Source organism: Nocardioides sp. WJ219 (assembly GCF_058559815.1).
The window spans coordinates 112,710-170,380 of sequence record NZ_JBZUJV010000010.1 but is presented as its reverse complement, the minus strand read 5'-3'; the positions used below and the strand labels follow the sequence as shown (position 1 = coordinate 170,380).

Below are 57,671 nucleotides of genomic sequence, written 5' to 3'. Positions count from 1 at the left end.
TTCTTCTCGGCCTGCTCCTCGTCCTTGGGCTGGGCCTCGGGGGCGGCGGAGTCGGAGACGTCGTCGGCGGTGGCGCCCTGGTCGCCCACGATCGCGAGCTCGGCGCCGACCTCGACGGTCTCGTCCTCCTCGACCTTGATCTCGAGCAGGGTGCCGGCCACGGGCGAGGGGATCTCGGTGTCGACCTTGTCGGTGGAGACCTCGAGCAGCGGCTCGTCGACGGCGACGTCGTCGCCGACCTGCTTGAGCCAGCGGGTCACGGTGCCCTCGGTCACGGACTCACCGAGCGCCGGCAGGGTGACCGAGGTGGCGTTGCCGCCACCGCCGCCGCCACCGCCGGAGGACGCGGCGGGCTGCTCGGGCTCGTCGGACTTCTCGGACTCGGGGGTCTCGTCGCCCTCGGGGAGGTCGCCCTTCTCCTCGGCGATCTCCTCCTCCTGCTCGGCCTTCTTCTCGGCCTCGTCGTCGTCCTTGGGCTGGGCCTCGGGCGCGGCGGACTCGTCGGCGTCGCCGCTCGACTCGCCCTCCTCGCCGATCACGGCGAGAGCGGCGCCGACCTCGACGGTGTCGTCCTCCTCGGCCTTGATCTCGAGCAGGGTGCCGGCGACGGGGGAGGGGATCTCGGTGTCGACCTTGTCGGTGGAGACCTCGAGCAACGGCTCGTCGACCGCGACGGCGTCACCGACCTGCTTGAGCCAGCGGGTGACGGTGCCTTCGGTGACGGACTCGCCGAGGGCGGGGAGGTTGACTTCGGTGGCCATGGGTGAGCGGTTCCCCTTCAGGAGTGGGCGTGGAGCGGTTTGCCGGCGAGGGCCAGGTGGGCCTCGCCGAGGGCTTCGTTCTGGGTCGGGTGGGCGTGCACGAGAGGAGCGACGTCCTCGGCGTGGGCCTCCCAGGCGTAGATGAGCTGGGCCTCGCCGACGAGCTCGCCGACCCGGTCGCCGACCATGTGGACGCCGACCACGGGGCCGTCGACGCGGCGGACCAGCTTGACGAAACCCTGGGTCTTGAGGATCTGGCTCTTGCCGTTGCCGCCGAGGTCGTAGGTGAGCGTCTCGACCCCGTCGTCGCCGTACGCCGTGCGGGCGGCGGCCTCGTCGAGGCCGACCGAGGCGATCTCGGGGTGGGAGTAGGTCACGCGCGGGATCGCGGTCTCGTCGATCGGCTGCGGGTCGAGGCCGGCGATGTCCTCGGCCACGAAGATGCCCTGGGCGAACCCGCGGTGGGCGAGCTGCAGGCCGGGCACGATGTCGCCGACGGCGCGGACGCCCTCGACGTTGGTGCGGCAGCGCGCGTCGGCGAGGACGAACCCGCGCTCCATCGCGACCCCGGCCTCCTCGAAGCCGAGGCCGTCGGTGGCCGGGCCGCGACCGACGGCGACGAGCAGCAGCTCGGCCTCGATCACGCTCGACGCGCCGCCGCCGTCCTCGACGGTGACGGCGACGCCGTGGTCGGTGGTCTTCACGCTGTGGAAGCGGGTGCCGGTGCGGAACGCGATCTTCCGCTTGCGGAACGCCCGCTCGAGCGCCTTGGACGACGCCTCGTCCTCGGCCGCGACCAGCCGCGGCAGCGCCTCGACGATGGTGACCTCGGCGCCGAAGCTGCGCCACACGCTGGCGAACTCGCAGCCGATCACGCCGCCGCCCAGCACCACGACCGACGCCGGCACCCGGTCGAGGCGCAGCGCGTGCTCGGAGGTGATCACGCGCTCGCCGTCGACCTCGAGGCCCGGCAGGGAGCGCGCGTAGGAGCCGGAGGCGAGCACGAGGTGCTTGCCGGTGTGGACGTCCTGGCCGTCGGCGCCGGTCACCGTCACCTGTCGGTCGCCGGTGACCTTGCCCTCGCCCTCGATGACGGTGATGCCACGGCCGTGGATCAGGCCGGTGAGGCCCTTGTAGAGCCGCGACACCACGCCGTCCTTGTAGGCGTTGACGCCGGGCATGTCGATGCCCTCGAGCGTGGCGCGCACGCCGAACTGCTCGGAGTCGCGGGTGCTGTCGGCGACCTCGGCGGCGTGCAGCAGCGCCTTGGTCGGGATGCAACCGACGTGCAGGCAGGTGCCGCCGAGCTTGCCCTTCTCCACCAGCCCGACGTTGAGCCCCAGCTGTGCCGCGCGGAGGGCGCAGGCATAACCGCCCGATCCCGCTCCGAGGACGAGGACGTCGAATTCGGCCACGCTGGTCCTTCCGTGCTGTCACCGGGTGACGGGGGGTCTGGTCCACCCATCTTTGCACTACGCGTGATCTGGGCGACAAGCGCGTTGCGGGGCGTTCTACCGCGTCCAGCGAAGTCGGCGGGGCAGGATGCACCCATGGGTTTCCTCGACCGCTTCCGCCGTGGGTCACGTCCGCGCGTGAGCCGCCCCACGGGCGGCATGCGCACCGGTTCGACCACCGTCCGCGCCTCCGACAAGGTCGACGTGCAGCACCTCGACGGCTGGGTGGCCGAGCGCCGGGGCGTCGAGGGCTTCGTCGAGCCGCGCACCGCGGTCAGCGAGGTGACGCTGCTGCTGGTCGCCCACGACGGGGAGTGGACCCGGCGCCGCGTGCCGTCGGTGAAGTGGGCCCACGACTTCTGCAACAAGCACCAGGTGCCGTCGTACGACGCCGCCGTGGTCGGCATCCCGCAGCGGATGCGCGACTACAACTCCCGGATGAAGCAGCAGCGGCGACAGCAGGGCCTGTAGCGCGGGACCCGTCCCGGTCTAGACCGATCCGGCCGATCGTGAGGGGTATCCCTTGACCTCGGCCGCGGGCGTGTCGGAGCGGCTCGCCGCGGTCCTACTCTCCGTCAGCCGGCGAGACCTCGGGTGGTCTCACTCCGCCGGCGGACCAAGGGAGAAGCAATGTCCAGAAGCATCCGCTGGGGCGCCGTGGCGCTCGGCGTCGTCGCGGCCACCACCCTGGCAGCGGCGCCGTCCGGGGCCGGTACGTCGGGCGACCCCCGGCTCGCGCCCCTCCGAGGCGCGTCGTCGGCCACGGCCGTCGACGGCGCCTACATCGTCGTGCTCGAGGCCGGCGCGCCGAGCACCGGCGCGGAGGCCCGGCAGACCCGCGCACGCGGCGGCCAGGTGCAGCGCCAGTTCTCCGTCATCCGCGGCTACAGCGCCCGCCTGTCCGACTCCGAGCTGCGCCAGGTCCGCCAGGACCCCGACGTGGCCTACGTCGAGCAGGACCAGGTGGTGCGTGCCTCCGACGTCCAGCCCAACCCGACGTGGGGGCTCGACCGCATCGACCAGCGCAACCTCCCGCTCGACCGCAGCTACACCTACAACGCCACGGGCACCGGCGTCGACGCCTACGTGATCGACACCGGCATCCTGACCTCCCACTCCGAGTTCGCCGGCCGCACCGCGCCCGGCTACACCGCCATCAACGACGGACGCGGCACCACCGACTGCAACGGTCACGGCACCCACGTGGCCGGCACCGTCGGCGGCACGACGTACGGCGTGGCCAAGCGCGTGACGCTGGTCCCGGTCCGGGTGCTGGGCTGCAACGGGTCGGGCACCAACTCCGGCGTCATCGCCGGCATGGACTGGGTCGCCAACAACGCCAGCGGCCCCTCGGTGGCCAACATGAGCCTCGGCGGCGGCGCCTCCCAGGCCACCGACGACGCCGTCAACCGGATGGTCGCGCGCGGTGTCTCGGTCGTCGTGGCCGCGGGCAACGAGAACCAGAACGCCTGCAACGTCTCCCCGGCCCGCGCCGCCAACGCGATCACGACCGGCTCGACCACCAACACCGACGCGCGGTCGTCGTTCAGCAACTTCGGCCCCTGCGTCGACCTGTTCGCGCCGGGCAGCAACATCACCTCGGCCTGGTACACCTCCACCTCGGCGACCAACACCATCAGCGGTACGTCGATGGCCTCCCCGCACGCGGCCGGCGTCGCGGCGCTGTACCTGCAGACCAACCCGTCGGCCTCCCCGGCGGCGGTGGCCAACGCCCTGGTCAGCACCGCGACCACCGGCAAGGTCACCGGCGCCGGCACCGGCTCGCCCAACCGGCTGCTCTACAGCCTGCTCACCGGCGGCGGCACGACGCCGACCGACCCGCCGCCCACCGGCGCCGACTGCGACGAGACCGTCACCGGCTCGGTCAGCTCCCGCACCGAGCGGGTCGCGACCAGCTTCACCACCACCGGCGGCCGGCTCACCGGCTGCCTGACCGGTCCGTCGGGCACCGACTTCGACCTCTTCCTCGACCGCTGGAACGGCTCGAGCTGGGTCGAGGTCGCCTCCGGTGAGGGCTCCACCTCCACCGAGAACGTCACCTACACCGCGGCGTCCGGCGAGTACCGCTGGACCGTCTACGCCTACACCGGCTCCGGCTCGTTCACGCTCAGGCACGGCCGCCCGTAACGCTCGGCTCCAGCCCCACCCACGCTGACCCGTCGTACATGTGCGACGGGTCAGCGTCGTTCTGGCGGTGACCCGTCGCAACGTGGCGACGGGTCAGCGTCCTTCTCGCGGTGACCCGTCGCAACGTGGCGACGGGTCAGCGTGGGTGGGGTCTCAGACGGGTGGGGTGCTGAGGGTGCGGGCGTACTCGACGAGGGTGGTGACGGCGACGCCGGTGCCGCCGCTGGTGACGTGGCCGAAGGGGCCGCCGGCGTTGAACGCCGGGCCGGCGATGTCGAGGTGGGCCCAGGGGAGGCCGGCGGTGAACTCGCGCAGGAACGCCGCCGCGTACAGGCCGCCGCCCCAGCGGATCCAGTCGTGCTGGGCGAGGTCGGCGACGGTGCTGGAGCGGATGCGCTCGTCCATGAACTCCGGTATGGGCATCGGCCAGTGGTCCTCGCCGGCGACCTCGGCCGCCGCGAGCACCGCCGCGACGACGGCCTGGTCGCCGAGCACGCCGCCGAGCCGGTCGCCGAGCGCGACGACCATGTGACCGGTGAGCGTCGCCACGTCGAGGACGACGTCGGGCTCCTGCTCGGTGGCCAGCACGAGCGCGTCGCCGAGCACCATCCGACCCTCGGCGTCGGTGTTGAGGATCTCCACGGTGGTGCCGCCGTACATGGTCACCACGTCGCCGGGGCGGGTGGCGGCGTCGCCGACCATGTTCTCCGCCAGCGCGGCGTACGTCGTGACGCGCAGCGGCAGCCCGAGGTCGGCGATGGCGAGGGTCGCCGTCACCACGGCGGCCGCGCCGGCCATGTCGGACTTCATGTGGTGCATGTTGGCGGCGGGCTTGATCGACAGGCCGCCGGTGTCGAAGGTGATGCCCTTGCCGACCAGGGCGAGGTGCTGGGTGGCGCCCTTGGGGGCGTAGGTCAGCCGGACCAGCCGCGGCGGGGCGTCGGAGCCCTGGCCGACCGAGAGGATGCCGCCGCAGCCGAGCTCGGCGAGCTGCTGCTCGTCGAGGACCTCGACCTTGACCTTGGCGGCGCCGCGGGGGCGGTCGCCGACGGCCGCCACGATCCGGTCGGCGAAGCCGGGCGGTCGCAGGTCGTTGGGCGGCGTGTTGACCCAGTCGCGCGCGGTCGCGACGGCGGCGGAGACCACCTGTGCCTCCTCGAAGGCCGCGACGACGTCCTTCCTGCGTGCGGCGGGGCTCAGGACCACGACCTCGCCGGGGGCCGCGTCGGTGTCGTCGCCGGACCTGCGTGGCGCCGACTTGTACCCGGTGAACGTGTAGCCGCCGAGCGCGTAGCCCTCTACGGTCGCGCGGACCAGCTCGGGGGAGTCGGCGGGGAGCGCGAGCGCGACCGACGTCGCGTTGGACACGGCGCGGGCCGCGGCGCCGGCCCCGCGGCGTACGGCGTCGGTGGAGACGTCGGCGCCGAGCCCGGCCAGCACCAGCACGGGCGAGGCGATCGACCGGGCGGTGGGCACCTTGACGACCTCGCCGGCCTTGCCGGTCACACCGAGGGATGCCAGCAGCGGCGCGAGCCGGCGGCCGTAGGCCTCGCCGACGTCGTCGGCTCCGGGCGCCAGCCGCGGACCGGAGTCACCGGACAGCACACCCACCACCACGGTGTCGCACCGGGTCTTGGCGGGGCTGGCGCTGCGCAGGGTCCACGTCGTCACCGCGGCAGCCTACGCGCGGAGCACCGGGCCGCAGACGCCCGGCCGCCCGACCGCCCGCACCCGCGCCGGGTAGGTTCCTGAGCATGTCCGAGGCGTCTGGTCCCGCGGAGCCGTTGCGCTCTCCCCTGCACGACCGCCACGTGGCGCTGGGTGCCAAGTTCGCCGACTTCGGCGGCTGGTCGATGCCGCTGCAGTACGCCGGCGTCGTCGAGGAACACACCGCCGTGCGCACCGCGGCCGGCCTCTTCGACGTCAGCCACCTCGGCAAGGCCGAGGTCGCCGGACCCGGCGCCGCCGCGCTCGTCAACGCGACGCTGAGCAACGACCTGCGCAAGATCGCGCCCGGGAAGGCGCAGTACACGCTGTGCTGCGACGACGCCACCGGCGGCATCGTCGACGACCTGATCGCCTACTACCGCGACGACGAGCACGTCTTCCTCATCCCCAACGCCGCCAACACCGCCGAGGTCGTGCGCCGGCTGCAGGCGGCCGCGCCCGAGGGCGTCGAGGTCACCGACCAGCACCACGACCACGTCGTCCTCGCCGTCCAGGGCCCGAGGTCCGACGAGGTGCTCGCCGCCGTCGGGCTGCCGACGGGGCACGACTACATGAGCTTCGTCGAGGCGCCGTACGGCGACCACACCGTCACCGTCTGCCGCACCGGCTACACCGGCGAGCGCGGCTACGAGCTGGTCGCGCCCCACGCCGCCGCCGAGGCGCTCTGGGACGCGCTGGTCGTGGCGGGGGAGCCGCACGGCCTGGCGCCGTGCGGTCTCGGCGCCCGCGACACGCTCCGCACCGAGATGGGCTACCCGCTCCACGGCCAGGACATCTCGCTCGACGTCACCCCCAACGAGGCGCGCCTCGGCTGGGCGGTCGGCTGGAAGAAGGACGAGTTCTGGGGCCGCGACGCGCTCGTCGCCGAGAAGGAGGCCGGACCGCGACGCCGGCTGGTCGGGCTCGAGTCGACCGGCCGCGCCATCCCGCGGCCCCACATGAGCGTGAGCCTGACCCCCGACATCCTGCTGGGCGAGGTCACCTCCGGCACCTTCTCCCCGACGCTGCGCAAGGGCATCGCGCTGGCGCTGCTCTCCACGGTCGTCGCGCCCGACGCCCAGGTCGGCGTCGACGTCCGCGGCCGGCGCGAGATGTTCCAGATCCGACCCCTGCCGTTCGTCGACACCTCCGTCCGCGAGTCCTGAGAGGCGTGTCCGTGCTCCCCGACCAGCCCCCGACCTTCCGCCGCCCCACCCCCGCCGAGCGCCCCTGGACGTGGCGGCTCGAGGACGCCTCGGGCGTCGAGGTCGCGCCCACCGGCGACCTGGCCCCCGAGCTGACCGGGCAGCGGTTCGCCAGCCAGGCCGACGCCGAGTCCTGGGTCGGCGAGGCCTTCCCCGACCTCGCAGCGTCCGGCGTCGACCAGGTGACCCTCTTCGAGCACGACCGGCGCGTCTACGGCCCGATGTCGCTCCATCCGTAGCCGCCGCCGCCTCGAATCCCCCACGATGGGGTGACCGAGACGGGGTGAGGTGGTGAGCGTGCCGGACCACGATGAGCTCACGGCGTACGCCGCCGGCCGGTGGCCGGTCGTGGTGCGCACGCTGGTGCTCCTCGGCGCGCCCCCCCGGCACGCCCAGGTGCTGGCCGTCCAGGCGGTGGCGGGACTCCTCGAGCGGTGCGCCGAGGACGAGTGGGTCGACCTCGACGTCGTCCTCGCCGCCGAGGTCGTCGACGCCTGGACCACCGACCGCACCGCCTGGTGGAACCGCGCCGAGCAGCGCGACGACCACGACCTCGCGGACACCGGGGTCCCGGCGGCGTGCCTCGAGCTCGACGCGCTGCCCGCGGACGAGCGGGCGCGCCTGGTCGTCGGCGCTGTCGTCGGGCTGACACCGGACCAGGTCGACGACGCCCTGGGTCCGGTCGGCGCGTGGCGGCCCGCGCAGGGCGCCGCTCGGTTGGCCGGGCTCGCGCGGGTCGCCGAGGAGATCCCGCCGAGCGAGCCCCGGGTGGAGGCCGCCCGCGCCTGGTCGCAGACCCGGTCCCGTCGCGGCTCGGGCCTGGCGGTGGCTGCCCTCGTGGCCGGGCTCGCGGTCGTCGTGGCGCTCGTGCCCGTGGTGTCCCGGTTGACCGACGGGACGTCGTCGCCCCCGGGCTCGACCTCGTCGACCTCGTCGGCCTCCGGTCCGTCGTCGCGGATCGTCGACCCGCCGCCCGGGCAGGGCGGCGACGCGTCCCAGCGCCGCGACCTCTTCACGGTCCCGTGGTACGACGACCGGCGGGTGTACCTGCCCGACCGCACCGTCCGCGTCCCGCGGCTCGCCGGGCTGGCGCGGTCCGGCGACGGCGTCGTCGCCACCGACGAGAGGGGCCGGGTGCTGCACGTGCGGGGCACCGGCGCCGTGGAGGTGCTCGGCCGGACCGACCCGACGACGCCCGCGCGGGCCGACGGGCTGGTGGCCGCCTGGGTCGACCGGCCCACCGGCGACCTGGTGCTGCGCGCGCTGCTCGGCCAGGAGGTGCGCAGGCCGCTGCCCGCGGGGTCACGGGTGACGGCGCTCGACGGCCGGCGGGCCTACGTCGACGCGCCCGGTCGCGCGCTGGTGGTCGGCAGCGACGGGACCGTCACCGACGGGGTGCCGGGCCTGGTCGACGCCTCGGCCGGCACGGTGGTCGTCGAGGAGGCGCTCGGCCGGCTGCGGGTCACCCGGCCCGACGCCTCGGTGCTCGACCTGGGCGGTACGGGCGGGGTCCTGTCCCCGGACGCCCTGCACCTGGTCACGGGCACACCCGGCTCCAGCCCCGGCTTCGCCGTGGTCGAGACGGACACCGGCACGACGGTGGGGCTGCCGCTCCCCGACGGCTCGGTGGCCCGCGACGCCGCCTTCGGCGCGGAGGGGCAGGTCACGTTCGTGGTGGCCCGACCCGACGTGGCGCGGGTGCGTCCGGCCGGCTTCGACCTGACGGTGTGCGACCTGGAGACCAGGGTCTGCCGCACCACGGTGCGGTCCTCCGACCCCGACCTGGTGCCCGTGCTGGCCAGGTGACCGACCGGCGGCCGGACATGCCCTACCGTCGCCGTGTGCTGCCGTTCCGCCAGGTCGACGTCTTCTCCGCCGAGCCGCTGCGCGGCAACCCGGTCGCCGTGGTGCACGACGCCGACGACCTCACCGACGAGCAGATGGCGGCGTTCGCGCGCTGGACCAACCTGTCCGAGACGACGTTCCTGCTCGCGCCGACCACCCCGGACGCCGACTACCGGCTGCGGATCTGGACCACCGGCGGCGAGCTGCCGTTCGCCGGGCACCCGACCCTCGGCTCGGCCCACGCGTGGCTCGAGGCCGGGGGAGTGCCGGCCTCGTCCGACACGGTCGTGCAGGAGTGCGCCGCCGGGCTGGTCGACGTACGCCGCGGCGACCGGCTGGCCTTCGAGGCACCGCCGCTCGTGCGCTCGGGGCCGGTCGACGACGCCGACCTCGACTCGGCCCTCGCCGGCCTGCGGCTGCACCGCGACGACGTCGTCGACGCGGCCTGGGTCGACAACGGTCCCGGGTGGCTGGCGATGCTGCTCCACGACGCCGACGCCGTCCTGGCGTGCCGACCCGGCGTCGGCTTCGAGCGCCTCAAGGTCGGCGTCGTCGGGCCGCACCCGCCCGGCGCCGAGTGCGCCGTCGAGGTGCGGGCGGTCTACGACGGCTTCGAGGACCCCGTCACCGGCAGCCTCAACGCCGGGATCGCCCAGTGGCTCGCCGGCACCCGCCTGCCCACGTCGTACGTCGCCGCCCAGGGCACCGTGCTCCAGCGGCGCGGACGCGTGCACGTCGACGTGGTCGACGGGGTCGTGCACGTCGGCGGCGACACCCGCACGACCATCACCGGCACGGTCGACCTCTGATCTAGATTGGGGGCGTGCGCGCCTACCTCGACCTCGTCCAGCGGATCCTCGACGAGGGGGTCGAGAAGGGTGATCGCACCGGCACCGGCACGCTGTCGGTCTTCGGCCACCAGCTGCGCTTCGACCTCACTGAGGGGTTCCCGCTGGTGACCACCAAGAAGGTCCACACGCGGTCGGTCTTCGCCGAGCTGCTGTGGTTCCTGCGTGGCGACACCAACGTGAAGTGGCTGCAGGACCGCGGCGTCACGATCTGGGACGAGTGGGCCGACGCCGACGGCGAGCTCGGCCCCGTCTACGGCTACCAGTGGCGCTCCTGGCCCACCCCCGACGGCCGCCACGTCGACCAGGTCGCCCAGGTCGTCGAGCAGCTGCGCCGCGACCCCGACTCCCGCCGCCACGTCGTCTCGGCCTGGAACGTCGCCGACATCCCCGACATGGCGCTCGCGCCGTGCCACACGCTCTTCCAGTTCTACGTCGCCGGCGGACGGCTGAGCTGCCAGCTCTACCAGCGCTCGGCCGACGTCTTCCTCGGCGTGCCGTTCAATATCGCCTCCTACGCGCTGCTGACCCACATGGTCGCCCAGGTGACCGGCCTCGAGGTCGGCGACTTCGTGCACACCCTCGGCGACGCCCACCTCTACACCAACCACCTCGACCAGGCGCGCCTCCAGCTCACCCGCGACCCGCGCCCGCTCCCGCGGCTCGTCCTCGACCCCTCGGTCACCGACCTGGCGGCCTTCGACCTCGAGCACATCGCCGTCGAGGGCTACGACCCCCACCCGGGCATCAAGGCCCCCATCGCCGTCTGAGGTCGGCTCGACCGGGGTCTCTGGTCGTCGTACGGCGGGGGTCACCGACGGTGGTCGAGCCGCGGGGACGAGGTCTCCGCGAGTCACCGACGGTGGTTGAGGAGGTTGCGCTGGCAACCGTCTCGAATCCACCCGACGATGCGCACCTCGCCGGGTTTCGACTCGGGCTCGCTGGCGCTCGCCCGGCTCGACCAGCGTCACCGACGGTGGTCGAGCCGCGGGGACGAAGTCTCCGCGAGTCGAGACCCCCGCAGGGCGGGCACCTCGCCGGGTCTCGACTCGGGCTCACTGGCGCTCGCCCGGCTCGACCAGCGTGAGTGGCCGTCGTACGGCGGGGCTCACCGACGGTGGTCGAGCCGCGGGGACGAAGTCTCCGCGAGTCGAGACCCCCGCAGGGTGCCTTCCCTCGCCGGGTCTCGACTCGGGCTCGCTGGCGCTCGCCCGGCTCGACCAGCGTCACCGACGGTGGTCGAGCCGCGGGGACGAAGTCTCCGCGAGTCGAGACCCCCGCAGGGTGCCTACCCCCGGGTCTCGACTCGGGCTCGCTGGCGCTCGCCCGGCTCGACCAGCGTGAGTGGCCGTCGTACGACGGTCGATCACCGACGGTGGTCGAGCCGCGGGGACGAAGTCTCCGCGAGTCGAGACCCCCGCAGGGTGCCTTCCCTCGCCGGGTCTCGACTCGGGCTCGCTGGCGCTCGCCCGGCTCGACCAGCGTGAGTGGCCGTCGTACGGCGGGGGTCACCGACGGTGGTCGAGCCGCGGGGACGAAGTCTCCGCGAGTCGAGACCCCCGCAGGGTGCCTTCCCTCGCCGGGTCTCGACTCGGGCTCGCTGGCGCTCGCCCGGCTCGACCAGCGTTACTGACGGTGGTTGAGGAGGTTGCTGGCAACGGTCTCGAAACCACCGGGGGATGCGCACCTCGCCGGGTCTCGACTCGGGCTCGCTGGCGCTCGCCCGGCTCGACCAGCGTCGCTGACGGTGGTTGAGGAGGTTGCGCTGGCAACCGTCTCGAAACCACCCGACGGTGCGCACCTCGCCGGGTCTCGACTCGGGCTCGCTGGCGCTCGCCCGGCTCGACCAGCGTCACTGACGGTGGTCGAGGAGGTTGCGCTGGCAACCGTCTCGAGACCACCCGACACCGACGACCGACGCCCGGCCCGACCACCGTCAGGTGGCCGGACCGGGCGTCGTCGTACGGCGGTCAGCGGCCGCGGACCACCACGACCACGCGGCGGGGGCTGCTCGGCGCGACCACGTCGCTGCCGGCGTACCGCACCGACAGCACGTGGCGGCCGGGGCGCAGCACCGGCAGGACGAGCTCGGTGCGACCCGCGCGGGCCGCGCGGCGCAGGACCGTCCGGCCGTCCTCGGTGACGAGGAGGTCACCGCGCGGGGCGACCGCCGAGGAGAGCCCGGCCACGAGACGGGCGCGGCGGCCGGCGGCGACCCGGACGGTGGCCGGGGTGGCGGTGAGCGTCGACGTCGCCCTGGCGACCTGCAGGCGCAGGACGTCGGAGGACGCCGCGTGGGTGTCGTCGCCGGCGTAGCCCACCGTGAGGTCGTGCGTGCCGGGCCAGAGCGCGGTGCCCGGCAGGGTCACCACGGCGCGGCCGTCGCTGAGCGGGGCGGTGGCCAGGGCCCGGTCACCTGCGGAGACGGTGACCGACCCGGCGGGGCGGCCGTCCTGGCCGGTGACCCGCACCGTCACGCGGTGCTGGTCGCCGTAGTGGACGGTGTCACCGGCCACCGCGGCGGCCGTCGACGTGGTGCGCAGGCTCGGTCCGGCGACGGTGAAGCTGCCCGTCACCGGCTCGGCCACGCGCTCGCCGAAGCCCTGGGCGACGGCGTACTCCTGCACGCCGGTGGCGCCGTCGAGGTCGGCGACGAGGCGCCACGTCCCGTCGTCGGCGACGGTGGTCTCGGCGTCGAGCGCACCGGTGACGGTGATCTCAGCCCGCGGCGTACCGGTGCCGGCGAGCACGACGACGTCGGTGCCGGCGGGCACCGTCGCCGCCGGGCGGCGGGTGACGGTGAGGTCGGCGACGGACGGGCGTGCGGTCAGCCACTGCTCGGGGCCGGTGGGGTGGTCGACGATCCGGGTCTCGCCGACGCAGCCGTGCCAGCCGTTGCGGGCGGTGTCGTCGACGAAGTCGGCGCCGATGATCCACGGCATGCCGGCGTTGGCCGAGGCGCCGCCGGTGTCGGTGGTGTTGCGCAGCACCGGGGCGCCGTCGACGTACATCGTGGTGGTCTGGGTCGCGGTGTCGTTGACGACGGCGACGTGCTGCCACTGGTCGACCATGATCTCGCCGGACCACGCCGTCCGGTCGCCCTTGGTCGTGACCGCGGGCACCTCGGTGAACTGGAACTCACGCAGGTTGGAGATGCCGAGCGCGGTGGGGGAGGCGGTGTAGTCCCAGCGGGTCTGCGGCATGCCGGGCAGCTTGGACCGGTTGCCCGAGCGGACGACGGCCTTGCTCCACTGGTTGGCCTCGGCGGTCCAGTCGGCGTCCATCTTGACGAAGGTCTCGATGGTGTAGCCGTTCGGGAACGTCGTCTCGGTCGCCGGGGTGCCGCTGGTCGACTGCAGGAAGCTGAAGCGGCCGGTGCGCTGGTCGGCGCCGGTGAAGCAGACGGCACCGGGGTCGGCGGAGTACGGGTTGACGTCGTCGGTGACGACGACGTCGCCCACCTCGGCCGTGGTGGAGCCGGAGGCGGCGAGTCCCACGCGGTGCAGGTCGGTGTCGCCGGCGACGTCACGGAAGACCTGGCCGGGACGGACGATGCCGGGGTCGGCGTCGCCGAAGCGCCAGTGCGCGAGGGTGCCGGGGACCTCGACGTAGTCGTCGGCCGAGCCGGCCTGGACGAGGTCGTTGCCGTCGGGGGCCTCGAAGCCGTCGAGCAGGATGTCGCGCGCCGCCTGCGTGAGCGACGGCTGGTCGGCGGGGCCGGTCTGGAAGCCCTCGAACCGCTCGGTGAAGTCGAGCTCGACCTGGTAGGTCTGGTGCGGCTCCTCCAGGAAGGCCTGGTCGTACGCCGTCAGCGCCTCGCGCGGCTTGGCGACCACCCACGGCGACCCGGTCTGCATGGTCATCGTGCCGTTGGTGAGGTCCATCTCGACCAGGCCGAGGTAGCCGTTGCCACCCTCGTAGGCCATCTGGTGGTCGATCAGCACCTGGGTGACATGGTGGCCGGCGGCGTTGAGGCGGTTGCGGTGCGTCGAGCCGTGGTAGTGCCCGTTGAAGGTGAGGAAGACCTGGTCGCTGTCGTTGATGAGCCGGTCCCAGACCCGCTCGCCGTACGCCGAGTCCTTGGGCGTGACGGCGTCGGCACCGATGTTGATCAGGTCGTGGGAGGTGAGGATCGTCGGCAGGTCCTGCTCCGCGATCACCGCCTTCGCCCACGCCAGGGTGGCGTCGGAGGCGCGCCAGGGGAGCGCCATCGACAGGAACTCCTGGCCCTGGGCCTCGAAGACGTGCCACTGGCTCATCCCGGTCGGGTCGCTGCCGCCGTACGTCGACTGCCCGGCCGCGCGGCTGGGGCTGAACCACTTCAGGAACGGCTCCGCGGCGAGGTCGTAGTCGGTGTCGTTCAGCGCGTCGTTGCTGTTGAGCACGTCGTGGTTGCCGGCGAGGATCGAGTACGGCGTGTCGGCGTCGTCGAGGATCCGCATGGCGCGGTCGGCGGCCTCCCACTCGCGCGCGACGGTGGCCCGGTCGACCACGTCGCCGACGTGGGTGACGAACGGGATGTTGAGCTCGTCGGCGTGCTCGGCGAGCCAGGCGGTCTGGACCTCGAACGGGTCCTTGCCGTAGCGCGGGACGAACTGGTCGGCGGAGTAGCGCGCGTAGAACTGGGTGTCCGGCAGCACCGCCAAGGTGAACCGGGACGCCGGCGCGGCGTCGTCCGCGTCGACGATGGTGTCGGCGGTCGTGCCCGCGGCTGCGGCCTGCACGGCGGGGGCGGGCTGGTCGGCGCGGGCGCTCGCGGGGGCCGAGGAGACGGCCGGCACGACGGCGCCGATCCCCAGGGCCACCGTGAGGGCCACCGGGAGGGTGAGACGGCCGCGCTGTCGCGGCCGGCGGGAATCGAGGTCCACTGCTCTCCTTGGAACGGGCTGGTCGACCGGCCGGGCCGACCGGTCGTCGCCACCCTGCCGACGACGCCCCAACGCGTCGTGTGCGCACGGTGTCCGTGGCCGGAACGTCGGGTGGACCGAGGGGTGGGCTGCTCGTCGGTCCCGGGACCGGGGTCCGAACCTTTTGCCGCCGTGGTGTCGTCTGGGTGGTCATGAGCGACGCAGACGACGACTTCGCTGACTTCGTGCACGCGCGTTCAGCGGCGTTGCACCGGGCGGCCTACCTCATGGTGGGGGAGCAGTCGCTAGCCCAGGACCTCGTGCAGGAGGCGCTGGTCAAGACCTACGCGGCGTGGCCCCGCCTCCGGGCGAAGGAGAACGCCGAGGCCTACTGCCGCAGGGCGATCACGACGACCGCGATCTCGTGGTTCCGCCGGCGGCGGTGGACGCACGAACGATCGGTGGAGGCGGTGCCCGAGCCCCCACTGGACGCCGGCGCCGGACTGGCGGGCGGTGTGGTGCAGAGCCAGTGGCTGTGGACGGCGCTGCAGACCCTCCCGGTGCGCCAACGCGTGAGCATCGTGCTGCGCTACTACGAGGACCTCACCGAGGCGCAGACCGCGGACGCCATGGGTTGCGCGACCGGCACGGTGAAGTCCCAGGTCTCGACCGGTATCGCGCGACTCCGCGAGGTGCTGGGCGATGACGACCCCGACCTCCTTCCCCTGACGACGATCGGTGTGACCCGATGACCGAGAAGCTCAAGGCCCTGATGGACACCCGGGCGAGCGCGCCCGACTTCCCCGTTCCCGACATCGCGGCCCTGCGCCGGGCCGGCCGGCGCCGCCGGCACGGCCGTCGCGCCGCGATCGCAGCAGCCGGGACGCTCTCGCTCGCCGGGGTCGCAGCGATCGCCGGGTACGCCGTCCAGGCTCCGGGTGGCACGGCCCGCGACCTCGGTGACCCGACCGGCCGCACCACCGAGGTGACCGACGACGCGGTGCCTCACGACCCGTCGTACGCGACGGGGTCGGTGATCAGGAGCCTCGACGGCTCGGCGATCGTCGAGGTCGGGCACCGCGTGGTGTCCTTCGTGCGCACCCCCGACGGGTTCGTCACCGCCGACCCGCAGGGCCGGGTCTACTCCGTGCTCGACGACCGGGTGGAGCAGGTCGGGAACACCGACCGGCGCGACGCCCGGTTGGTCGCCGACCCCCGCTCGTCCTTGGTCGGCTGGATCGATCCCACCGGGGACGACCCGGCGGTCGTGGTGTCCGACCCGGCCTCCGGCAGCACCTGGAGGCTCGACCTCGACACCGAGGGCATGGGCAGGCTCTCCGACGAGCGTGACCCGGTCCGGCTGTGGGCGCTGGACGGCGGCACGGCGTACGTCCGCGACCAGGCCGGTCTCGCGGCTGTCGACGTCGACAGTGGCCGGCGCCGCGACCTCGGTCCGGACGAGGACAGCGTCGACGTCGTAGCCGCTCGTGAGGGTCAGGTGGTCTTCTCGGTCGGCGAGTCCGAATCGTCCTCCCTGGCGCTGGGGCCGAGAGTGGACGAGCCGCGGGTCGCGCTCGAGGCCGACTACTCCAGCGCCGGTCTCTTCTCCCCGGACGGGACCTACCTGACCCTCGACGCCGATGTGGCGACGGTCGTCGAGACCGCCACTGGCGACGCTGTCGAGCTCGGGGTCCCCGAGTTCTCCACCGGCTTTCAGTGGCTCAGCGACGACGCGCTCCTGGTCGGTGCGATCGCGCCGGGCGAGCAGGCGCTCGACCTCCTCGAGTGCGACGTGACCTCCGGCAGCTGTGTGGTGCTGGTCGACGACGTGGTGGGGATGGGCCCCGTCGAGGCCGGCGAGTTCGTCGTGCCCAGCGGGCAGGACGCACGCTGACGCCGGGTCGGACGCCGATGCCCGGGCCACCGTCGGTCGCGGTCAACGCACCGCGCCACGTGCCGGTCGGGCGGTAGGCGGCGCCGGGCGATATCGACGCGACACGCGGGCGCGTGGTCCACGAGGATTCACCGGTGATGCTCGCCGCCGTCCTGCGTCAGGCGCGTCCGCCGTCGCCGCTCGCCGGTCGGCTCGCCCGGCAGTCGCTGCTCTTCGCGCTCGGCGAGGGCACCTTCATGACCGGGTCGGCGGTCTTCTTCACCCAGGTCGTGGGGCTGTCCGCGGCCGAGGTCGGGCTCGGGCTGACCCTGGCCGGCCTGGCCGCCTTCGTCGCCGCCCTCCCGATGGGCAAGCTGGTCGACCGGTTCGGTCCGAAGAAGATGTGGGCGGTCAGCGCGACCGGGCAGGCCTCGATGTTCGCGCTGTGGCCCTTCATCACCGACTTCCGGGGGTACGTCGTGATGGCCGTCGGGATGGAGGTGATCGGCGCCCTCGGTGGGGCCGCCCACGGCGCGTACACGATCGACGTCCTGCCGCCGGAGGAGCGGGTGCGGTCGCGCGCCTACATGTACTCGGCGCTCAACGTCGGCTTCACCCTCGGGTCCTTGGTCGGCGGCATCGCGCTCGCGTTCGACTCCAACGACCTGCTCCACGCGCTGCCGTGGTTCACCGCCGTGGTGTTCCTGGTCAACGCCGCCGCGATCACCCGGCTGCCCCGGGCCTCCCACGACGACCGCACCCCGGAGGAACGCCGGGCGAAGGTGCCGGGTCCGGGTCCGCTGCGCAACCCCGGCTGGCTCCTCACCACCTTCTTCGGCGGGGTCTTCTGGACCAACCAGGTCCTGCTCAACATCGTGATCCCGCTGTGGCTGGTGGAGGAGACCGACGCCCCGCGGGTGCTGCTCGCGTTCCTGTTCGGCACCAACACGGTGATGTGCATCTTCCTCCCGATGGCGGCCGCGCGCGGGGTCGAGGACGTGCCCACGGCGCTGAGGGCGGTGCGGATCTCGTCGACCTTCTTCGTGATCTCCTGCCTGATCACGCTGGCCACCCACGACACCGTCGGCTGGACCACGATCGCGCTGGTCTGGCTCGGTCACGTCACCGTGACCGGGGCCGAGCTGTACCTCTCGGCCGCCAGCTGGTCCTTCGAGGCCGAGCTGATGGACCCGCGCCAGCGGGGCGCCTACCAGGGGGCCGACGAGCTGAGCAGCACCCTGGGGCGGGTGTGGGCGCCCGCCGTGTACACGTTCCTGGCGATGAACTGGGGGGCCGCGGGGTGGCTGGTGATCGCCGGCATCATCGTGGTCGCCACCATCGGCATCCACCCGTCGACGAGGCTGGCGCAGCGGTTCCTGGAGCAGCACGTCCCCGCCGACGTGCTGGCCGAGGCCCGGCGCTCCACCCCCGACCCCGAGGAGGGGATCGCCGTCGGGCCGCCCTCGCTCGTCGAGCCCGAGGAGCCGGCGTCGAAGCCCCCGCACGACCCCCTCCGCTGACCACGAGTGACCCGCGCCCGGTCACGGGTCCACCTCGACCCGACCGTCGCGCTCGTCGAGGACGTACGCGTGCGAGGCGGTCGCCCGGTAGAGGCGGAAGGGTGCCGTCCCGGTCACCTGCTCCGCGGTCCACGGGTCGAGGCCCTGCTCGCCCGCGCGGGCGTTGAATGCCGCGAGGGCGTCGGCGCGGTGGTCGGGTGCGACCTCGGCGGCCACGGCGTCGACGTAGACCGCCGAGGCGCCACCGACCGGGACCCCGGAGTCGAAGACGACGATGCCGACCGCGGGGTTGGCCGCGATGTTGCGGGAGTGCCGGGCTCCGGGCCGCGACACCCACACGAAGTCGTGGGGCTCGCCCGTCGCGAACCAGACCGGGGTGGCCCACGGCCGCCCGGCCGCGTCGGCGGTGGCGAGCGTGAGGTAGGCGTTCGCGGCGATCACCCGGCGCGCCTCCTGGGTCGCCGTGCCTGCGTCGGCGTCCTCCGCGACCGCCATGGTCGTCCCTCCTCGTGCTCGACGTGCCGTCCCGAGGTAGGACGCCGTCCGCGCCACCGACTCATCGGTGGCCACGACGACGACCCGGCCGGCGCCCGGCCCACGGACCCGCGAACCCCGAGACACCGCGAGACACCGGGAACACCGGGGCGCCGACCCGGGTTGGCGTCTCTCGTGACGGCCCCCGAGATCACCCGCGCCAGCGTCGGACTGCGCAGCGAGCGCGGACCGGTCCTCCTCGCGGTGATGCTCAGCATCGGGCTGGTGGCGATCGACGCGACGATCCTGGCGACCGCGGTCCCGGCGGTGGTCGACGACCTCGGCGGGTTCACGTCGTTCCCGTGGCTGTTCTCGATCTACCTGCTGGCCCAGGCGGTGTCGGTGCCGATCTACGGCAAGGTCGCCGACCTCTACGGGCGCAAGCCGGTGATGCTGCTCGGCATCGGGTTGTTCGTGCTCGGCTCGCTGCTGTGCGGCGTCGCGTGGAGCATGCCGGCGCTCATCGTCTTCCGGCTGGTGCAGGGTCTCGGCGCCGGTGCGGTGCAGCCGATGGGCATGACGATCGTCGGCGACATCTACTCCCTGGCCGAGCGCGCCAAGGTGCAGGGCTACATCGCCAGCGTCTGGGCCGGGGCCTCGGTCCTCGGGCCCACGCTGGGCGGGATCTTCGCCGACTACCTGTCGTGGCGCTGGATCTTCTTCGTCAACCTGCCCCTGGGCATCGCGGCCGGATGGGTGATGTGGCGTCGCTTCGACGAGAGCGTGGAGCGGCGCAGTCACTCGATCGACTACGCCGGGGCGGTGCTCCTCGCCGCCGGCGGCTCGCTGCTGCTGCTCGGCCTGCTCGAGGGCGGGACGCGCTGGGCGTGGGACTCCGCCCCCGGCGTCGGGATCTTCGTCGCCGCGGCCGCGCTGCTCGCCGCCTTCGTCGTGGTCGAGGCGCGCACACCCGACCCGGTGCTGCCGCTGTGGATCTTCCGGCGCCGGGTGCTGAACGCCGCCAACTCGGGCGCCTTCGTCGTCGGGGTGCTGATGCTCGGGCTGACGTCGTACGTGCCGCTCTACGCCCAGGGCGTGCTCGGCCACGGTGCGCTGGTCGCCGGGCTGACGCTGGCCTCGATGACCATCGGGTGGCCGATCGCCGCCGCGACGAGCGGTCGCTTCTACCTGTCGATCGGCTTCCGCAGGACGGTGCTGATGGGGGCGCTGTTCGTGATCGCCGGCGCGGCGCTGCTGCTGCCGGTGAGCGCCGACAGCGCCCTGTGGCAGCTGGCCCTGCCGTGCTTCGTGATGGGGGTCGGGTTCGGCTACGTCGCCAGCCCCGGCGTGATCGTCGCCCAGTCGTCCGTGGGCTGGCAGCACCGGGGCGTGGCCACCGGCACCAACATGTTCGCCAGGTCGATGGGCAGCGCCGTCGGCGTCGCCGTGTTCGGCGCGATCGTCAACAGCCGGGTGGCCGACCAGGCCCCGTCCGGCGGCACGCTCGACCTCGAGCACTTGTCCGCCGGGGTGCTGGCGCCCGCGATCCACGCGGTGTTCGCGTGCTCCGCCGTCCTCGCGCTCGCCCTCCTGCTGTCGGGGCTGCTGATGCCGCGGCGAGCGGGTACGGAGGAGCCGGCCGCCTCCTGAGCCGCAGGGGCCGGGCGGCGCGCCGGTGGCCCGCGGGCGTCGCGATGGGGATAATCGGTCCGCCCTGGCCGGGCGTCGTGTCGAGGAGGGGGGCCACCGGTGAAGCACGGCGATCTCTACCGGCAGATCGTCTCCTCGTCGACCGACGGCATCGTCGCCCTCGAGCTCGACGGCACCATCCGGTACGCCAACGCCAGCGCCGAGCAGCTGCTGCGCGCCAGTCCCCTCGAGCGCCGGCACATCGACGACTTCCTCGACGAGGTCGGGCGCCGGCACTCGCGCCAGCACCTGCACCTGGCGGCCGAGGGCACGTTCCTCGACGACGAGGTCGACACGATGCTGGTGCGGGCCGACGGCTCTTCGTTGTGGGTGCGCCTGCGGCAGACCGGGCTCCGGGAGGGCGACACGTGCACCGGCGTCATCCTGCGCCTCACGGACAACCACGAGACCAAGCAGCTGCTCGAGGCGGTCTACGAGAGCCAGCGCCACCTGCTGCGTGCCGAGCGGATCTCGCGCAGCGGCAACTGGACCTGGGACGTCGCGACCGCGAGCGCGTCGTACTCCGAGGGTCTCGAGGAGCTCTACGGCCCGCACCTCGACGACCTGCTGACCCGCGACCGCGACCGGCTGAAGGCGGTGACCCACCCCGAGGACCACCACCGGCTGACCGACGCCCTCGACCGTCTCGTCAGCGGCGCCGGGCCGCGCATCGACCTGGAGCTGCGCCAGCGGGGGCGCGCCGGCTGGATGTGGGTCCGGCTGCGCGCGGTGGGCACCTACGACGCGGAGGGTGCGCTCGCGGAGGTCTCCGGCACCTACCAGGACATCACCCGGCTCCGCGACACCGAGGACCAGCTGCAGGACCTGGTCACCCAGAACTCCCTGATGCACGCCGTGGCCACGGCGGCCAACGAGGCGACCACGCTCGCCGAGGTGCTGGAGCAGGCCGGGTCGCTGGTGGTCCTGCACGACGACTGGGACCGGGCCCGGGCCTTCGTCCCGTCCCCGGTCGGGACGGGGCTCGTCCCGCACCTCGGTCCCGACGACGACGCGTCCGGCGACAGCGACACGGCGGCGACCGACGCCATCGAGCGGGCCACCGCCGAGGAGTGCTACCGGCTCGGTCGGACCGTGTGGGACGACGAGCGTCGTCTCACCATCGCCTTCCCGATCCGCCTGGGCGAGGAGATCCTGGCGGTGGTGACGATCACCTCGCTGCCCCCGCTGTACCGGCACGACATGATCCAGCAGATGGCCGACCAGGCCGCCCTGCTCATCTCGCGGGTCGCCGAGCGCGAGGCGTCGGCGCGCGAGCTGGCCGACGCGCGGGACCGCGCGCTCCAGGCCTCGCAGCACAAGACGGACTTCCTCTCGACGATGAGCCACGAGATCCGGACGCCGCTCAACGGCATCATCGGTCTCAACGAGCTGCTCGGCGAGACGACGCTCTCGGAGCGCCAGCGCCACTTCGTCTCGGGGATCTCGGTCTCGAGCCGGACCCTGCTCGACCTGCTCAACAACATCCTCGACTTCTCCAAGATCGAGGCCGGCCACCTCGAGGTCGAGGCGCTCGACTTCGAGGTCCGCGAGGTGCTCGCCGAGGCCGGCGAGGTGCTCGCCGACGCGGCACGGGCGCGCGGCATCGAGCTGCGCATCTCCTGCAGCGCCGACGTCCCCGACGTCCTCCACGGCGACCCCACGCGACTCCGGCAGGTCCTGCTCAACCTGGGGTCGAACGCGCTGAAGTTCACGACCGCCGGCTCGGTCGACGTCCGCGCCTCCGTGGCACCCGGTGCGACGGCGGCGTCCGACGGCCCCGGCCACCTCCTGCGGCTGGACGTCCGCGACACGGGGATGGGCATGACCGGCGTCCAGCAGGAACGCGTCTTCGCGCCGTTCGCCCAGGCCGACAGCTCGACCAACCGCCGGTTCGGTGGCACCGGGCTGGGGTTGGCGATCTGCGCCGAGATCGTGGCCGCCTTCGGCGGTGAGATCGGGGTGGAGAGCGAGCCCGGGGCGGGCAGCACCTTCTGGTTCACGGTCCCGCTCGGCCCCGCGAGCGACCCGGCGGCGGCCGACCCGCTCGCGCGAGCCCGGGAGGCGCTCGGTGGGAGGCGGGTGCTCGTGGTCGACGCGCACCCGCAGGACCGCGCCGTCCTCCTCGAGCAGCTGCGGTGGTGGGCGGTCGACGCCGATGCCGTGGCCGACGCCGACGAGGCGTCGGCGCGGCTGGCCGCAGCGGTCGCGGCGGGTGCGGCGTACGACGCCGCGGTGGTCGGCTCGCCCCTGACGGGGGTCGACGGCACCACCCTGGCGGCGGCCGTACGTCGACAGGGCTGGCCGCGCGACCTGCCGCTGGTGCTCGTCACGCCGACCTACGTCCCGGTCGACGAGGCACTCCGGGCCGAGGGCGTGCACGCCGGCCTGGTCAGGCCGGTGTCGTCGTCCGGGCTGCGCGACACCCTGCTGAGCACCCTCGCGCCGGCCGGCGTCGCCACCGACGCCATCGTGCGGACGACCGGGCCCCGGGCCACCGCGGTGTCGGGGGAGCGCGGGCACGTCCTGGTCGTCGAGGACAACGAGATCAACCAGCTGGTGGCGCGTGGCCTGCTCGAGGCCCAGGGCTTCGCCGTCACCGTCGCCGACGACGGCATGACGGCCCTCGACCTCGTGGAGCGGCAGACCTTCGACGCCGTCCTGATGGACGTGCAGATGCCCGGGATCGACGGCTACACGACCACCCGGCGGATGCGCCGCCGCGAGGTCGTCGCCGGCCGCGCGCGGCTGCCGATCCTGGCGATGACGGCGGCCGCGATCGCCGGTGAGCGCGAGCGGTGCCTGGCCGCGGGGATGGACGACTTCCTCACCAAGCCCGTCTCGCCGCCGGCGCTGCAGGACGCCCTCGACCGCTGGGTGGCGCGCTCGCCGGCGCTGCGCGCGGCCGGTGGGTCCGGCTCGCGCGGACCGGCCAACCCCCACCTCGACCTGGAGCGGCTGGGCGAGCTCCTCGACATCGGTCCCGGTGCGCAGGCCTACCTGGACCGGGCCATCGGCAACTTCCTCGAGCGTCGGCCGGGCGTGATCTCCTCGGTCACCCGTGCGGTGGCCGACTCCGACGCCGCCTCGCTGTCCTTCGTCACCCACGCCCTCAAGGGCAGCGCCGGCAACCTCGGCCTGCCGGTCGTCACGGCCATCGCCCACGAGCTCGAGACCTGCGGCCGCAACGGCGTGACCGAGGGGGTCATGGGCCTGGTCGGCGACCTCGCCACCGCCCTCGCCGAGGCCGGCGAGGCGCTCGCGGAGTACCGGGACTGGTACCGCGCCCTGCCTGCCTGAGCCTGCCTGAGCCTGCCTGAGCCTGCCTGAGCCAGCCTGAGCCTGCCGGGCGCCGCCGTCCCCGACCGGATCGGACCCGGATGGTCGGGTGCGGGGACGGGCTCGCCGCGCAGACTGGCGGGGAAGGAGGACCCCCGCATGATCACTGCTCTCAACGCGGTCGTCGACGAGGTGGAGACCCACCTGGCGTCCGACCCGTCGGCGCCGCTCGACGTGTCCGCGCTGGCACGTCGCCTCGGCACGACCGAGCACCACCTGCGCCGGATGTTCTCGTCGCTGGCCGCGATGCCGCTCTCGGAGTACGTCCGGCGGCGCCGGATGTCGTCGGCCGCCGCCGAGCTCGTGGCCGGGGACGACGACCTGCTCACCGTCGCGGTCCGGCACGGCTACGGCTCGACCGAGGCGTTCGGTCGCGCGTTCCGCGCCGTCCACGGCGCCGGCCCCGGCGAGGTGCGCCGCGACGGGGGCCCGCTACGCACACAACCGCGGATCAGGTTCCACCTGACCGTGCAAGGAGGCAACCCGATGGACACCCGGGTCACCGACCTGCCCGCCGTCCGACTCGTCGGCCGCGCCACGCGCGTGCCGCTGGTGCACGACGGCGTGAACCCGCACATCGCCGAGCACGTCGCGGCGGTCCCGGCCGCCGAGACCGCCCGGCTCAAGACCCTCAACGACACCGAGCCGTCGGGTGTCCTCGCCGTCTGTGACGACCTGGACCCCGACCGCGCCGAGGGCAGCGAGCTGACCTACCTGCACGGCGTCGCCACCACCGCCAGGCCCGAGGGGCTGGACACGATCGAGGTCCCGGCCGGCACCTGGGCCGTGTTCCGCACCGAGGGCCCGCACCCGGCCGCCCTGCAGGAGGCGTGGGCCGCGACGGCGACGGAGTGGTTCCCCTCGCAGCCGTGGCGGTTGCGACCCGGACCCGAGATCGTCGCGACCCTCGCGTTCGACCCGGACGCCGGCACCGCCACCTGCGAGCTCTGGCTGCCGGTCGAGCCCGGCTAGGCGCTCGCGGACCGGATAGCGTCGGGGCGTGAGCACGGTGCTGGCGGTGGTGGCCCACCCGCGTCGCGACAGCTTCACCTGGGCCGTGGCCGACCTGCTGGTCAGCCGGGCGCGGTCGGGCGGTGCCGAGGTGGTCCTGCACGACCTCTACGCCGACGGGTTCGACCCGCTGCTCACCGCCGAGGAGTCGCGCCACGTGCAGCAGGGCACGTCCGGCCCCGCGGGCGACGCGCTGACCGGCCGCTACCGCGACGACCTGGCCCGTGCCGACGTCCTGCTCGCCCTGCACCCGAACTGGTGGGGCAAGCCGCCCGCGGCGATGAGCGGCTGGCTGGACCGCGTGCTCGCCCCGGGCGTCGCCTACAAGCTCTCCGGTGGGGCTGCGGGTGAGCCCGAGGCGCTGCTGCGCCTCGACGCGCTCGTCGTCACCTTCGGCGACACGGCCGCCGACCGGGAGGTGACCGAGTTCGGTGACCCGCTGCAGGCGATCTGGACCCGCTGCGTGCTCCCGTACGTCGGCGCCGGCCACGTCGAGCGACGGCACGTGTCGCCGGTGGGCGAGCTCTCGGCCGAGGAGCGCGGGCGCGAGGCCGAGGCCTGCTGGGCGTCGCTCGCCGCGCTGCTCGGGCCGCGGTGAGCGGGGGACCGTTCGCCGGCGTGATTCGGTCCCTGCCTCCCCGCCCCCCACGCTCCGCCCACAGCCCCCACTACGCTCGCGTCGCATGAAGCGGGTCATCCTGGTCGCGGCGGTCGCCCGCAACGGCGTCATCGGCCACGGCCCCGACATCCCGTGGCGGGTCCCGGGGGAGCAGGCGGAGTTCAAGACCCTCACGACGGGCCACGTGCTGGTGATGGGCCGCACGACGTACGAGTCGATCGGCCGGCCGCTGCCGGGCCGCACCACCGTGGTGCTCACCCGCGACCGGTCGTGGTCCCCGGGGCACGACGACGTGCTCGTCGCCCACGGCCTGCTCGACGCGCTGGCCAAGGCAGCGGTCCACGAGGGCGAGGTGATCGTCGCCGGCGGCGCCCAGGTGTACGCCGAGGCGATCCGCTCGGCGAGCGAGCTGGTCATCAGCGAGATCCCGCTCGAGCCCGAGGGCGACGTGTTCTTCCCGCCGATCGACCCCGCGGTCTGGCAGGTCACCGACCGCGAGCGGTTCGAGGGCTACGAGCGGGTCTGGTACGCCCGGAACACCTGACGCCACGGGCCGGGAGACCTATCCTCCGAGCATGAGACGCAGCCTGCTCGTCTGGACGGTCCTCGCCGCGCTCCTCGGCGCACTGCTGCTCGCGCCGGGTCGTGCCGACGCCGCCGACGCCGTCCGGGTCGACGAGCGGGACGACGCACCGGCCCGGCTCGACATCGCCCGCGCCCGCTACCGACACGGCGCGGAGGTCGTCGCGGCGACCGCCGTGGTGCCGCACCTGGCTGCTCGTGGTCGCGCCGAGCTGGCGATCAGCCGCTTCGACGTCTTCGAGGCGGGCTTCGTCGCGCGTCTGGTCAAGCGCGCCGGGCGTCCCGCCGTGGCACGCCTGTACTACTTCGACCACTTCGACCTCGAACCCCGGCCGTGCGCCGGCCTCAGGGGCACCTGGCGGGACCGGTCGGTCAGCCTCGTCGTCCCGCGGCAGTGCCTCACCGAGGGCCACCGCCGTCCGAGGCTGTTCGTCCAGGTCGCGGTCGGGCAGGGCGAGGAGTCCGACCTGGCACCCGAGGTGCGCAACCTGCAGCGAGGCTGACCGACCAGCGGGGGACCCCTACAGCGCCGACGCGTGCAGCGCGACGTCCGTGGCGTAGTGCTCCTCCAGCAGCCGCCGCGTCGCCTCCGGCACGGGTGCGGCCGCCCGCGGTGAGGCGTTGGCGCGCGGCATGGCCGGCGTCTCGATCCCGAGCCGGTCCGCCATCCACGCGACGGCGTCACCGAGGTGCTCGTAGCGGTAGACGCGGTCGACCGGAGGCCGGCCCGGGCGGGTGCGCACGAAGTTGGTGGCCGAGCCGAGGTCGACCTCGCCCGCCACGACCCGCTCGGCGAACTCCTCGAACGACGTCCCTCCGGTGTGTTGCGGGCTGCCCTCCGAGCCGGGCCGGGCGCGGTAGCGCCACCACGACTGCACCCAGTCGACCGGCTCGCGCACGACGCACACCAGCTCGTAGCTCTCGCGGGGGTGGCCGTAGTGCTCGAGCACCGGCACGAAGACCTTGTCGAACGTCCGGGCGGTGGCGTGCTTCATCTGCGGCGGGCGGCGTACGACGAGCTCGGCGTGCCGGCTGAACGCCCGTTCCACCGAGGTCGAGCCGGTCTTGGTCATCGCCAGGAAGCAGAAGCCGGCGCGCGCGGCGGCGATCACGATGCCCTCACGGCCCGAACGGTAACGCTCCCGACCGGTTGGCGACCGGCTGGCACAGTGACGCCATGGACCTGCGCATCTTCACCGAACCCCAGCAGGGGGCGACGTACGACGACCTCCTCGCCGTCGCCCGGCGGGCCGAGGACCTCGGCTTCGACGCCTTCTTCCGCTCCGACCACTACCTCGCCATGGGCGGCGACGGACTGCCCGGCCCGAGCGACGCGTGGACCACGCTGGCCGGGCTCGCCCGCGACACCAGCACGATCCGCCTCGGCACCCTGATGACCAGCGCCACGTTCCGCCACCCCGGCCCGCTGGCGGTCACCGTGGCCGGTGTCGACCAGATGAGCGGGGGCCGGGTCGAGCTCGGCATCGGCGCCGGCTGGTACGCCGCCGAGCACACCGCCTACGGCATCCCGTTCCCGCCGACCGGCGAGCGGTTCGACCGCCTCGAGGAGCAGCTCGCGGTGATCACCGGCCTGTGGGGGAGCGACGGCACGTTCTCCCACGACGGCCCGCACTACCCGGTCGCCGACAGCCCCGGCCTGCCCAAGCCCCGGCAGGACCGGCTGCCGGTCATCGTCGGCGGCGTCGGCAAGCGGCGCACCCCGGCCCTCGCGGCGGCGTACGCAGACGAGTTCAACCTGCCGTTCAGCGACACCGACACCACCCGCGCCCAGGTCGCCCGCGTCAGCGCCGCCTGCGAGGCGATCGACCGCGACCCGGCGACGATGCGGTGGTCCAACGCGCTCACGGTCTGCGTCGGCGCCGACGAGTCCGAGGTACGCCGCCGCGCCGAGGCCGCCGGCCGCGACCTCGACGACCTGCGCGCCAACGGCGTGGCCGGCACCCCGGCCGAGGCGGTCGAGACGCTGGCCCGGTTCGCCGGGGCCGGCTCGCAGCGCGTCTACCTCCAGGTGCTCGACCTCGCCGACCTCGACCACCTCGACCTGATCGCCGCCGAGATCGCGCCACACGTCTGAGTCGGCCGTGCGGCGTCCCGGGAGCAGGTGTGGACCGATAGCCTGGACCCATGACGCGACCGACCGCGCCGTTCGGCACCGTGCTCACCGCGATGGCCACGGCCTTCCGCCCTGACGGCTCGCTCGACCTCGACGCCACCCAGCGCATCGCACGCCACCTCGTCGACCACGGCCACGACGGCCTCGTCGTCTCCGGCACCACCGGTGAGTCCGCCACGACCACCAAGGAGGAGGACGGCGAGACGCTCGCCGCCGTCCGCGACGCGGTCGGGCCCGACGTCACGCTGGTCGCCGGGGTCGGCACCAACGACACCAGCACCTCGATCTGGCTCGCCCAGCAGGCCCGTAAGCAGGGCGCCGACGGCGTGCTGCTCGTGACGCCCTACTACAGCAAGCCCGGCCAGCGCGGCATCGTGCACCACTTCCGCCAGGTCGTCGACGCCGCCGAGCTGCCCGTGATGCTCTACGACATCCCGAGCCGCACCGGCAGCCAGATCGCGATGGAGTCCTACGACGAGCTCGCCCGCTGGGACGAGGTCGTCGCGGTCAAGGACGCCGTCGGCGACGTCGTCCGCGGCCTGCGCCTCCAGCAGTTGGGGCTCGCGATCTACTCCGGCGACGACGCCCACAACCTCGCCTGGCTCGCCCACGGCGCCGTCGGGGTCGTCTCCGTGGCCGGGCACGCCTGCGGCGACCAGCTGCGCGAGATGGTCGACGTCTTCCCGCACGACCCGGCCCGCGCCCGCGAGGTCTTCACCGGCCTGCTGCCGGCGATCGACGCGATCATGGGCACCCCCAACTACGGCGCCACCACCGCCAAGGCGGCCCTCGAGCTGCTCGGCGTGATCGACAACCGCCACGTGCGCTCCCCGCTCGTGGCCCTCGACGACGACGAGGTCGCCGCGCTCCGCGTCGGCCTCGCGGCGTCGGGACTCCTCTGACCCTGCTCCGTAAGGACCCCTGTGAGCCACCCGCACCCCGAGCTGTCCGCGCCCCCCGAGCTGCCGAAGGGCGGGCTGCGCGTCATCCCGCTCGGCGGGCTCGGCGAGGTCGGCCGCAACATGACGGTCTTCGAGTACGACGGCCGCCTCCTGATCGTCGACTGCGGCGTGCTCTTCCCCGAGGACCACCAGCCCGGCGTCGACCTGATCCTCCCCGACTTCGGCCCGATCCGTGACCGGCTCGACGACGTCGAGGCGCTGGTGCTCACGCACGGTCACGAGGACCACATCGGCGCGACGCCCTACCTGCTGCGCGAGCGCCAGGACATCCCGCTGGTCGGCTCCGAGCTCACCCTCGCGCTGCTCGACAGCAAGCTGCGCGAGCACCGCCTGCGCCAGACCGTGCACCACAAGGTCAAGGCCGGCGACCGGATGATCCTCGGGCCCTTCGAGCTCGAGTTCATCGCCGTCAACCACTCGATCCCCGACGCGCTCGCCATCGCCATCCGCACCGGCACGGCCCTGGTGCTCCACACCGGTGACTTCAAGATGGACCAGCTCCCGCTCGACGGCCGGATCACCGACCTGCGGTCCTTCGCGCGCCTCGGCGAGGAGGGGGTCGACCTCTTCCTCACCGACTCGACCAACGCCGAGACCCCCGGCTTCACGCCCACCGAGAAGTCGATCACCCCGGTCATCGACCAGGTCTTCCGCGACTCGAAGCAGCGGATCATCGTGGCTTGCTTCGCCTCCCACATCCACCGCGTGCAGCAGGTGCTCGACGCCGCGGTCGCCAACAACCGCAAGGTCGCCTACGTGGGCCGCTCGATGGTGCGCAACATGGGCATCGCCCGCGACCTCGGCTACCTCACGGTCCCCGGCGGCACCCTGGTCGAGGCCAAGGACCTCGCCGACCTGCCGCCCGAGCGCCAGGTGCTGGTCTCCACCGGCAGCCAGGGCGAGCCGATGAGCGCGCTCAGCCGGATCGCCCAGCGCAGCCACCACTTCGTCCACATCGAGGAGAACGACACCGTCCTGCTCGCCTCGAGCCTGATCCCCGGCAACGAGAACGCCATCTACCGCGTCATCAACGGCCTGGCCCGCTGGGGCGCGCGCGTGGTCCACAAGGGCAACGCCCACGTGCACGTCAGCGGCCACGCCAGCGCCGGCGAGCTCCTCTACTGCTACAACATCGTCCAGCCGCGCAACGTCCTGCCGGTGCACGGCGAGATCCGCCACATGCTCGCCAACGCGGCGCTCGCCCGCTCGGTCGGCGTCGAGAACGTCGTGGTCGCCGAGGACGGCGTCGTCGTCGACCTCGTCGCCGGCGTGGCATCCATCGTCGGCAAGGTGGACGTCGGACTGGTCTTCGTCGACGGCACCTCGGTCGGCGACATCACCGAGGCCGACCTCAAGGACCGCCGCATCCTCGGCGAGGAGGGCTTCATCTCGGTGATCATCGTGGTCGACTCCGTGACCGGCAAGGTCTCCGCCGGCCCCGAGATCCACGCCCGCGGCAACGCGCTCGAGAACGACGACTTCAGCGCGGTGCAGAAGTCCGTCATCGACGCGGTCAACGCCGCCCTGGCCGAGGGCAACGTCGACTCCTACCAGCTCCAGCAGACCGTGCGCCGCGTCGTCGGCCGCTGGGTGTCCAACACCCACCGCCGCCGGCCGATGATCATCCCGGTGGTCGTCGAGGCCTGACGGTGGTCGAGCCGTCCGAGCGCCGGCGAGGACGAGTCGAGGTCCCCGTCGGGTGCGTGCCTGCGGTGGGTGCGTAGGTCGAGGGGTCTCGACCCGGGCTCGTTCCTCGCCCGGCTCGACCACCGTCGGTGGTTCCTGTGGTCGCGGGCGGGGGCCGTCCCGGGTCGTGAGGCGCCTCGTCCTTGACGGTGGACGAGTCGAGGCCCCCGTTGGGTGCGTGCCTGCAGTGGGTGCGTAGGTCGAGGGGTCTCGACCCGGGCTTGTCCCTCGCCCGGCTCGACCACCGTCGGTTCCTGCCGTGCCAGGCGAGGCCAGCGCGTGCGTCGGGTCAGCCCCGGGTGCCGGCGAGGTCGAGCACCTCGTCGACCCGGTCGAGCCCGTGGGCGGTGTGGGTGACCCACACCAGGGCGCGGCCGGTGTCCCGCAGCGCCAGCAGGTCCTCGGCGACCGCGTCGGCGGTGGCGCCGTCGAGGTGGGCGGTCGGCTCGTCGAGCACCAGCACGTCGTGGTCGGCGAGGAGCAGGCGTGCCAGCCCGATCCGGGCGCGCTCGCCCCCGGAGACGGCGTCGCCGCCGTCGCCGACCAGGGTGTCGAGGCCGGCGGGCAGCGTGTCCAGCCAGGGGTCCAGCCGGGCCGCCCGCAGGGCCGCGCGCACCTCGTCGTCGGTGGCCCCCGGCCGGGCGAGCCGCACGTTCTCCACCACCGACGTCGCGAACAGGTAGGGGTCGTCGTCGAGCAGACCGACGCGGCGGCGTACGTCGTCGGCGCGCAGCGTCGTGACGTCGACGCCGCCGAGCGTGTGCCCGCCCGCGGCGGGGGAGAGGAAGCGCACCAGCACCGCGGCCAGCGTCGACTTGCCGCTGCCGGAGGGCCCGACGACGCCGAGGGCGCGGCCGGGGTGGACCGCCAGGGAGACGTCGTGCAGGACGACGTCGTCGTCCCACGCGGCGTCGACCCGGTCGAGCCGGACGTCGCCGGCGGTGGCGGCGTCGGCGGGTGCCGCGGGGTCGACGACGGCCGGGTGCAGCGCGTGGAGCGCGTCGAGACGGGCGGCGGCGGCGCGGGTCTCGTGGCGCAGCACGCCGGCGTCGGCCAGCGGCGCGGCGACCTCGGCGAGGGCCAGCGGCACCAGGACGAGGAGCGCGACGACCGGGCCCGAGACCGCGCCGCGGGCGACCGCGGCCGCCGAGAGCACCCCGGCGCCGGCCACGAGGAGGGGCCAGGCGCGGGCCAGGGCGTGCCAGCGCGCGGTGCGCAGGGTCGCGTCGGCGAGCGCATCGGCCGCCGATCCCACGACGGTCCGTGCGGGGCCGTCGGCCTGCCACAGCACCAGGTGCCGGGCGTCCTGGAGCGCGGCGAGCAGCCGGGCCGAGAGCCCGGCCCGCGCGGCCACCCGTGCGGGTCCGTGGCGGCGGCTGCCGAGGAGACCAGCGGTCCAGGCACCGGCGCCGGCCACCAGACCGGTGGCGAGGACGACGACCGCAGCCGCCGGGAGGAACAGCGCCGAGACCGCCGCGATGAGGAACGTCGTCCCGAGCCAGACGGCGCCCGGCACCCGGACCCGGACCAGGTCGTCGACCACGCCGTCGACGTCGTCGACCACCGAGGCGAGCAGGTCGCCCCGCCGGCCAAGTCGACCCGGCACCAACGGCACCAGGTCGTCGTAGACGCCGGTGCGGCGCTGGGCGAGCTCGCGCAGCGCGACGTCGTGCGCGACCACCCGCTCGACCCACCGGAGCACCGGGCGCGCGAGGCCGAACGTGCGCACGCCGACGATGGCGGTGAGGAGCATCAGCACGGGCGGGTGCTCGGCCGAGCGCACCACCAGCCACCCCGCGGTCGCGGTCAGTGCCACGCCCGACGTCGAGGCGAGGACGCCGGCGGCGGCCGCGCCCGCCAGGCGACGGCGGCGTCCTTCCGCGGGCGTCGGCGGTCGGTCGCCCGGGGCGTCGGTCGCGGTCTCCGCCACCGCGGCGGGCCGGGCGGGCTCGGGCCGGTCCGGCGCCGGAGCCACCGGACGCTCCGCAGCCGCGAGCCGGACCACCCGGTCGGCGGCGGCCACCAGCGCCGGCCGGTGCGCGACCGCCACCACGCACCGCTCGCGCGCGAGGTCGCGGACCGCGCGCACCAGCACCTCCTCGGTGGCCGCGTCGACGTGGGCGGTCGGCTCGTCGAGCAGGACGACGGGTCGCTCGCTCACCAGCACCCGGGCGAGCGCGACCCGGGCCCGCTGGCCCGCGGACAGGCCGCGGCCGTCCTCCCCGAGCGGGCGGTCGGGGTCGAGGTCGAGCCCGACGGTCCGCAGCGCGGAGACCACCTCGGCGCGGGTCGCCGTGGGTCGACCGACACGCACGTTGTCGGCCGGCGTACCGGCGACGAGCCACGGCGTCTGGCCGACCGAGGCGACGAGGGTCCGCCACTCGTCGAGGTCGGCCGCCGGCACGTGCAGCGCGCCGCCGGTGAGCGCGACCTCGCCCTGGAGGGCGGCGAGCAGCGTGCTCTTGCCGCAGCCGGACGGGCCGGTGACGACGGTCAGGCCGACCGCCGGCAGCCGGACCGAGACGGGGTCCAGGGCCGGCATCGCGCGGCCCGGCCAGGTCACGGTGGCGTCCACCAGCTCGAGGTGGTCGCCCGGCACCAGGTGGGGGAGCCGTGCCGGCGCCGACTCGCCGAGCGCGTGGATCGCCTCGAAGGTCGCGGTGCCCTCGGCGGCGGCGTGGAACTCCGCGCCCACCCGGCGCAGCGGCCAGTAGGCCTCGGGCGCCAGCAGCAGCACCACGAGCGCGGTCTCGAGACCCAGGCCGCCGGCGGCCAGGCGCAGTCCGACCGTCACCGCCACCACGGCCACCGACAGGGTGGCCACCAGCTCCAGCACCGCCGACGACGCGAAGGCGAGCCGCAGCACGTCGCGGTTGGCCCGCCGGTAGCGGTCGGTGACCTCGGCGATGCGGTCGGACTGGGCCCGCGCGCGCCGGTGGGCCACCAGCGTCGGCAGGCCGCGGACGACGTCGACGAAGTGGCCGGCCAGGCGACTCAGCAGTCGCCACTGCCGCTCGACCCGGTCCCGGGTGGCCAGCCCCACCAGCGCGGCGAACACCGGCACCAGCGGCAGGGTCAGCGCGACGACCAGGGCGGCCCACCGGTCCTGGGTGGCGATCGCGCCGAGCGTGACCAGGGGCAGCACCGCGGCCAGCACCAGGGCCGGCACGTAGCGCGTCAGGTAGGGCTCGACCGCGGCCACGCCCCGCGTGGCCAGCACGGTCAGCTCACCGACGCGGTGCCGGGCGAGGTCGGTGGCCTCGAGGCGCAGGGCGTCGTCGAGCACCTGGGCCCGCAGGTGGCGCCCGACACGGGCCGCGGCCGCCGCGGCGGCCAGGTCGCCGGCGTACGACGTCGCGGCGCGGGCGGCGACCACGGCGCCGACCGCCACCGCCGGCCCCGTCCAGGGCCCGCCGCCGACCAGCGCCACGAGGAGCGCGGCGAGGGCGAACGCCTGGGCCACCAGCAGCGCGGCGCCGAGCACCCCGCAGCCGACGACGGCGAGCAGCGGGCCCCGCGCCGGGCGGAGGTGCGGGAGGACCCGCGGGTCGAGGGGCCTCACGGGTGGGCGAGGTCGGCGGTCGGGATGTGGTGCACCGAGATCCGCTTGCGGAAGACCCAGTAGGACCAGGCCTGGTAGCCGACGACCAGGGGTGCGAAGACCACCGCCACCCAGGTCATGATCTCGAGCGTGTACGGCGTCGCGGCGGCGTTGGTGGTGGTCAGCGACCAGGCCGGGTCGAGGGTGGAGGGCATCACGTCGGGGAACATCGCGACGAACAGCCCGGCCACCGTCAGGGCGATCGTGGCGAAGGTACCGATGAACGCCCAGCCCTCCCGCCCGGCCCGGGCCGCCGCGACCGCCGACACCAGCGCGAGGGCCGCAACGGTGAGGACGACCGCCGAGACGCCGGTGCCGGTGAGGACCTGGGTCCAGGCGAGGAACGCGACCGCGACCAGCGCGGTCACCGCGCCGAGGCGTACGGCGAGGGCCCGCGCCCGGTGCCGCACCTCGCCGTCGGTCTTGAGCGCGATGAACATGGCGCCGTGGGTGAGGAACAGCAGCAGCGTGGTGAGCCCGCCGAGCAGGGCGAAGGGATGGAGCAGCGTGAGCACCGATCCTCGCAGCTCGTGGTCGGCGTCGAGCGGCACGCCGCGCGCCAGGTTGGCGAAGGCGACGCCCCACAGCAGCGCCGGCACGAACGACCCGACGATGATCGCGAGGTCCCAGCGGGCCTTCCAGGTGGCCTCGGGCCGCTGGTGGCGGTACTCGAACGCCACGCCGCGCACGATCAGCGCGAGCAGGATCAGCAGCAGCGGAAGGTAGAAGCCGCTGAACAGCGAGGCGTACCACTCCGGGAACGCCGCGAACGTCGCCCCGCCGGCGACCAGCACCCACACCTCGTTGCCGTCCCAGACGGGACCGATGGTGTTGATGAGCACCCGGCGCTCGGTGTCGTCGCGGCCCAGGACCGGCAGCAGCATCCCGACGCCGAAGTCGAACCCCTCGAGCGCGAAGTAGCCGATCCACAGCATCGCGATGAGCGCGAACCAGACGGTGGTGAGCTCCATGTCTCCGTGTCTCCTCAGCAGTCGGGTGGCTCAGTAGGCGAACGCGAGCGACTCGTCGTCGCTGTCGGCGGGCCGGGGTTCCTCCTGCGCCGGGGCCCCGGCGCGGATGGCGCCGAGCAGCAGCCGCACCTCGATCACCGCGAGGACGGCGTAGACCGAGGTCAGCGCGACCAGCGAGGTCATCGCCTCCGCGGCGCTGACGCCGGGGGAGACGGCGTGGTCGGTGGTCATCAGCCCGAACACCACCCAGGGCTGACGCCCCATCTCGGTGAAGATCCAGCCGAACGAGCTGGCGCCCAGGGCTCCCAGCGGCAGCGCCACCAGCAGCGCGCGGTACCAGCGTCCGCCGGGTGCTCGTCCGCGCCGGGTCAGCCAGAGCACGAGGCCGGCGCCCGCCGCGGCAAAGGTGCCCAGCCCGATCATCAGCCGGAATGACCAGTAGGTCACCGGGACCACCGGCACGTAGTCGTCGGCCTGGTAGTAGGTCGTGCCCGGGTCCTCGCCGTACTCCGCGCGGTAGGCCTCGCGCAGGTCGTCGATGCCCTCCACCCGGCCGTCGAACGAGCCGGTGCCGAGGAACGACAGCAGGCAGGGGACGGTGACGGCGTACTTCTCCTCGCGACCGTCGGGGGTGCCGACGGTGAGCAGCGAGAACGGCGCGCACGACTCGCGGGTCTCGTAGAGCCCCTCGGCCGCGGCCATCTTCATCGGCTGCACCTCGGTCATCACCTTGCCCTGCTGGTCGCCGGTGACGGCCACGCCCAGGCCGGCGACCAGCGCCACGGCCGCCCCGAGCCGCACGCCCTTGCGGTAGAGCGCCCGGTCCTCGCCCGAGGCGCGGCGCGCGTTCAGCCAGCCGGCGACGGCCACCATGAACACCCCGGCCGTCAGGTACGACGCCGCGATCACGTGCGGGAACGTGACCAGCTGCACCTCGTTGAACATCACCGCGGCGAAGTCGGTGAGCTCTGCGCGGCCGGTGGCGGCGTCGTAGTGGTAGCCGACCGGGTGCTGCATCCAGGAGTTGGCCGCCAGGATGAACCACGCGGACGCCAGCGTGCCGAGGTGGACGATCCACATGCAGGCGGCGTGCACCGGGCCGGGCAGGCGGTCCCAGCCGAAGATCCAGAGCCCGAGGAAGGTCGACTCGAGGAAGAACGCGAGCAGGCCCTCGATGGCCAGCGGCGCCCCGAAGACGTCACCGACGAAGCGGGAGTAGTCGGACCAGTTCATCCCGAACTGGAACTCCTGCACGATGCCGGTCACCACGCCGATGGCGAAGTTGATCAGGAGCAGCTTGGCGAAGAACTTCGTCAGCCGCAGGTAGTCGGGGTCGCGGGTGCGCAGCCACCGGGTCTCCAGCACCGCGACCAGGGCGGTCAGCCCGATCGTCAGCGGGACGAAGAGGAAGTGGTAGACGGTCACGATGCCGAACTGCCAGCGGGCGATGTCGACGACGTCCAAGGTGTCCTCCCGAATGGTCTACGACGATGCGTAGTAACTACGACAAAGCGTAGTACGTACTCATCCGTAGTACCATCTGGGGGTGCCCGTCCCGCAGCCCTCGCGGCCCTCCCGCTCCCAGCTCGGCGACCTCGAGCGCGCGGTGATGGAGCGCCTGTGGGCCGTTCCCGAGGGCGCGGCCGTCACCGTGCGCGAGGTGCACGCCGACCTCGCCGCCGGCCGCGACATCGCCTACACCACGGTGATGACCGTGATGGACCGCCTGGCACGCAAGGACCTCGTCGTCCAGGAGCGCGACGGCCGGGCCTACCGCTACCGGGCGCGGGCCAGTCGCGCCGCGCTCACCGCCGGGTTGATGCGCGACACCCTCGACGACTTCGCCGAGCACGACCGGGGCACGGCCCTGGTCGCCTTCGTCGAGGAGGCCAGCGCCGACGACCTCGCCGCCCTGCGCCGCGCCCTGGCCGACCTCGACGGCTCCTGAGCGGACCGGTGCGATGACCCCGGTGCTGCTCGGCGCGCTCGCGGTGCTGCTCGCCGGTCCGGCACCGGCCGTCCTGGCCCGCGTGCCGCGCACCCGGCGCACGCCGCGGACGGCGATGCTGCTGTGGCAGGCGGTGGCGCTCGCCGCCGTCCTGGCGGCGCTGGGCGCCGGGGTGTCGCTGGCCACCGACCGGGCCTGGCGGCGCGAGCCCGACCCCGTGGCGTACGCCGTGGCCGCGGTGGCGATGGTGCTCACCGCGCTGGTGCTCGGCCGCCTGCTGCTCAGCGGTCACCGGGTCGGCACCCGGTTGCGCGGGCTGCGACGACGCCACCGGGCCCAGGTCGACGCGGTCGCGCGCCGCGACGACGCCCGGTCGCGCGGCACGTCGGTGCTGGTCCTCGACCACGACGTGCCGGTGGCCTACTGCCTGCCCGGGATGCCGGGCGCCCGGGTGGTCGTCTCCCGCGGGGCCCTGGCGCGGCTCGCGGACGGCGAGGTCGACGCGGTGCTGGCGCACGAGCGGGCCCACCTGCGCGCCCGCCACGACCTGGTGCTCGAGGCGTTCAGCGTGCTGCACGAGGCGTTCCCCCGGTGGGTGTCCAGCCGAGCCGCCCTGGCGGAGGTGCGGCTGCTCGTCGAGGTGCTCGCCGACCGGGCCGCCGCCCGCGCGGCCGGGTCGCAGGCCCTCGGCCGGGCCCTGGTCGAGCTCGCCGGCTCCCGGGCCGGCGGCCCGGCGGGCGGCGCCACCCTGGGCAGCGGTAGCCGCGGCGACGACCTGCTGGCCCGGGTGCGGCTGCTGGGCGACCGGCGTCCCCGACCCGGTCAGGCGGCGCTGCTGACCGTGCTGGCCGGCGCGGTCCTGGTGCTGCCCACGACCTTCGTCGTCTCGCCCTGGCTCGCCGGGCTCTGACCGGCGCCCCCAGGCGCGTCCGAGACCTCCGGACGCGACGAGGCCCCGCCGGGACGAGCCCGGCGGGGCCTCGAGCGTGGTGCGGCGGGTGCTACCCGATGATGCGGACCCGGACCCAGTCGGCGCTGGGCTTGACGGTCCTGCTGCCGAGATAGGCGACCTTGAGCGCCACCCGACCAGGACCGACCTGCTTGCGGATCGTGATCGCCACACGTCCCTCGGAGAGGTTGCCGAAGCCGACGCGCTGGCCCTTCCACGTGATCTTCACGTTGCCGGTGGCGGGGCCGCCGGAGTTCTTGACCACCCTCGTCCGGACGTCGAAGTTCTTGCCGAGCAGCTTGCGCTTGGCGGTCTTGGCCGTGGTGGTGCTGCCCGTGCGGGCCGCCTGAGCCTTGTCGCAGACGGTGACCTTGAGGTTGTCGAGGTACCAGCCGTCGATGCCGCCGCAGCCGTCGCGACCGATGTCGAAGCGGAACCGGACCTGGTCGCCGGCCTGCACGCCGACCCCGGCCAGGTCGACGATCGAGGTGCCCCAGCTGCCCCGGACCTCGCCGCCGTCGGTGCCGGAGAACCCGGCCTCGCCGGCGAGCGGGTTGCTGTTGCCCTCGCCGACGGTCGTCAGCGTCGTGTTGGTCTTGTTGAAGACGTAGTCCGACGGGTCGACCACGTCGAAGGGACCCTGGTTGACGCTGATCTTCAGGTTCCCGCCGTCGAAGCCGGCCTCGGTCGCCACGTAGTGGTCGAAGGAGAACTTGGCCCGGGGCAGGTTCCCCGGCATCGTCACGACCGGGCTGATGATCGTGTCGCGGCTGCTGAAGTCGGTGACGCCGTCACCACTGCAGCTGCCCCGGTCGGGTGCGGGACCGTAGGCCACGCCGCCGTCACGACCGCCCGGGGCGGACGAGTCGGCCCGCCACGGCGCGCCGAAGCCGCCCTGGTACTCGCCGAGGTCGGCGATCTCCTGGTCGCGCTCCCACCCGGCCAGGCCGTCCTCGAAGCCCTCGCTCCACACGGTGGAGGTCTTGAAGCCCTGGCCGCAGGCGCCCGGGGCGTTCTTGGCGAGCAGCGGGCGGAAGTTGCACCGCTCGGGCGCACCGGAGCGCATCTCGGTGGCCGCGATGGCCGCGGTGACCGAGGCGCAGTCGGTCGCCGCGATCGGCGCGGCGGGCTCGGCGGGGGCGTCCTCCTCGGTGGTGACGACGTTGATCTCCTCGCCCACGAGGTCGACGCACGACTGCTCCCAGGCGTCGGCGGCGTTGGCGAAGTTGGACGCGGGCGTCAGGTAGGTGCTCTGGGCGCGCCACCAGATCGCGGCGGCCTTGTCGATGCCCAGGCCGAGGACGACCTGTCCGTTGGACGTGCCACCGTCGACGACGAGGGCGTAGGCCTTGTTGGGCACCCCGGAGTTGCTGTGCACGCCGCCGCTATCGGTCAGGAGCGGGTCGCACTTGTACTCGGCGTCCGAGACCTTGCCCGGGTCGCCGTAGCAGGTCGGGTTCCACATGTCGCGGATCGCGCCGCCGAAGGCCTCGGACTTCTCACCGATCAGCCAGCGCGTGGTGTCGGGCCGCTCGGAGATGTCCTCGGCCGTGACCGTGACGTCGACCTGGCCGGCGGACTTGATGCGCGCGCCGTCGGACTGGCCGACCATGACGCCGTACAGGTCGGGGTCGCCGCTGAAGCCGGCCGGGATGTCGGTGTTGTTGTTGCCGATCACGATGCCGGTGGCGCCGGCGGCCTCGGCGTTGGCGACCTTCACAGAGAAGTTGCACGAGCCGCGGTCTACGTAGGCCCACTTGCCGCTGACGGCGGGGGCGTTGTCGAACGTCGTGCAGCCGTCGGTCGTGCTCGGCCCGGCGTCGTTGGCCGCGTCGGTGGCGACGACGACCTGGGCGTTGATGGGCGTCGTGGTGAACGGCTTGGCGCCCGTGGCGGCCACGGCGAAGCAGGGTCCGGCGACGGTCGCCGGAGCGGTGATCACGAGCTCGAGGCCCGGGGGAGCGGCGGCGCCGCAGTCACCGTCGGCACGCTTGGTGGTGAAGTTCTCGCCCTCGTCCTCGCGGCCGTTGACCATGTCGAGGGTCTCGCCCCAGACGTCGGAGTAGGACTCGTTGAGCGCGCCGGGCTGGTACTGGTAGATCAGGCCGGAGGTGTACTCGGTGTAGGCGTGGCCCCACTCGTGGCTGACGATGTCGTCGGAGGTGACGCCGTCGCAGTAGTTGGTGGTGACGCCGTTCCAGTTGGCGTTGGGGCACTCGATGCGCGGGTCGTTGTTGACCGTCCTCATCGTGGCGCCCTCGCCGTCGTAGGAGTCGCGGCCGAAGCTGTTGGCGAACATCCAGTAGGACTCGCCGGCGGAGTTGACCAGGTTGAGCTGGTCCTGGTTGAGGCCGGCGGTGGGGTCACCCTCCTGCCAGACCAGGTCCTCGGCAGCGGGGCTGCCCTCGTAGAGCTCGCGGTCGAGCGCGTTGGCGATCGTGGTCCACCGGTTGACGGCCTTGTTGGTGGTGGCGTCGACGACCACGACGTCGCGGATGTTCTTGGCGTTGGACACCTCGACGACGTAGGCGAGCACGGGCTTGCCCGCCACTCCGCGCAGCGCGCCGGTGCGGTAGACGACGAGTTCGGTGGAGGCGGCCCGGATGCCGGTGGTATCGGCCTCGGCGCCACCCTCGGCGGTCGGCGGGACGGCTCGGACGATCGACACGGCACGGGCGCCGGCCTCGGCGGCCGCGACGGAGGGGGTGACCGGGAGGTCGAGGTCAGGGGCCGCGAGGGCGCTCACCGCGTTGAGGTCGCCGTCGTCGTCGAGGCTGGCCTTGATCGTGCCGCCGAAGACGGGGACGCCGCGGTGGGTCTGCTCGAAGGTGACGACCCAGCCGTAGCGGTCCTGGACGACGTCGGTCTGCACCAGCTGGCCCTCGGCCAGGCCGAAGGCCGAGCCGAACCGCTCGAGGTAGGCGGTGGCCTTGGCCGACGCGCCGGCGCGGTCGGTGGCGGCCACTCCGGGAAGGAGGTCGGCGTCCGCCGAGCCGCGGGCGGCCGCGAAGCCCAGCGCTCCGGTGGAGCGCTCGGTGCGGACCCGCACGTTGCCGTCGGCCGTCGAGCGCATCTGCGTCACCGCCGAGGGGTCGTCGGCGGTGCGAGGCGCGCCGACAGCGGCTGACGGCGAGCCCGGGACGAGGGACAGGCCCGTCACCGCGACTGCCAGGCTCAGCCCGGTCTTGAAAAATTTCACTAGTTGTTCCCTCCGAGACAGTGAAGTTGCGGCGGATCTGTGATCCAGCCCACCGAAGAGGCAATCTAGGCACCACGACACCGGAAGGTCTACGTCCCGGTAGTCACAACCAGGTAAAGGCTGGATCGCTCGCGTGACACGAGTGGTCGGTGGGGACGACACGCATCCGAGTGATCCCTGGGACGGATGTGGCGATCGCCTAGGTTGATGACATGGCGACCCGTACGTCTTCCCCGCCGGGGTCGCGCAGCTCAGGCACGTCCCGGACCGCCAAGGCCCGGGGTACGACGAGCAGCTCGTCCCGGACCGCACGGAAGACGCCCCCCAAGAAGAGCGGCCCCGCGCGGACCGGCAGCACCAAGGCCCGCACGGGCAAGAGCTCCGCGAGCCGCGGGCGGACGACGTCCTCGCGGCGTCCGGCCGCGCGCCCGGCACCGCGGGCGGTCCGCACCGGCACGGGCCCGGTCGCCCGGGTCTTCCTCACCGCCCTGCGCGGGCTCGCCGCCGTCTGGGTGGCGATCGCCCACGGCGTCGGGGCCGCCGCCCGGGGCTTCGGGCGCAGCGCCCGCGACCTCGACCCCGAGCAGCGCCGCGACGGCGCCGGGCTCGCCCTGATCGGCCTGGCCGTCGTGGTCGGCGCGTCGGTGTGGTTCGCCGCACCGGGCGGCGTGATGGACCTGTGCCGCACCGCGGTCGTCGGCACCGTCGGCAAGGTCGGGTGGCTGGTGCCGCTCGCCCTGGTCTGGGCCGGGTGGCGGCTGATGCGGCACCCCGTCGAGCAGGGTCCCGCCGGGCGCCAGGCCGTCGGCTGGGCGGCGCTCGGCATCGGCGTCCTCGGCGTGGTGCACGTCGCCTCCGGCAACCCGCAGCCCGTCGAGGGCGACACCTCCCCGCTGCGCGAGGGCGGCGGCGCGGTCGGCTACGTCGTCTCCTCGCTGCTCCTCGACCTGCTGCAGTCCTCCGCGGTCGTGGTCCCGCTGCTCGTGCTGGTCGCCCTCTTCGGCCTGCTCGTCATCACCGCCACCCCGCTCTACCGCGTGCCCGACCGGCTGCGCGACCTCTACGACTTCGCGCTCGGCCGCCCGCCGCTCGACGACGACCACGGCGACCACCACGACCAGGACGACCGCCCCGTCGACCGCCCCTTCGACCGCCCCGTCGAGGACACGATCGACCCCGCGATGGGCGACCCGGCCTACGACACCCCGGTGCTGGAGGACCGCGAGGTCAAGAAGCGCCGGCGCAGGAAGCCCGAGGTGCCGGTCGAGGCGGTCGTCGAGCCGCCGGCCGACCTCGACCTGGGGCCCGAGACCGAGGCGTTCGACGCCCTCGACGTCGCCCTGGCCCACGACGACCCCGAGGACGTCGTGCCGCCGCCGGCCCGGCCCGCCGCCCCGGCGCGGCCCGACGCCGACGGCCCGCTCGAGCCACCGCCGCACACGCCGATCGAGCCCCGGATGGAGCAGCTCGCGCTCTCGGGCGACATCGTCTACTCGCTGCCCGGCAACGCCGTCCTCAAGGAGGGCTCGCCCCACAAGGCGCGCTCCAAGGCCAGCGACGCCGTCGTCGACCGCCTCACCCAGGTGCTCGAGCAGTTCAACATCGACGCCCAGGTCACCGGCTACACCCGGGGCCCGACCGTCACCCGCTACGAGGTCGAGCTCGGCCCCGCGGTCAAGGTCGAGAAGGTCACCGCGCTGTCGAAGAACATCTCCTACGCCGTGGCGTCGGCCGACGTGCGGATCCTCAGCCCGATCCCCGGCAAGTCGGCGATCGGCATCGAGATCCCCAACCTCGACAAGGAGGTCGTCACCCTCGGCGACGTGCTCCGCTCGGGCACCGCCCGCGGCGACCACCACCCGATGGTCGCCGGCCTCGGCAAGGACGTCGAGGGAGGCTTCGTGGTCGCCAACCTCGCCAAGATGCCGCACCTGCTGGTCGCCGGCGCCACCGGCTCCGGCAAGTCGAGCTTCATCAACTCGATGATCAGCTCGGTGCTGATGCGGGCGACGCCCGACGAGGTGCGGATGATCATGATCGACCCCAAGCGGGTCGAGCTGAACGCCTACGAGGGCGTGCCGCACCTGATCACCCCGATCATCACCAACCCCAAGAAGGCCTCCGAGGCGCTCGCTTGGGTCGTGCGCGAGATGGACCTGCGCTACGACGACCTGGCCAACTTCGGGTTCCGCCACATCGACGACTTCAACAGGTCGGTCCGCGCCGGCAAGGTCGAGGTGCCGGCGGGCAGCGAGCGGGTGCTGACGCCGTACCCCTACCTGCTGGTGATCGTCGACGAGCTCGCCGACCTGATGATGGTCGCGCCGCGCGACGTCGAGGACGCGGTCGTCCGGATCACCCAGCTCGCCCGCGCGGCCGGCATCCACCTGGTGCTCGCCACCCAGCGTCCCTCGGTCGACGTCGTCACCGGCCTGATCAAGGCCAACGTGCCGTCGCGACTGGCGTTCGCGACGTCGTCGCTGGCCGACAGCCGCGTCATCCTCGACCAGCCCGGCGCCGAGAAGCTCGTCGGCCAGGGCGACGGCCTGTTCCTGCCCATGGGCGCCTCCAAGCCCGTGCGCGTGCAGGGGTCGTGGGTGACCGAGGCCGAGATCGCCCAGGTGGTCAAGCACTGCAAGGAGCAGCTCGAGCCCACCTACCGCGACGACGTCACCGCGCCCGCCAAGAGCGACCGGGTGCTCGACGACGACATCGGTGACGACCTCGACCTGGTCGTCCAGGCCATCGAGCTCGTCGTGTCGACCCAGTTCGGGTCGACCTCGATGCTGCAGCGCAAGCTGCGGGTCGGCTTCGCCAAGGCGGGCCGGCTGATGGACATCCTCGAGAGCCGAGGAGTGGTCGGACCCAGCGAGGGCTCCAAGGCCCGCGACGTGCTGGTCAAGCCCGACGAGGTGGACGCCGTGATCATGACCATCCAGGGGGAGCAGTGAGCACCGACCTCTCGAACCCGACCGCCACCGACGTGAGCGGCGCGAGCGGCGCCACGGCGTACGGCACCGACGACGACGCCGTCGAGGTCCGCCGCGACGGGCCGCTGTCGCTGGTCGTCGGCGGCGCCGGCGCCGCCGTCGCGGTGGCCTACCTGCTGCGCGCGCTCGGCTCCGGCTCGGCCCTCGACTGGGTGCTGTGCCTGGTCAGCGGTGTCGTCGGCGTCCTGCACCTCGCCGCGGCCGTCGACTCCCGGGCGCCGCTGATGGTCATCGACCGCCACGGCGTGCGGGTACGCCGCGGCCGCGTCTGGCAGGGCATCTCCTGGCCCGAGGTCGACCGCGTCGAGCACCGCCCACGGGCGTCGCTGCTGCGCGACGGCTCGCTGGGCGTGGTCTCGCTCGACGGCCGGGCGCTGTCGGTGCGGCTGTCGATGTCGACGCGGCTGACCGGCTCCGACTGGCACGAGCTGGGCGACGCCCTGCTCGACCTGAGCGAGGGTCGCACCACGGTCGTCCAGCCCGGGCCCGACGTGACGCCCCCGCTCGCCGAGGCCCCCGAGCCGGCCCGCGACCTCGCCACCGGACGCCGCCACGACGTGCTGCTCGACAAGCGGCCGGCCCCCGAGCCGGCTGGTGCCGCCCTCGACGACGACACCGCCGTCGTGCTCACCACGGTCCCCGCCGTGGCCGCGCCGACCGCCCCCTCGGACCCGTCGGCCACCTCCACCATCGTCATCGACGCCGACGACGTGCCCACGGCACCCGTCGACCCGGTCGTCGGCCCGGTGCTGCAGACCGCCCGCACCCGGGTCGGGCTGAGCATCGACCAGCTCGCCGAGCGGACCCGGATCCGACCCCACGTGATCGAGTCCATCGAGCTCGACGACTTCGGGCCCTGCGGCGGCGACTTCTACGCCCGCGGCCACCTGCGCACCCTCGCCCGCATCCTCGGCGTCGACGTCGAGCCCCTGCTGGCGTCGTACGACGAGCGCTACGCCGGCGCCCCGATCGACGCGCGTCGCGTCTTCGAGGCCGAGCTCGCCACCGGCGCGGGCGGCGCCATCCGCGGCACCCGGGGCCGGCTGAACTGGTCGGTGCTGGTCGCGGCCGTGATGGCCGTGGTGCTCCTGTGGTCGATCACCCGGCTGGTGATGGACGCCCCCGCGCCCGTCTCCGAGCAGGTCGTCCTCAACGGCTCGCCCGGTGGCCGGGCGCAGCCGAGCGGCGCCGAGTCGGCCCGCGTCCCGGTGTCGTTCACCGCCGTCACCGGCGGCGCCCGCGTGATCGTGCGCGACGGTCGCCAGCGCGTGGTCTTCGACCAGGAGGTGCCGTTCAACGGCACCGCCGAGCTCGACGTCGTGCCCCCGGTGCGGGTCAGCTCCACCGACGGCGGCCTCGTCGTCACCGTCGACGGCGAGGAGCAGGGCGCCCTCGGTGCCTCCGGCAAGGACGCCCAGCGGATCTACGTGCCGTAGTGCTGGACGGCGCGATGGCGGGAGTCGGTCCGGCGGGACGGGCGCGGGACGGGTGCCGGGTTGCGTAGGGCCTGGCGGTCCGCTCGACGCCGGCTTCGGGGGTTCGCCACCATGACGGACGAGGAGACGCCGGCCGAGCTGCTGCGAGCGCTGGAGTCCCGGCTCCACATCGTGGAGGGCCTGGTGCGGGTCCTGGACTCGCCCCACGAGTTCGTCGACACCGTCCTGGCCAGCTCGGACCTCCCGGGCACGGTCGAGGCCCTCCGGGACGTCTTCGGGTTCACCGAGGCGCAGGCCCTGTCGGCGCTCGACATGCAGTTCCGCCGGCTCGACCGGACGGCGCAGTCCCGGATTCGCGCCGACCTGGACGCGTTGCGCTCGGACCACGCGCGGCTCGGCCCCTCGGTCTAGCCACGCGGTGGGTGTCACGGGTTCGGGGACGGCACCTCTCGGGGAGCGGCCCCTGCCGACGCCAGGGTGCGCCGACCACGCTCGGCCAGGCCTGCCGCCACGAGGCCGGCGAGGAGTGGCACGACCCAGGCCACCCGCAGGGTGCTGGCGTCGGAGACGACCCCGACGAGGGGTGAGGTGATGAGGAACCCGATGCGCATGAGCCAGCCCAGGATGGCGATACCGGTGCCCTCGGGCAGTCCGGGCACCCGGCCCGCGGCTGCGAACGCCGCGGGGACGAGGGTGGCGCTCCCGAAGCCCGACAGCGCGAGGCCGGCCACCGTCACCGGGTAGCTCGGCGCGACGACGGCCACGAGTGCGCCCAGCGCGATCAGCAGCCCGCCGCCGCGCGCGACCCGATCGCGGCCCCACCGGTCGGTCATCGGGTCGCCGCAGAGTCGGCCGACGAACTGGGCGGCCAGCATGACGCTCACCCCCAGCCCGGCGACGGCGAGCGGCGCGTCGGTCTCGGTCTGCAGGTACAGCACGGACCAGTTGTTGGCGACGTCCTCGACGAGGGTCCCGCAGATCGCGAGCAGCACGATGGGCGCCAGCAGCGTCCAGGCGCTCCGCCGTGACGGCGGCGGCGTCGACGGCGGCGACGGCGTCCCCGGGACGGGGTGCCCCACCTGGTCCGCGTCCCGCGCCCCGGCCGCCGGGTCGGGTGCGGGGGGCAGCCGCGTGACGAGGGTGGCGACGACGGCGACGGTCGCCCACACGGTGCCGTTGACGACCATCTGCACGGTGAGGCCCACGTCGTTCGCGGCGCACCAGGCGCCGATCAGGCCGCCGGACGCAGCACCCAGGCTCCACAGCGCGTGCAACGAGTTGATGATCGAGCGTCCGACGCGGTCCTCGACCAGCACGCCGTGGATGTTCTGGGCGGCGTCGACGACGGCATCGATCGCGCCGGCGGCGAACAGCGCTGCAGCGAACAGCGCAGCGGACGTCGAGGCCGCCGCGAGGGCGAACGCGATCGCGAGGAGCACGGACCCGACGGACGCCACCAGGAGGACCCCCAGGGCCCGGGTGACCCGTGCCGCGTAGGCGGCGGCCACGAGCGCACCTGCCGGGAACGCGACCAGGACGAGGCCGAACGCGCTGTTGTCCAGCCCGAGCTGGTCCTTGATCTCGGGGTAGCGGGGGAGCAGCGCAGCCAGCAGCACGCCGTTGGTGAAGAACATCATGGACACGCCCTGACGAGCGCGGCCCGCGGCCGAGGCGGCGCGGGTGCGGGGGTGACTCACGGTCCGGGGCCCTTCATCGGTGGACGCGACGTCGGGACGCTAGGTGCCAGGATGATCACGTGCAACGATCACTTCGGCACTCCGCGATCATCAAGGCGGTCGCCCAGCCGGGTCTCACCTCGGTCGAGGCGCTCGTCGCACTGACCGGCGCGTCCGCCGTCACGATCCGGCGTGACCTGACCGACCTCGAGTCGCGCGGACTCGTGCAGCGCAAGCGCGGCGGTGCCGTCCGAGCCCCGCGGCGCGGGGTCCGCACCCCGTTCACCGCGCGCTACGAGATCGGGAGGGCCGCCAAGCAGGCGCTGGCGGTGCACGCGGCGACCCTCGTGGGGGACGACGACTCGGTCATCCTCGACAACGGGACGACGTGCTTCGCCGTGGCCCAGGAGCTGGTGGGGCGTCCGGTGACGGTGCTGGCCCTGTCGTTGCACGCCGCAGCGGTCCTGGCCGCCCGCCCCGGCGCGACCGTCCTGGTGCCCGGGGGGCCGGTCGAGGTGGACTCGCTGGCCCTGGTGGGGTCGGCGGCGGTCGAGTCGGTCACCGAGACGCTGGCCGACGTGTTCATCCTCGGAGCGTGCTCGGCGTCGCCGGCCCACGGCTTGTCGAGCACGACCTACGAGGACGCCCGGATCAAGCGGGCCGCCATCGGGTCCTCCACCCGGCGGGTGCTGGTCACCACCGGGGAGAAGCTCAAGCAGACCTCCACCTTCCGGTTCGGCGCCATCGGCGACGTCACCGACCTGGTCACCAACACCGACGCACCCCCGGACCTGCTGCGGTGGTTCACCGACGAAGGCGTCCACGTGCACGTCGTACCCCCCGACGAGGGCCGGGCGGGCCACCGTCCTCCACCCCGGCCATCAGGCCATGGCGGCGATGCTGGCGAGGCCGACGGCGAGAGCCACGAGGGCGGCGGCGCGCAGGGGGCTCGCCGAGAGGTCGGCCTCGGTGCCGAACCGGTCGTGGAGACGTCGTAGGTGTCGGGTGATCCTGCCTCCGCGCAGGCCGACGACCAGCAGCACCAGGCACGGCAGGCAGTGGACGACGGAGTAGCCGGCCAGCAGGGCCAGGGCGGTCGCGTGGGTGAGGTCGGCAGGCGTGTCGGCGCCGTGCCGGGCGAGGGAGGCGCCTCCCGCGGCAGGCTCAGCCGCCGAAGGGGTCACCGCCGAACAGACCGCCGTCGACCGGGACGTCGAAGGCGTCGCGGGGTACCGGACCGAGCCCGGCGCCCGCCCGCAGCGCATCGAGGACGTCGAGGTGGGAGGCGAGATCGAGGTCGTGGTCGTCGTCGACCGTGGCCACCGTGAGCGAGCGCGGGACGGCGTCTCGCTCGACGAGCTGGGCCCACAGGTGCGCCCTCGCCCTCATCGCCCGGAGCCGGGGCCAGGACGCCAGCGTCTCGAGACCTGCCTCGTCGAGCGCGGCCGCCGTGATCTCGACGTAGGCGAGCCGGGTCGCACCGCGCCACGGTGCGAGGTCGTCGTCAGGTCCGAACGCGACCTCGGTGGCGGTGGCCGGGTCGGCGACCCCGGAGTGCGGAGGGACGACCGGACTCCACACCTCGAACGACGTCGACACCCAGTCGCCGCGCAGGAACGCCGTCAGCGACGGCGCCACCAGGGAGGGCCCGCCGTTGTCCTCGTGGTGGTACAGGACGACCTGCCCGGAAGCCCCGGCCGGACCCGGCACCAGGTCGACGGCGTAGGTGTTGCCACCGCCGTCGTGTGCGAACGCGACCCATCCCGGGTCGGCCACGGCCGACTGGACCACGTCGGCGTCCCCGGCCGCCGGCGGCGTCGGGACCGGGCGGCCGAGGTCCGTCCACCGCGCCGCGGGGTCCACGACGGTGCCGGGGCCGCTCGTGCCGGCGAGGAGGCCCTCGGCGAGCACCGCGTAGGGCTGGAGGTCGTCCTCGTCCTCGTCCCAGTCCTCGTCCCAGTCCTCGTCTGCCCCGTCGTCCCCGTCCTCGTCGGCGGTGCCGACCAGGACACCCTCGCGGGCCGTCGAGAAGAGCAGCCGCAGCTCCTCGGGGAAGCGCACGCCGCGGGCGCGTTCGGCGGCGTCGATCTCCTCGGGGTGGTGACCCGACCCGTGGCCGCGGTCGACGAGCAGCCGACGGATCTCGTCGAGGTCGTTGTCCGCGACGGCGGACGTGAGCGGGCGCAGCGGCGGTGGTCCCGCGTCCTGGTCGTCGCGGAGCCGCGCGGCGCCGACGTACAGGTTGCCCCAGTCCCGCGGGTCCTGGACGTCGGCGTGCAGGGCCCGCACCCGTCCGTCGGTCGTGGCGACGAGCTGGACCACGCCCGGCGGCAGGTCGTCGCGCCGGAGGAGGTCGTTGGCGAGCGAGCCCAGGGCCGCAGGAGCACGTTCGGTCGGCTCGGCGAGAGGTGCCGCCCGGACGGACGTCGCGCCGTCGCGGACCAGCAGGGACCACTGCCAGACCCGTTGCTCGCCCACCGCGGTGGTGCTGAGCTGCCGGGCCACTGCTCGCAGGCGGTCGGCGAGCGGACCGGCCTGCGACCATCCACTGGCCGTCACCGTGCCCGCACCGCTGGTCCGGGGCTGGTCTGCGTCCTCATCACTCCTCCGTCCTGGCCTTCCTGGCCCGTTCCGGGACACGGCACGAGCGCCTTCCCGGGGCCGGGGTGTCGGAAACCGCGTGGGCCGGTGGGCGCCGTGCGGCGGGAGTCACGGCGCCTCACCGTCGAGTCGCCAGACGCTGACCTCGTCGACCATCCGTGCGCCCAGTCGCTGGTAGAAGCGGTGCGCTGCGGTGTTGTCGTCGAGCACCCACCACTCGAGCCGCCCGCGCGTCTTCCGAGCCTCGTCTGCGAGCCGGTGCATCAGGCGTTCACCCAGCCCGTGACCGCGATAGGACTCTGCGATGAAGAGATCCTCGAGATGAACGCCGCGCCTTCCCGTGACGGTGCTGTAGGTGGGGTAGTGGAGGGCGAAGCCGACAGGACGGCCGTCGACCTCGACGATCAGCGCGTGCGCGAACGCCTCCGGGCCGAAGAGCACGTCGTGGACGTCGGCAACGCGCGCCGAGACCTCGCCGGGGTAGGACTCAGCGATGGCCAGGTCGCGCACGAAGCCCGCGACGACCGCGACGTCCTCGGGGCGAGCCGCTCGGATGACGGTGGTGTCGGGGCCAGGCGCGGGCGGTCCTGCTGGAGGGTGCGACTGCACCGGGTCTGTGTCGGTCATCAGGGCAGCATGCACGTCTCCCACGAGCGGTCGCCGGCAGTTCCCGGGTGCGCCGGCCCGCTGCCCCGAGCCCGAGAAGCCGCGCGGTCCCGTGTCGACCGACCGCCGCTGACGCCGTCGGTGGGACGGCGGGATGGCGGGATGGCGGGATGGCGGGATGGCGGGCCAGGGTTTGGCGGGCCGGTATCGAGGGCAGAGCGCCCCCATGTCCTTCACCGTGGACCCGGACGCCTTGGACCAGCAAGCAGCGCTGCTGCGCGACGAGGTCTCCTACGCGCGGGCGGGGGTGACGTGGACCGAACGGCACATCATGTGCCTGCCGTCCGACGGCGGGTCCGGCATGTTCCGTGACGCCGTCCGTGAGGTCCGCGATGCCGGCGACGTGCTGCAGCGTCTGTTCGTCTCGCTCGACGCGTTCTGGACCTGGTCGGCCGACGAGCTCGGCGAGACGGCGACCTACTACCGCGAGACCGACGAGGCCGAGGCCCAGGCTGCCGACGCCGTCTACGACCAGATGGTGCCCGTTCCCGAAGAGGACCGCTGGTAATGGTCCTGAGGAACCCGCTCGACCACGTGAGCCCTCCCCACCCCAACGACTGGATCTACTTCAGCGACCAGGCCGGCGACGTGCTCGGTTCGCTGACCGTGCCGGCGTGGTTGTCCGCCCTCTTCGAGGCGGCGCTCGGCACCGACCCCGTCGAGTGGGTGGAGCTGCAGTTCGGTGGGGACTGGGCCGCGGTCAGCAGCGCGAGCAACATGTTCCTGAAGTTCGCCGACTGGCTCGACGCCACCCGCCACAACGCCGGTGAGCATGCCTGGGCGGTGACGGAGTCGTGGGACGGCAACGCCGCACTCGCCGCTCGGGCCCAGTTCTTCGACGCCCAGACGCACCTCGAAGAGGTCCCCGACCTCCTGCGCGAGATGGCGGCAGCCAGCGAGTGGGTCGCGGGCCAGATGTTCTCGGCCAAGACCTTCGTCTCCGAGACCATCTCGGCCCTCATCACCCTCGCGGTGTCCGTGTACGTCCCGGCGCTGATCCTCACGTTCATCCCGAAGGTCGTGAAGTGGCTGACCGACCTCGTCGCCTGGGCCACGATCACGATCCAGTCGATCTCGGTGGGGTTCAGCGGCATGGTCGGCGCATCGCAGCGGCTCGCCGCCCTGCCGGTCATCGACCTCGGTCTGGGCTACGACAACTCCCTGCACGCCTGAGGTCGATCGACCGCCCGGAGCCGGAGCAGGCACACCTCGACCCTCGTCCGGCTCCAGGCTCACACGTCGAGCACGCGCTCCTCGCGGTGCACCGGGGCGCCGCCGAAGCGGGCGCGTAGACCGTCGACGACGTCGAGGTGCTCGGCAAAGGTGAGGTCGTCGGCGTCCGCCACGGTCGCCACCTCGAGGGTGCTCGGCACGACGTCTGCCCGCAACGCGGCGTTCCAGGTCGTCGCTGTCGCGACGAGCCGCTGGAGCTGCGGGCGGGCCCGGATGGCTGCTACCGCGGAGTCGGGGTCGGCGGCGGCGTCGGCGCCCCTGGTCAGGTCGAGGTCCTCGCCTCTCGGTGCTTCCTCGGGAGTGCCGTGCGCCTCCGGGGCGTGGCCGCCAGAGGCCCAGCGGTCTGGGACCCAGTCGCCCTCCAGGAACGCCTGCAGCGAGTGCGCGACCAGCACCGGTGGCTCGTCGGAGCGTTCGTGGTCGAACTGGACGACCTGACCCACCCGCCCCGCCGGTCCCGGCACCAGGTCCAGCGCGAAGCGGTTCCCGCCGCCGTCGTCGGCGGGCCACCCAGCCGGCATCGGCGATCGCCGGCTGCACGACGTCGTCCGACCGGACCGTCCGGAGGGCCGGTAGGGGACGGTCGGGCTGGCCCCACCGGTCGTGCGGGTCGACGAGGCTCTCGAGGCCGGTGGCCCCCGTGTCCAGGTCGACCACTGCCTCGGCGTACGGCACGCGTCCCTGTCGCTGGTCCCGCCATCGCCGCCACGCCCCGCCACGGCCCGACCGCTCGGCGTCGACGAGGACCCCCTCGCGGACCAACGAGAACAACAGCGTCAGCTCCTCGGGGAACGGGATGCCCCGACGGCATTGGGCGGCGGCGATCTCCTCGTGGTGAACCCGCTGGTGTGCTCGCGAGCGGTGAGCAACTCGCGGATGACGGTCAGGTCGTTGTCGGCCGCCCGGCCGCTGCGTGCCGCGAGCGCCGGTGGCGTGGAGGCCGGCGGTTGCAGCCGCACCACCGCGCCGAAGAACGGGCCGGCGACGGGCATCTGGGTGACCTGTGCTCGAAGCACCCGCACGGTGCCGTCGGGTCGGGCCTGGACCTCGGTGGTGCCGGACGGGAACCGGTGGGCCAACCCGGTCAGCCGCGCTCGCTTCACCGCTGGCACCCCGATCCCGGTGGCACACTGCTGCTCGTGGCGAACCGGTCAGCGACGTTCGGCGTCATCGGGGTAGGCGCGATGGGTGCGGCCGTGGTGACAGGTCTGTGCCTGCACGACCCGCCGCCCGTGGTCCTCTCACCGCGCTCGGCTGCCAGGTCAGCAGAGCTGGCTGCCCGTCACCCCACCGTGGCGGTGGCAGCCGACAACCAGGCCGTGGTGGACGCAGCGGACGTCGTGCTGGTGAGTGTCCACCCGGACCGGGCGAAGGAGGTCCTCGCGCCTCTCGAGCTCCGTGCCGACCAGCTCGTGCTCAGCGTGATGGCCGGCGTCCGGTTGGCCGAGGTGCGGCGGCTCGTCGAGGTGCCGGCCCGGGTTGCCGTGGCCGACCCGTTGCCGTCGGTCGCCACGCGTCAGGGCTCGATCCCCGTGCACCCGGACGAACCCGACGCCGTGGCGTTCTGGTCGCGGCTGGGGGACGTGATCGTCACCGCCGACGAGCGCTCGTTCGACGCACTCGGGGTACCTGCCGCGACGATCGCAGCGCACCTCGAGCAGCTCGCCGCCCTGGCCGCCTGGGTCGCCGCCCAGGGCGTGCCGAGCGCGGACGCCGTCCGGCACGTCGCCGCCGTCCACCGCGGACTGGCCGCGCAGCTCGACGGAACGCCCGACCTCGCCGGCCTGGCCGCCGAGGTGGCCACCCCGGGAGGGTTCAACGAGCACTTCGCCCGGAGCATGCGTGACGCCGGCGTGCCCCAGGCGCTCACCGACGGCCTTGACGCGATCTACGCCCGGCTCGTCGCCCCCGGAGCGGACTAGGCGGCTCCGGCGACGGAGCAGCCTCGCCGCGAGGATCAGCGGCGGCGGAACCAGCCAGGACGCGAGCTGGTCCTGCCTTCGTGCGCGGCGACCAGTGCGGCCTTCTCACGGTCGTGAGCGGCCGCCAGGTCCTGGACCGAGTCGTCGTTGCCGGACTCGATGGCGGAGTTGATCGCCCGCACGTAGGAGGTGTGCAGAGAGTTGAGGTCCTCTGCCAGGAGAGTGGATGAAGTGGTCATGTCTCCCTCAGCAACGGCGGGCCTTGGATCGTTCCAAGAAAGCGCCGAATGTGACTCGACGTACATCGACGTGCTGGCGCTCAGTCCGGTTCGCAGACACAGAGCTGGAGAGCCTCGGCCCTGTAGAAGTCGACGGCCTGCTCGCCCCGGGTCGGAGCAGAACCGCTCGCCCATGGTGTGCACCTCCTGCGCCGGGTCGTGGGCATCCTGTCTCCTCCGCCGACGAGCACCAGGGCCATCGTCGCGATCGGGCGGCGGTCGTTCCAGGATCTGTCGACGTCGACCGCAGCTCGTCACGACCGGGTGGTGCCAGCCTGGTCGGTCAGCCGGGCATGCTGCGGCCGGCGGCCTGGAGCATCACCTCGCGCATGAAGGAGTCGAGGCCCTCGGGCTCCAGGGGTCCGCCGAGCTCGCGGTAGGACACCACGACCATCCGACCCAGGTCGGCCAGGACGCTCATCCGCTCGAACCACACGCCGTCGCACCCGGTGCAGGTCTGGGGGGCTGGGTAGACCCAGGTCGCGTAGGTCCCGGCCTCGATCTCGGTCGGGTCGCCCTGGCGCTCGGCACGGGCCAGACCGGAGTCGGCGGGGTCGTCGCAGTCGCGGATCCAGCCGGTGACGGTGGCCTCTGCGGCCTCGGCCTCGGCCTCGCTGGCGTACTGCAGGATCGAGATCCGCACCTGGGCCGCGACGTCCTCGCTGGGGGGCAGGCCGTCGGTCGCACGGATGCGCGCGGTGAAGGTGCGCCGGAGGACCTCCACGGCGGGCAGCCTGGCCTCGGGCTGGCACCCGACCAGCTGCTCGTCGGTGGTCTCGACCTCCTCCCAGGGCGTGAGCCGGTCGCGGGCCGGGAGGTGGCGTGCGTGGGGAGCGAACGTGGGAGAGAGGTCGGGAACGCCGTCAGTGTCCGTCGGCGCGGACTCGCCGTCGGCGAAGACCGCCATCGCCTCGACGGCAGGGCGGACGCGTTCCACGACGACGCCGACGAACGCGCTGCCTGACGCGTCGGTAGCGCCTGCGTCGCCGCCGTTCACGTCGACGAGCAACGCATTCGCCACCCGGACGAGCTGGTGGACCGTCAGTGCCGGGTCCGGCTGGCCCTGGGTGAGGTCGCGGCGGGTCACGATGACCGAGTCCTGGCCGAACGCCGCCTCGGACTCCGACCAGGCGCTGCCACTGGCTTCGCCCTGCTCGGCGCAGTCGTCCACGGCGTCGCGGAAGGCCTGCAGCGCGGCGGCCGCGGCCTCGGCGGTGGGGTAGAGCACCAGGCTCCGGGCCCGGCCGTCCTCGGCCCCCCCGTAGGTCGCCCCGGCGACGTCGAGGGCGTCGGAGGGCGGTGCCCACGCCGTCTGCTCGCAGGGATCGATCGAGGTCACCCCCGGTGTCTGCGTCGCCACGACGGGCGTGCCGTCGCCGTCGGTCGCGGGGTAGCGCGCGGTCAGTGGGAAGGTGTCCGGGATCGCTGACTCGACGGCGTCGGGAGTCGCCGTCCTGGTCGGCCCCTCGCTCGGCGGGTCGCTGGTCGTCGCGTACGGCGGAGCGGGCCGCGCGTCGTCGCCGCCCCCGGAGGCGAGCACCGCCGCGGGGGTGACGACCAGGGCGACGGCGAGCGCTGCGCCCGCCGCCGCGAGCGACGTACGGCGCCGGCGGAGCCGGTCGCCCCGGCGCCGCACCTCGGCGGGGCTGGCCGGGCGCACCGCGGCGGTGGCAGTGGCGGTGGCGGCAGCGAGATCGCGCAGCCGGTCGTTCACGGGGTCAGACATGGCTCATGCCCTCCTGGGGGTCCTCGGCGAGCAGATGGGCGAGGAGGGCTCGGCCGCGGCTGAGCCGGGCCTTGACCGTCCCCTCGGGGGCGCCGACCTCGACGGCCACGGCGGCCACCGGCAGGTCGACGAGGTGGTGCAGCACGATGACGCGCCGCTGCGGCTCGGGCAGCTGCGCCAGCGCCCGCACCAGCGCGACGTGCTGCTCGTCGGGCGCGACCGCCCTGGTGGGCGCGGCCAGCGCCCGATCCGGTGGGCGCCGCGCGTGGCTGCGGCGACGCCAACGACTGATGGCGATCCGGTGCGCGGTGGTGCGCACCCAGGCCTCGGGGTGCTCGGCGCGCTCCAGCTTGCGACGGTGTGACCAGGCGCGGGCGAACGCCTCCTGCACGCACTCCTGCGCCTCGTCCAGGTCACCGATCATCGCGTACACCTGGCCGGTCACCCGGCGGAACGAGGCGGTGTAGAACTCGTCGAACTCAGCCTCGTCCACGGCCGTCCTCCTCTGTCGCGTCATCTGTCAGTAGAGGTACGTCTGCACCCCGCCACCGGTTGCACGCCCGCACCGGGAATCTCCGACCAGCCCGGGCGGACGCGCCAGGAGCAGCGACCACGCCGGCCGGCAGCGCGACGACGGCGATGGTGCCGGACCGGGCCGTCGTGGACGCTTCCGTGCTCACCGGCCTGTGACGCCCGGTCGACGCTCCTGGTTGTCCCGGGACGGCCGGACCCCGTGGCTCGGGCGGCCGTCGCGCCGAGGTTTCACCTGGGGTTCGGCGCCCGGCCACCCCTGCGTGGCGGGCCCGAGCGCCCCACTCGGTGGGATCGAGGCCCCCAGACGTCTCGGACCCCACGGAGCCCTCCATGCGCACCCGCCTGCTCGCCATCCGCACGCCGTTCCTGGTCGTGCTCGCCCTCGCCGCCCTGCTCCTCACGGCGCAGCCGGTCCTCGCCGGGAGCGACGGTGCCGAGCGTCACGGACCCGGTCGCGACCGCGATCGCGATCGCGAGGTCACGCTGCTGCAGGTCAACCAGTGCCTCTCCGGGCTGGCCGGTTGCTTCGGCAAGACCGAGTACCCGGCCGTCGTCGAGGAGACGATCGACCTGGTGCGCGAGCACGACGCCGACGTCGTGGTGCTCAACGAGTCGTGCCGTGAGGACGCCGAGCGCGTGGCCGCCGAGACCGGCCTGCACGTGCACTTCTCCACCGTCATCTACCGCGGTGCCGCGCTCCCGTGCCGCACGCCGGGGGAGCGAGGCGAGTTCGGCAACGCGGTCCTGACCGACGAGCCCGCCCTCGCGGTGCGCGACCAGGCCTACGCGGCCCAGGAGGGCGCGGAGGAGCGACGGCTCGCCTGCGTGCTCACCGACGGACTCACCGTCTGCGGGACCCACCTCTCCACCCGCGGCACCCCGGCCGCCCAGGCAGCCAACGACGGGCAGTGCGCCGAGCTCGCCGACACCGTCCGTCGGCTCGCGCGCCTGCAGCCGGTCGTCGCCTCCGGCGACGTCAACCGCCTGCCTGCCTGCCTCGACCGGCCCTTCCGCACCGTGACCGACGCGGCGGCCGTCCAGGCGCCGGGCATCCAGCACGTCTACGCCGACCCCCGCCTCGGCCGGGTGCGGGCGACCATCGAGCCCACCACCTACACCGACCACGACGTGATCGTGGCCCGGTTCCGCCGTCCCTGACCCGTCCCGGTGACCCAGACCGCCAAGACGGAGGGAGCGCTCCGTGCGGCGTCTTCGCCCTCGTCGTCGTCCCGTACGCCGC

The 57,671-nt window shown here is 73.8% G+C and carries 47 protein-coding genes (1 of these 47 only partly in view); 29 read left to right on the top strand and 18 right to left on the bottom strand.

What is annotated here, in order from left to right:
* Both sucB and lpdA read right to left on the bottom strand, forming a co-directional pair.
* Nucleotides 1-761, bottom strand: the start of a protein-coding gene (gene sucB, locus AC4MBH_RS20275; RefSeq protein ID WP_491797208.1) for a 2-oxoglutarate dehydrogenase, E2 component, dihydrolipoamide succinyltransferase. The gene continues 1,195 nt to the left of window position 1, outside the view; the window shows 761 of its 1,956 coding nt (coding positions 1-761); its start codon is at nucleotides 759-761; its stop codon lies beyond the left edge, outside the window.
* 17 nt (nucleotides 762-778) lie between these two features.
* A complete protein-coding gene (gene lpdA / locus AC4MBH_RS20270; RefSeq protein ID WP_491797207.1) occupies nucleotides 779-2,176 on the bottom strand; it encodes a dihydrolipoyl dehydrogenase in 1,398 nt (465 codons plus the stop codon).
* Nucleotides 2,177-2,311: 135 nt separating this feature from the next.
* Between lpdA and AC4MBH_RS20265 the strand changes: the two genes are divergently transcribed.
* Together AC4MBH_RS20265 and AC4MBH_RS20260 are read left to right on the top strand one after the other, a co-directional pair.
* Complete coding sequence (locus AC4MBH_RS20265) at nucleotides 2,312-2,686, top strand: hypothetical protein (protein ID WP_491797206.1); 375 nt, start codon at nucleotides 2,312-2,314, stop codon at nucleotides 2,684-2,686.
* Between the two features lie 159 nt (nucleotides 2,687-2,845).
* A complete protein-coding gene (locus AC4MBH_RS20260; RefSeq protein WP_491797205.1) occupies nucleotides 2,846-4,363 on the top strand; it encodes a S8 family peptidase in 1,518 nt (505 codons plus the stop codon).
* A 153-nt stretch (nucleotides 4,364-4,516) separates the two neighbouring features.
* Here AC4MBH_RS20260 and AC4MBH_RS20255 read toward each other — a convergent pair whose 3' ends face one another.
* Nucleotides 4,517-6,034 (bottom strand): leucyl aminopeptidase, encoded by a 1,518-nt coding sequence (locus tag AC4MBH_RS20255; RefSeq protein WP_491797204.1) that lies wholly within the window; start codon nucleotides 6,032-6,034, stop codon nucleotides 4,517-4,519.
* 83 nt (nucleotides 6,035-6,117) lie between these two features.
* Here AC4MBH_RS20255 and gcvT point away from each other — a divergent pair, with 83 nt between their 5' ends.
* The 5 genes from gcvT to AC4MBH_RS20230 are packed head-to-tail and all read left to right on the top strand — an operon-like array spanning nucleotide 6,118 to nucleotide 10,738.
* Entirely contained in the window at nucleotides 6,118-7,236 is a 1,119-nt protein-coding gene (gene gcvT / locus AC4MBH_RS20250) for a glycine cleavage system aminomethyltransferase GcvT (protein ID WP_491797203.1), read from the top strand.
* A 5-nt stretch (nucleotides 7,237-7,241) separates the two neighbouring features.
* Nucleotides 7,242-7,514 (top strand): hypothetical protein, encoded by a 273-nt coding sequence (locus AC4MBH_RS20245; RefSeq protein ID WP_491797202.1) that lies wholly within the window; start codon nucleotides 7,242-7,244, stop codon nucleotides 7,512-7,514.
* Between the two features lie 58 nt (nucleotides 7,515-7,572).
* On the top strand, nucleotides 7,573-9,081 hold the full coding sequence (locus AC4MBH_RS20240; RefSeq protein ID WP_491797201.1) for a hypothetical protein: 1,509 nt from the start codon (nucleotides 7,573-7,575) through the stop codon (nucleotides 9,079-9,081).
* A 35-nt stretch (nucleotides 9,082-9,116) separates the two neighbouring features.
* Complete coding sequence (locus AC4MBH_RS20235) at nucleotides 9,117-9,929, top strand: PhzF family phenazine biosynthesis protein (RefSeq protein ID WP_491797200.1); 813 nt, start codon at nucleotides 9,117-9,119, stop codon at nucleotides 9,927-9,929.
* Nucleotides 9,930-9,943: 14 nt separating this feature from the next.
* Nucleotides 9,944-10,738, top strand: coding sequence for a thymidylate synthase (locus AC4MBH_RS20230; protein ID WP_491797199.1), 795 nt, complete (start codon nucleotides 9,944-9,946; stop codon nucleotides 10,736-10,738).
* Nucleotides 10,739-11,938: 1,200 nt separating this feature from the next.
* On the opposite strand, the gene AC4MBH_RS20225 is transcribed toward AC4MBH_RS20230, so the two are convergent.
* Complete coding sequence (locus AC4MBH_RS20225) at nucleotides 11,939-14,836, bottom strand: Ig-like domain repeat protein (RefSeq protein WP_491797198.1); 2,898 nt, start codon at nucleotides 14,834-14,836, stop codon at nucleotides 11,939-11,941.
* A gap of 191 nt (nucleotides 14,837-15,027) precedes the next feature.
* Between AC4MBH_RS20225 and AC4MBH_RS20220 the strand changes: the two genes are divergently transcribed.
* From AC4MBH_RS20220 to AC4MBH_RS20210, 3 genes are all read left to right on the top strand, one after another.
* The gene (locus AC4MBH_RS20220; RefSeq protein ID WP_491797197.1) at nucleotides 15,028-15,567 is read left to right on the top strand and encodes a SigE family RNA polymerase sigma factor; all 540 of its coding nucleotides are present in this window, start codon (nucleotides 15,028-15,030) and stop codon (nucleotides 15,565-15,567) included.
* Nucleotides 15,564-16,709 (top strand): hypothetical protein, encoded by a 1,146-nt coding sequence (locus tag AC4MBH_RS20215; protein WP_491797196.1) that lies wholly within the window; start codon nucleotides 15,564-15,566, stop codon nucleotides 16,707-16,709. Before AC4MBH_RS20220 ends, AC4MBH_RS20215 begins: the two co-directional genes overlap by 4 nt.
* Nucleotides 16,710-16,846: 137 nt before the next feature.
* Entirely contained in the window at nucleotides 16,847-18,208 is a 1,362-nt protein-coding gene (locus AC4MBH_RS20210; RefSeq protein ID WP_491797283.1) for an MFS transporter, read from the top strand.
* A 21-nt stretch (nucleotides 18,209-18,229) separates the two neighbouring features.
* Here the strand turns inward: AC4MBH_RS20210 and AC4MBH_RS20205 are convergent, their stop codons facing one another.
* Nucleotides 18,230-18,703 carry a pyridoxamine 5'-phosphate oxidase family protein gene (locus AC4MBH_RS20205; RefSeq protein ID WP_491797195.1) on the bottom strand — a complete coding sequence of 158 codons (474 nt, stop codon included), beginning with the start codon at nucleotides 18,701-18,703 and terminating at the stop codon, nucleotides 18,230-18,232.
* A gap of 174 nt (nucleotides 18,704-18,877) precedes the next feature.
* Here AC4MBH_RS20205 and AC4MBH_RS20200 point away from each other — a divergent pair, with 174 nt between their 5' ends.
* From AC4MBH_RS20200 to AC4MBH_RS20175, 6 genes are all read left to right on the top strand, one after another.
* Nucleotides 18,878-20,332: an MDR family MFS transporter gene (locus AC4MBH_RS20200; protein ID WP_491797194.1), complete on the top strand. Its 1,455-nt coding sequence runs from the start codon at nucleotides 18,878-18,880 to the stop codon at nucleotides 20,330-20,332.
* Between the two features lie 99 nt (nucleotides 20,333-20,431).
* Nucleotides 20,432-23,668 (top strand): PAS domain-containing hybrid sensor histidine kinase/response regulator, encoded by a 3,237-nt coding sequence (locus AC4MBH_RS20195; RefSeq protein WP_491797193.1) that lies wholly within the window; start codon nucleotides 20,432-20,434, stop codon nucleotides 23,666-23,668.
* Nucleotides 23,669-23,806: 138 nt separating this feature from the next.
* Entirely contained in the window at nucleotides 23,807-24,679 is an 873-nt protein-coding gene (locus AC4MBH_RS20190) for an AraC family transcriptional regulator (RefSeq protein WP_491797192.1), read from the top strand.
* Between the two features lie 28 nt (nucleotides 24,680-24,707).
* Nucleotides 24,708-25,316: an NAD(P)H-dependent oxidoreductase gene (locus AC4MBH_RS20185; protein WP_491797191.1), complete on the top strand. Its 609-nt coding sequence runs from the start codon at nucleotides 24,708-24,710 to the stop codon at nucleotides 25,314-25,316.
* A gap of 85 nt (nucleotides 25,317-25,401) precedes the next feature.
* Entirely contained in the window at nucleotides 25,402-25,881 is a 480-nt protein-coding gene (locus AC4MBH_RS20180) for a dihydrofolate reductase (RefSeq protein WP_491797190.1), read from the top strand.
* A 31-nt stretch (nucleotides 25,882-25,912) separates the two neighbouring features.
* The gene (locus AC4MBH_RS20175; RefSeq protein WP_491797189.1) at nucleotides 25,913-26,422 is read left to right on the top strand and encodes a hypothetical protein; all 510 of its coding nucleotides are present in this window, start codon (nucleotides 25,913-25,915) and stop codon (nucleotides 26,420-26,422) included.
* 18 nt (nucleotides 26,423-26,440) lie between these two features.
* Here AC4MBH_RS20175 and AC4MBH_RS20170 read toward each other — a convergent pair whose 3' ends face one another.
* Nucleotides 26,441-27,031 (bottom strand): hypothetical protein, encoded by a 591-nt coding sequence (locus tag AC4MBH_RS20170; protein ID WP_491797188.1) that lies wholly within the window; start codon nucleotides 27,029-27,031, stop codon nucleotides 26,441-26,443.
* Nucleotides 27,032-27,096: 65 nt separating this feature from the next.
* Between AC4MBH_RS20170 and AC4MBH_RS20165 the strand changes: the two genes are divergently transcribed.
* The 3 genes from AC4MBH_RS20165 to AC4MBH_RS20155 are packed head-to-tail and all read left to right on the top strand — an operon-like array spanning nucleotide 27,097 to nucleotide 30,662.
* On the top strand, nucleotides 27,097-28,014 hold the full coding sequence (locus AC4MBH_RS20165) for an LLM class F420-dependent oxidoreductase (protein ID WP_491797187.1): 918 nt from the start codon (nucleotides 27,097-27,099) through the stop codon (nucleotides 28,012-28,014).
* A 50-nt stretch (nucleotides 28,015-28,064) separates the two neighbouring features.
* Nucleotides 28,065-28,955, top strand: a complete 891-nt coding sequence (gene dapA, locus AC4MBH_RS20160) for a 4-hydroxy-tetrahydrodipicolinate synthase (RefSeq protein ID WP_491797186.1) — start codon at nucleotides 28,065-28,067, stop codon at nucleotides 28,953-28,955.
* 21 nt (nucleotides 28,956-28,976) lie between these two features.
* Complete coding sequence (locus AC4MBH_RS20155; RefSeq protein WP_491797185.1) at nucleotides 28,977-30,662, top strand: ribonuclease J; 1,686 nt, start codon at nucleotides 28,977-28,979, stop codon at nucleotides 30,660-30,662.
* A 328-nt stretch (nucleotides 30,663-30,990) separates the two neighbouring features.
* Here AC4MBH_RS20155 and cydD read toward each other — a convergent pair whose 3' ends face one another.
* From cydD to AC4MBH_RS20140, 3 genes are read right to left on the bottom strand one after another with little or no spacing between them, the layout of a single operon-like run.
* Entirely contained in the window at nucleotides 30,991-34,263 is a 3,273-nt protein-coding gene (cydD, locus tag AC4MBH_RS20150) for a thiol reductant ABC exporter subunit CydD (RefSeq protein WP_491797184.1), read from the bottom strand.
* Complete coding sequence (gene cydB, locus AC4MBH_RS20145) at nucleotides 34,260-35,273, bottom strand: cytochrome d ubiquinol oxidase subunit II (RefSeq protein ID WP_491797183.1); 1,014 nt, start codon at nucleotides 35,271-35,273, stop codon at nucleotides 34,260-34,262. The genes cydD and cydB overlap by 4 nt, the downstream gene beginning before the upstream one ends.
* Before the next feature lie 30 nt (nucleotides 35,274-35,303).
* Nucleotides 35,304-36,737 (bottom strand): cytochrome ubiquinol oxidase subunit I, encoded by a 1,434-nt coding sequence (locus AC4MBH_RS20140; RefSeq protein ID WP_491797182.1) that lies wholly within the window; start codon nucleotides 36,735-36,737, stop codon nucleotides 35,304-35,306.
* A gap of 82 nt (nucleotides 36,738-36,819) precedes the next feature.
* On the opposite strand from AC4MBH_RS20140, the gene AC4MBH_RS20135 reads away from it, so the two are divergent.
* The gene (locus AC4MBH_RS20135) at nucleotides 36,820-37,221 is read left to right on the top strand and encodes a BlaI/MecI/CopY family transcriptional regulator (protein WP_491797181.1); all 402 of its coding nucleotides are present in this window, start codon (nucleotides 36,820-36,822) and stop codon (nucleotides 37,219-37,221) included.
* Nucleotides 37,222-37,234: 13 nt separating this feature from the next.
* Nucleotides 37,235-38,131 (top strand): M56 family metallopeptidase, encoded by an 897-nt coding sequence (locus tag AC4MBH_RS20130; protein WP_491797180.1) that lies wholly within the window; start codon nucleotides 37,235-37,237, stop codon nucleotides 38,129-38,131.
* Nucleotides 38,132-38,222: 91 nt separating this feature from the next.
* Here AC4MBH_RS20130 and AC4MBH_RS20125 read toward each other — a convergent pair whose 3' ends face one another.
* Entirely contained in the window at nucleotides 38,223-41,330 is a 3,108-nt protein-coding gene (locus AC4MBH_RS20125; protein ID WP_491797179.1) for a M4 family metallopeptidase, read from the bottom strand.
* A 251-nt stretch (nucleotides 41,331-41,581) separates the two neighbouring features.
* Between AC4MBH_RS20125 and AC4MBH_RS20120 the strand changes: the two genes are divergently transcribed.
* From AC4MBH_RS20120 to AC4MBH_RS20110, 3 genes are all read left to right on the top strand, one after another.
* Nucleotides 41,582-44,320, top strand: coding sequence for an FtsK/SpoIIIE family DNA translocase (locus AC4MBH_RS20120; RefSeq protein WP_491797178.1), 2,739 nt, complete (start codon nucleotides 41,582-41,584; stop codon nucleotides 44,318-44,320).
* The gene (locus AC4MBH_RS20115) at nucleotides 44,317-45,795 is read left to right on the top strand and encodes a helix-turn-helix domain-containing protein (protein WP_491797177.1); all 1,479 of its coding nucleotides are present in this window, start codon (nucleotides 44,317-44,319) and stop codon (nucleotides 45,793-45,795) included. The genes AC4MBH_RS20120 and AC4MBH_RS20115 overlap by 4 nt, the downstream gene beginning before the upstream one ends.
* A 111-nt stretch (nucleotides 45,796-45,906) precedes the next feature.
* On the top strand, nucleotides 45,907-46,206 hold the full coding sequence (locus AC4MBH_RS20110) for a hypothetical protein (protein WP_491797176.1): 300 nt from the start codon (nucleotides 45,907-45,909) through the stop codon (nucleotides 46,204-46,206).
* Nucleotides 46,207-46,220: 14 nt separating this feature from the next.
* Here AC4MBH_RS20110 and AC4MBH_RS20105 read toward each other — a convergent pair whose 3' ends face one another.
* Nucleotides 46,221-47,492, bottom strand: coding sequence for an MFS transporter (locus AC4MBH_RS20105; protein WP_491797175.1), 1,272 nt, complete (start codon nucleotides 47,490-47,492; stop codon nucleotides 46,221-46,223).
* A gap of 59 nt (nucleotides 47,493-47,551) precedes the next feature.
* Between AC4MBH_RS20105 and AC4MBH_RS20100 the strand changes: the two genes are divergently transcribed.
* Nucleotides 47,552-48,469, top strand: coding sequence for a DeoR/GlpR family DNA-binding transcription regulator (locus AC4MBH_RS20100; protein ID WP_491797174.1), 918 nt, complete (start codon nucleotides 47,552-47,554; stop codon nucleotides 48,467-48,469).
* Between the two features lie 166 nt (nucleotides 48,470-48,635).
* On the opposite strand, the gene AC4MBH_RS20095 is transcribed toward AC4MBH_RS20100, so the two are convergent.
* Nucleotides 48,636-50,030, bottom strand: a complete 1,395-nt coding sequence (locus tag AC4MBH_RS20095; protein ID WP_491797173.1) for an SMI1/KNR4 family protein — start codon at nucleotides 50,028-50,030, stop codon at nucleotides 48,636-48,638.
* 150 nt (nucleotides 50,031-50,180) lie between these two features.
* Nucleotides 50,181-50,714 (bottom strand): GNAT family N-acetyltransferase, encoded by a 534-nt coding sequence (locus AC4MBH_RS20090; protein ID WP_491797172.1) that lies wholly within the window; start codon nucleotides 50,712-50,714, stop codon nucleotides 50,181-50,183.
* 190 nt (nucleotides 50,715-50,904) lie between these two features.
* Here AC4MBH_RS20090 and AC4MBH_RS20085 point away from each other — a divergent pair, with 190 nt between their 5' ends.
* On the top strand, nucleotides 50,905-51,246 hold the full coding sequence (locus tag AC4MBH_RS20085) for a hypothetical protein (RefSeq protein WP_491797171.1): 342 nt from the start codon (nucleotides 50,905-50,907) through the stop codon (nucleotides 51,244-51,246).
* A 26-nt stretch (nucleotides 51,247-51,272) separates the two neighbouring features.
* Nucleotides 51,273-51,911 (top strand): hypothetical protein, encoded by a 639-nt coding sequence (locus tag AC4MBH_RS20080; protein WP_491797170.1) that lies wholly within the window; start codon nucleotides 51,273-51,275, stop codon nucleotides 51,909-51,911.
* A gap of 59 nt (nucleotides 51,912-51,970) precedes the next feature.
* Here AC4MBH_RS20080 and AC4MBH_RS20075 read toward each other — a convergent pair whose 3' ends face one another.
* Together AC4MBH_RS20075 and AC4MBH_RS20070 are read right to left on the bottom strand one after the other, a co-directional pair.
* On the bottom strand, nucleotides 51,971-52,492 hold the full coding sequence (locus AC4MBH_RS20075) for an SMI1/KNR4 family protein (protein ID WP_491797169.1): 522 nt from the start codon (nucleotides 52,490-52,492) through the stop codon (nucleotides 51,971-51,973).
* Nucleotides 52,493-52,747: 255 nt separating this feature from the next.
* Complete coding sequence (locus tag AC4MBH_RS20070) at nucleotides 52,748-53,074, bottom strand: hypothetical protein (RefSeq protein ID WP_491797284.1); 327 nt, start codon at nucleotides 53,072-53,074, stop codon at nucleotides 52,748-52,750.
* Here AC4MBH_RS20070 and AC4MBH_RS20065 point away from each other — a divergent pair.
* Nucleotides 53,042-53,893 carry an NAD(P)-binding domain-containing protein gene (locus AC4MBH_RS20065; RefSeq protein ID WP_491797168.1) on the top strand — a complete coding sequence of 284 codons (852 nt, stop codon included), beginning with the start codon at nucleotides 53,042-53,044 and terminating at the stop codon, nucleotides 53,891-53,893. The two genes, AC4MBH_RS20070 and AC4MBH_RS20065, sit on opposite strands and share 33 nt — an antisense overlap.
* 35 nt (nucleotides 53,894-53,928) lie before the next feature.
* On the opposite strand, the gene AC4MBH_RS20060 is transcribed toward AC4MBH_RS20065, so the two are convergent.
* From AC4MBH_RS20060 to AC4MBH_RS20050, 3 genes are all read right to left on the bottom strand, one after another.
* On the bottom strand, nucleotides 53,929-54,132 hold the full coding sequence (locus AC4MBH_RS20060) for a hypothetical protein (RefSeq protein WP_491797167.1): 204 nt from the start codon (nucleotides 54,130-54,132) through the stop codon (nucleotides 53,929-53,931).
* Between the two features lie 322 nt (nucleotides 54,133-54,454).
* Nucleotides 54,455-55,897 (bottom strand): hypothetical protein, encoded by a 1,443-nt coding sequence (locus AC4MBH_RS20055; protein WP_491797166.1) that lies wholly within the window; start codon nucleotides 55,895-55,897, stop codon nucleotides 54,455-54,457.
* A complete protein-coding gene (locus tag AC4MBH_RS20050; RefSeq protein ID WP_491797165.1) occupies nucleotides 55,890-56,390 on the bottom strand; it encodes a sigma-70 family RNA polymerase sigma factor in 501 nt (166 codons plus the stop codon). The genes AC4MBH_RS20055 and AC4MBH_RS20050 overlap by 8 nt, the downstream gene beginning before the upstream one ends.
* Nucleotides 56,391-56,761: 371 nt before the next feature.
* Here AC4MBH_RS20050 and AC4MBH_RS20045 point away from each other — a divergent pair, with 371 nt between their 5' ends.
* Nucleotides 56,762-57,589 (top strand): endonuclease/exonuclease/phosphatase family protein, encoded by an 828-nt coding sequence (locus AC4MBH_RS20045; protein WP_491797164.1) that lies wholly within the window; start codon nucleotides 56,762-56,764, stop codon nucleotides 57,587-57,589.
* Nucleotides 57,590-57,671 lie beyond the last annotated feature (82 nt).

Coding starts and splice junctions, on each gene's coding strand:
- AC4MBH_RS20165 (WP_491797187.1), top strand. CDS start 27,097: ATGGACCTGCGCATCTTCACCGAACCCCAGCAGGGGGCGACGTACGAC.
- AC4MBH_RS20060 (WP_491797167.1), bottom strand. CDS start 54,132: ATGACCACTTCATCCACTCTCCTGGCAGAGGACCTCAACTCTCTGCAC.
- dapA (WP_491797186.1), top strand. CDS start 28,065: ATGACGCGACCGACCGCGCCGTTCGGCACCGTGCTCACCGCGATGGCC.
- AC4MBH_RS20075 (WP_491797169.1), bottom strand. CDS start 52,492: ATGCCGGCTGGGTGGCCCGCCGACGACGGCGGCGGGAACCGCTTCGCG.
- AC4MBH_RS20210 (WP_491797283.1), top strand. CDS start 16,847: ATGCTCGCCGCCGTCCTGCGTCAGGCGCGTCCGCCGTCGCCGCTCGCC.
- AC4MBH_RS20045 (WP_491797164.1), top strand. CDS start 56,762: ATGCGCACCCGCCTGCTCGCCATCCGCACGCCGTTCCTGGTCGTGCTC.
- AC4MBH_RS20260 (WP_491797205.1), top strand. CDS start 2,846: ATGTCCAGAAGCATCCGCTGGGGCGCCGTGGCGCTCGGCGTCGTCGCG.
- AC4MBH_RS20190 (WP_491797192.1), top strand. CDS start 23,807: ATGATCACTGCTCTCAACGCGGTCGTCGACGAGGTGGAGACCCACCTG.
- cydB (WP_491797183.1), bottom strand. CDS start 35,273: ATGGAGCTCACCACCGTCTGGTTCGCGCTCATCGCGATGCTGTGGATC.
- AC4MBH_RS20085 (WP_491797171.1), top strand. CDS start 50,905: ATGTCCTTCACCGTGGACCCGGACGCCTTGGACCAGCAAGCAGCGCTG.
- AC4MBH_RS20180 (WP_491797190.1), top strand. CDS start 25,402: ATGAAGCGGGTCATCCTGGTCGCGGCGGTCGCCCGCAACGGCGTCATC.
- AC4MBH_RS20215 (WP_491797196.1), top strand. CDS start 15,564: ATGACCGAGAAGCTCAAGGCCCTGATGGACACCCGGGCGAGCGCGCCC.
- AC4MBH_RS20175 (WP_491797189.1), top strand. CDS start 25,913: ATGAGACGCAGCCTGCTCGTCTGGACGGTCCTCGCCGCGCTCCTCGGC.
- AC4MBH_RS20220 (WP_491797197.1), top strand. CDS start 15,028: ATGAGCGACGCAGACGACGACTTCGCTGACTTCGTGCACGCGCGTTCA.
- AC4MBH_RS20110 (WP_491797176.1), top strand. CDS start 45,907: ATGACGGACGAGGAGACGCCGGCCGAGCTGCTGCGAGCGCTGGAGTCC.
- AC4MBH_RS20130 (WP_491797180.1), top strand. CDS start 37,235: ATGACCCCGGTGCTGCTCGGCGCGCTCGCGGTGCTGCTCGCCGGTCCG.
- AC4MBH_RS20120 (WP_491797178.1), top strand. CDS start 41,582: ATGGCGACCCGTACGTCTTCCCCGCCGGGGTCGCGCAGCTCAGGCACG.
- AC4MBH_RS20055 (WP_491797166.1), bottom strand. CDS start 55,897: ATGTCTGACCCCGTGAACGACCGGCTGCGCGATCTCGCTGCCGCCACC.
- AC4MBH_RS20205 (WP_491797195.1), bottom strand. CDS start 18,703: ATGGCGGTCGCGGAGGACGCCGACGCAGGCACGGCGACCCAGGAGGCG.
- AC4MBH_RS20265 (WP_491797206.1), top strand. CDS start 2,312: ATGGGTTTCCTCGACCGCTTCCGCCGTGGGTCACGTCCGCGCGTGAGC.
- gcvT (WP_491797203.1), top strand. CDS start 6,118: ATGTCCGAGGCGTCTGGTCCCGCGGAGCCGTTGCGCTCTCCCCTGCAC.